The sequence below is a fragment of the Wolbachia endosymbiont of Kerria lacca genome, from assembly GCF_051602725.1.
GTDB lineage: Bacteria > Pseudomonadota > Alphaproteobacteria > Rickettsiales > Anaplasmataceae > Wolbachia.
Map to the genome: position 1 here is coordinate 1,153,424 of NZ_CP192272.1, position 57,671 is coordinate 1,211,094.

Annotated in this window: 50 protein-coding genes and 1 rRNA gene (2 of these 51 running past the window's edge); 36 read left to right on the forward strand and 15 right to left on the reverse strand. The window is 33.4% G+C overall.

Features of this window, described 5'->3' with window-relative positions:
• The 4 genes from hflC to purE form a co-directional block, all read right to left on the reverse strand.
• Positions 1-410 carry the beginning of a protease modulator HflC gene (hflC, locus tag ACQ4M0_RS05390; RefSeq protein WP_007302430.1) on the reverse strand. The gene continues 463 nt to the left of window position 1, outside the view, so only the first 410 of its 873 coding nucleotides appear in the window; it begins with the start codon at positions 408-410; its stop codon lies off the left edge, out of view.
• 2 nt (positions 411-412) lie between these two features.
• Positions 413-1,438: an FtsH protease activity modulator HflK gene (gene hflK, locus ACQ4M0_RS05395; protein WP_019236880.1), complete on the reverse strand. Its 1,026-nt coding sequence runs from the start codon at positions 1,436-1,438 to the stop codon at positions 413-415.
• A 414-nt stretch (positions 1,439-1,852) separates the two neighbouring features.
• Positions 1,853-3,682: a DNA mismatch repair endonuclease MutL gene (gene mutL, locus ACQ4M0_RS05400; RefSeq protein ID WP_438456346.1), complete on the reverse strand. Its 1,830-nt coding sequence runs from the start codon at positions 3,680-3,682 to the stop codon at positions 1,853-1,855.
• Positions 3,682-4,182, reverse strand: a complete 501-nt coding sequence (gene purE, locus ACQ4M0_RS05405; RefSeq protein WP_213863892.1) for a 5-(carboxyamino)imidazole ribonucleotide mutase — start codon at positions 4,180-4,182, stop codon at positions 3,682-3,684. Before purE ends, mutL begins: the two co-directional genes overlap by 1 nt.
• Positions 4,183-5,034: 852 nt before the next feature.
• Between purE and ACQ4M0_RS05410 the strand changes: the two genes are divergently transcribed.
• From ACQ4M0_RS05410 to ACQ4M0_RS05450, 9 genes are all read left to right on the forward strand, one after another.
• Positions 5,035-5,331 (forward strand): helix-turn-helix domain-containing protein, encoded by a 297-nt coding sequence (locus tag ACQ4M0_RS05410; RefSeq protein WP_438456347.1) that lies wholly within the window; start codon positions 5,035-5,037, stop codon positions 5,329-5,331.
• A gap of 60 nt (positions 5,332-5,391) precedes the next feature.
• A complete protein-coding gene (gene rpoZ / locus ACQ4M0_RS05415; protein ID WP_064085420.1) occupies positions 5,392-5,784 on the forward strand; it encodes a DNA-directed RNA polymerase subunit omega in 393 nt (130 codons plus the stop codon).
• A 29-nt stretch (positions 5,785-5,813) separates the two neighbouring features.
• A complete protein-coding gene (locus tag ACQ4M0_RS05420) occupies positions 5,814-6,059 on the forward strand; it encodes a monovalent cation/H+ antiporter complex subunit F (protein WP_010404268.1) in 246 nt (81 codons plus the stop codon).
• Between the two features lie 6 nt (positions 6,060-6,065).
• The gene (gene mnhG / locus ACQ4M0_RS05425) at positions 6,066-6,338 is read left to right on the forward strand and encodes a monovalent cation/H(+) antiporter subunit G (RefSeq protein WP_064085418.1); all 273 of its coding nucleotides are present in this window, start codon (positions 6,066-6,068) and stop codon (positions 6,336-6,338) included.
• Between the two features lie 11 nt (positions 6,339-6,349).
• Positions 6,350-6,874, forward strand: a complete 525-nt coding sequence (locus ACQ4M0_RS05430; RefSeq protein ID WP_438456348.1) for a DUF4040 domain-containing protein — start codon at positions 6,350-6,352, stop codon at positions 6,872-6,874.
• A complete protein-coding gene (locus ACQ4M0_RS05435) occupies positions 6,867-7,286 on the forward strand; it encodes a Na(+)/H(+) antiporter subunit B (protein ID WP_064085417.1) in 420 nt (139 codons plus the stop codon). The genes ACQ4M0_RS05430 and ACQ4M0_RS05435 overlap by 8 nt, the downstream gene beginning before the upstream one ends.
• The gene (locus ACQ4M0_RS05440; protein ID WP_010404276.1) at positions 7,283-7,585 is read left to right on the forward strand and encodes a cation:proton antiporter subunit C; all 303 of its coding nucleotides are present in this window, start codon (positions 7,283-7,285) and stop codon (positions 7,583-7,585) included. The genes ACQ4M0_RS05435 and ACQ4M0_RS05440 overlap by 4 nt, the downstream gene beginning before the upstream one ends.
• Before the next feature lie 139 nt (positions 7,586-7,724).
• Complete coding sequence (gene rpoD, locus ACQ4M0_RS05445; RefSeq protein ID WP_264376177.1) at positions 7,725-9,623, forward strand: RNA polymerase sigma factor RpoD; 1,899 nt, start codon at positions 7,725-7,727, stop codon at positions 9,621-9,623.
• Positions 9,624-10,399: 776 nt separating this feature from the next.
• Positions 10,400-10,543 carry a hypothetical protein gene (locus ACQ4M0_RS05450; protein ID WP_029237693.1) on the forward strand — a complete coding sequence of 48 codons (144 nt, stop codon included), beginning with the start codon at positions 10,400-10,402 and terminating at the stop codon, positions 10,541-10,543.
• A 709-nt stretch (positions 10,544-11,252) separates the two neighbouring features.
• On the opposite strand, the gene ACQ4M0_RS05455 is transcribed toward ACQ4M0_RS05450, so the two are convergent.
• Positions 11,253-11,870, reverse strand: a complete 618-nt coding sequence (locus ACQ4M0_RS05455) for a hypothetical protein (RefSeq protein WP_438456349.1) — start codon at positions 11,868-11,870, stop codon at positions 11,253-11,255.
• Between the two features lie 153 nt (positions 11,871-12,023).
• Between ACQ4M0_RS05455 and ACQ4M0_RS05460 the strand changes: the two genes are divergently transcribed.
• From ACQ4M0_RS05460 to ACQ4M0_RS05545, 18 genes are all read left to right on the forward strand, one after another.
• Positions 12,024-13,527, forward strand: a 16S ribosomal RNA gene (locus tag ACQ4M0_RS05460).
• A gap of 102 nt (positions 13,528-13,629) precedes the next feature.
• Positions 13,630-14,001: a succinate dehydrogenase, cytochrome b556 subunit gene (sdhC, locus tag ACQ4M0_RS05465; RefSeq protein ID WP_012481985.1), complete on the forward strand. Its 372-nt coding sequence runs from the start codon at positions 13,630-13,632 to the stop codon at positions 13,999-14,001.
• Positions 13,998-14,363, forward strand: a complete 366-nt coding sequence (sdhD, locus tag ACQ4M0_RS05470; RefSeq protein WP_012481986.1) for a succinate dehydrogenase, hydrophobic membrane anchor protein — start codon at positions 13,998-14,000, stop codon at positions 14,361-14,363. Before sdhC ends, sdhD begins: the two co-directional genes overlap by 4 nt.
• Positions 14,364-14,439: 76 nt before the next feature.
• Positions 14,440-15,672, forward strand: coding sequence for a hypothetical protein (locus ACQ4M0_RS05475; RefSeq protein WP_438456350.1), 1,233 nt, complete (start codon positions 14,440-14,442; stop codon positions 15,670-15,672).
• A 118-nt stretch (positions 15,673-15,790) separates the two neighbouring features.
• Positions 15,791-17,092, forward strand: coding sequence for a sugar phosphate nucleotidyltransferase (locus ACQ4M0_RS05480; protein ID WP_438456351.1), 1,302 nt, complete (start codon positions 15,791-15,793; stop codon positions 17,090-17,092).
• A 116-nt stretch (positions 17,093-17,208) separates the two neighbouring features.
• On the forward strand, positions 17,209-18,438 hold the full coding sequence (locus tag ACQ4M0_RS05485; RefSeq protein WP_007302450.1) for a lipoprotein-releasing ABC transporter permease subunit: 1,230 nt from the start codon (positions 17,209-17,211) through the stop codon (positions 18,436-18,438).
• The gene (locus ACQ4M0_RS05490; protein WP_007302451.1) at positions 18,431-19,162 is read left to right on the forward strand and encodes a hypothetical protein; all 732 of its coding nucleotides are present in this window, start codon (positions 18,431-18,433) and stop codon (positions 19,160-19,162) included. The genes ACQ4M0_RS05485 and ACQ4M0_RS05490 overlap by 8 nt, the downstream gene beginning before the upstream one ends.
• A complete protein-coding gene (locus ACQ4M0_RS05495; RefSeq protein WP_019236883.1) occupies positions 19,159-20,379 on the forward strand; it encodes a tetratricopeptide repeat protein in 1,221 nt (406 codons plus the stop codon). Before ACQ4M0_RS05490 ends, ACQ4M0_RS05495 begins: the two co-directional genes overlap by 4 nt.
• Positions 20,380-20,545: 166 nt before the next feature.
• Positions 20,546-21,418 (forward strand): ATP synthase F1 subunit gamma, encoded by an 873-nt coding sequence (atpG, locus tag ACQ4M0_RS05500; RefSeq protein ID WP_007302454.1) that lies wholly within the window; start codon positions 20,546-20,548, stop codon positions 21,416-21,418.
• Between the two features lie 18 nt (positions 21,419-21,436).
• The gene (locus ACQ4M0_RS05505; RefSeq protein ID WP_438456352.1) at positions 21,437-22,771 is read left to right on the forward strand and encodes a TldD/PmbA family protein; all 1,335 of its coding nucleotides are present in this window, start codon (positions 21,437-21,439) and stop codon (positions 22,769-22,771) included.
• 174 nt (positions 22,772-22,945) lie between these two features.
• Positions 22,946-23,197, forward strand: coding sequence for a cold-shock protein (locus ACQ4M0_RS05510; RefSeq protein ID WP_007302456.1), 252 nt, complete (start codon positions 22,946-22,948; stop codon positions 23,195-23,197).
• A gap of 34 nt (positions 23,198-23,231) precedes the next feature.
• Positions 23,232-24,458: a DEAD/DEAH box helicase gene (locus tag ACQ4M0_RS05515; RefSeq protein ID WP_438456353.1), complete on the forward strand. Its 1,227-nt coding sequence runs from the start codon at positions 23,232-23,234 to the stop codon at positions 24,456-24,458.
• A 297-nt stretch (positions 24,459-24,755) separates the two neighbouring features.
• Complete coding sequence (locus ACQ4M0_RS05520; protein ID WP_438456354.1) at positions 24,756-27,035, forward strand: AAA family ATPase; 2,280 nt, start codon at positions 24,756-24,758, stop codon at positions 27,033-27,035.
• 56 nt (positions 27,036-27,091) lie between these two features.
• Positions 27,092-27,961 carry a molecular chaperone DnaJ gene (locus tag ACQ4M0_RS05525; RefSeq protein WP_438456355.1) on the forward strand — a complete coding sequence of 290 codons (870 nt, stop codon included), beginning with the start codon at positions 27,092-27,094 and terminating at the stop codon, positions 27,959-27,961.
• A gap of 16 nt (positions 27,962-27,977) precedes the next feature.
• Positions 27,978-28,934: an IS5 family transposase gene (locus ACQ4M0_RS05530; RefSeq protein WP_213863789.1), complete on the forward strand. Its 957-nt coding sequence runs from the start codon at positions 27,978-27,980 to the stop codon at positions 28,932-28,934.
• Positions 28,935-29,498: 564 nt separating this feature from the next.
• Positions 29,499-31,232, forward strand: coding sequence for a hypothetical protein (locus ACQ4M0_RS05535; protein WP_438456356.1), 1,734 nt, complete (start codon positions 29,499-29,501; stop codon positions 31,230-31,232).
• A gap of 40 nt (positions 31,233-31,272) precedes the next feature.
• Complete coding sequence (locus tag ACQ4M0_RS05540) at positions 31,273-31,869, forward strand: riboflavin synthase (RefSeq protein ID WP_007302503.1); 597 nt, start codon at positions 31,273-31,275, stop codon at positions 31,867-31,869.
• Between the two features lie 57 nt (positions 31,870-31,926).
• Complete coding sequence (locus tag ACQ4M0_RS05545; protein WP_007302502.1) at positions 31,927-32,514, forward strand: CvpA family protein; 588 nt, start codon at positions 31,927-31,929, stop codon at positions 32,512-32,514.
• Between the two features lie 130 nt (positions 32,515-32,644).
• Here the strand turns inward: ACQ4M0_RS05545 and ACQ4M0_RS05550 are convergent, their stop codons facing one another.
• Positions 32,645-33,970 (reverse strand): phosphomannomutase/phosphoglucomutase, encoded by a 1,326-nt coding sequence (locus ACQ4M0_RS05550; RefSeq protein WP_213863916.1) that lies wholly within the window; start codon positions 33,968-33,970, stop codon positions 32,645-32,647.
• A 129-nt stretch (positions 33,971-34,099) separates the two neighbouring features.
• Here ACQ4M0_RS05550 and ACQ4M0_RS05555 point away from each other — a divergent pair, with 129 nt between their 5' ends.
• The 4 genes from ACQ4M0_RS05555 to ACQ4M0_RS05570 all read left to right on the forward strand — a co-directional run bounded on the left by ACQ4M0_RS05555 (position 34,100) and on the right by ACQ4M0_RS05570 (position 39,765).
• The gene (locus ACQ4M0_RS05555; RefSeq protein WP_438456357.1) at positions 34,100-36,352 is read left to right on the forward strand and encodes a hypothetical protein; all 2,253 of its coding nucleotides are present in this window, start codon (positions 34,100-34,102) and stop codon (positions 36,350-36,352) included.
• Between the two features lie 192 nt (positions 36,353-36,544).
• Positions 36,545-38,050: an actin-bundling T4SS effector WalE1 family protein gene (locus ACQ4M0_RS05560; RefSeq protein WP_438456358.1), complete on the forward strand. Its 1,506-nt coding sequence runs from the start codon at positions 36,545-36,547 to the stop codon at positions 38,048-38,050.
• Between the two features lie 225 nt (positions 38,051-38,275).
• Entirely contained in the window at positions 38,276-38,983 is a 708-nt protein-coding gene (locus ACQ4M0_RS05565) for a uroporphyrinogen-III synthase (RefSeq protein WP_438456359.1), read from the forward strand.
• Complete coding sequence (locus ACQ4M0_RS05570; RefSeq protein ID WP_438456360.1) at positions 38,983-39,765, forward strand: exodeoxyribonuclease III; 783 nt, start codon at positions 38,983-38,985, stop codon at positions 39,763-39,765. Before ACQ4M0_RS05565 ends, ACQ4M0_RS05570 begins: the two co-directional genes overlap by 1 nt.
• Before the next feature lie 37 nt (positions 39,766-39,802).
• Here ACQ4M0_RS05570 and ACQ4M0_RS05575 read toward each other — a convergent pair whose 3' ends face one another.
• The 7 genes from ACQ4M0_RS05575 to ACQ4M0_RS05605 form a co-directional block, all read right to left on the reverse strand.
• Positions 39,803-40,753, reverse strand: a complete 951-nt coding sequence (locus ACQ4M0_RS05575) for a hypothetical protein (RefSeq protein ID WP_007302496.1) — start codon at positions 40,751-40,753, stop codon at positions 39,803-39,805.
• An 851-nt stretch (positions 40,754-41,604) separates the two neighbouring features.
• Positions 41,605-44,133, reverse strand: a complete 2,529-nt coding sequence (gene polA / locus ACQ4M0_RS05580) for a DNA polymerase I (RefSeq protein ID WP_438456361.1) — start codon at positions 44,131-44,133, stop codon at positions 41,605-41,607.
• Between the two features lie 111 nt (positions 44,134-44,244).
• Positions 44,245-45,711: an Asp-tRNA(Asn)/Glu-tRNA(Gln) amidotransferase subunit GatA gene (gene gatA / locus ACQ4M0_RS05585; protein WP_438456362.1), complete on the reverse strand. Its 1,467-nt coding sequence runs from the start codon at positions 45,709-45,711 to the stop codon at positions 44,245-44,247.
• A 185-nt stretch (positions 45,712-45,896) separates the two neighbouring features.
• On the reverse strand, positions 45,897-48,269 hold the full coding sequence (gene gyrB, locus ACQ4M0_RS05590) for a DNA topoisomerase (ATP-hydrolyzing) subunit B (protein WP_438456363.1): 2,373 nt from the start codon (positions 48,267-48,269) through the stop codon (positions 45,897-45,899).
• Between the two features lie 221 nt (positions 48,270-48,490).
• Positions 48,491-49,282 (reverse strand): hypothetical protein, encoded by a 792-nt coding sequence (locus tag ACQ4M0_RS05595; protein ID WP_438456364.1) that lies wholly within the window; start codon positions 49,280-49,282, stop codon positions 48,491-48,493.
• A gap of 14 nt (positions 49,283-49,296) precedes the next feature.
• Entirely contained in the window at positions 49,297-49,722 is a 426-nt protein-coding gene (locus ACQ4M0_RS05600) for a hypothetical protein (RefSeq protein ID WP_438456365.1), read from the reverse strand.
• A 70-nt stretch (positions 49,723-49,792) separates the two neighbouring features.
• Positions 49,793-50,659 carry an ankyrin repeat domain-containing protein gene (locus ACQ4M0_RS05605; RefSeq protein ID WP_438456366.1) on the reverse strand — a complete coding sequence of 289 codons (867 nt, stop codon included), beginning with the start codon at positions 50,657-50,659 and terminating at the stop codon, positions 49,793-49,795.
• Positions 50,660-50,891: 232 nt separating this feature from the next.
• Here ACQ4M0_RS05605 and ACQ4M0_RS05610 point away from each other — a divergent pair, with 232 nt between their 5' ends.
• From ACQ4M0_RS05610 to plsY, 5 genes are read left to right on the forward strand one after another with little or no spacing between them, the layout of a single operon-like run.
• Positions 50,892-51,575, forward strand: coding sequence for a phosphatidylserine decarboxylase (locus ACQ4M0_RS05610; protein WP_438456368.1), 684 nt, complete (start codon positions 50,892-50,894; stop codon positions 51,573-51,575).
• The gene (locus ACQ4M0_RS05615) at positions 51,572-52,357 is read left to right on the forward strand and encodes a CDP-alcohol phosphatidyltransferase family protein (RefSeq protein ID WP_254229922.1); all 786 of its coding nucleotides are present in this window, start codon (positions 51,572-51,574) and stop codon (positions 52,355-52,357) included. The genes ACQ4M0_RS05610 and ACQ4M0_RS05615 overlap by 4 nt, the downstream gene beginning before the upstream one ends.
• 8 nt (positions 52,358-52,365) lie before the next feature.
• The gene (locus ACQ4M0_RS05620; protein WP_438456369.1) at positions 52,366-53,700 is read left to right on the forward strand and encodes an alanine/glycine:cation symporter family protein; all 1,335 of its coding nucleotides are present in this window, start codon (positions 52,366-52,368) and stop codon (positions 53,698-53,700) included.
• A 2-nt stretch (positions 53,701-53,702) separates the two neighbouring features.
• Positions 53,703-55,169 carry an alanine/glycine:cation symporter family protein gene (locus ACQ4M0_RS05625; protein ID WP_052264702.1) on the forward strand — a complete coding sequence of 489 codons (1,467 nt, stop codon included), beginning with the start codon at positions 53,703-53,705 and terminating at the stop codon, positions 55,167-55,169.
• A 12-nt stretch (positions 55,170-55,181) separates the two neighbouring features.
• Positions 55,182-55,757 carry a glycerol-3-phosphate 1-O-acyltransferase PlsY gene (gene plsY / locus ACQ4M0_RS05630; RefSeq protein WP_052264701.1) on the forward strand — a complete coding sequence of 192 codons (576 nt, stop codon included), beginning with the start codon at positions 55,182-55,184 and terminating at the stop codon, positions 55,755-55,757.
• Here plsY and ACQ4M0_RS05635 read toward each other — a convergent pair.
• Entirely contained in the window at positions 55,752-57,566 is a 1,815-nt protein-coding gene (locus ACQ4M0_RS05635) for a hypothetical protein (RefSeq protein WP_438456370.1), read from the reverse strand. The two genes, plsY and ACQ4M0_RS05635, sit on opposite strands and share 6 nt — an antisense overlap.
• Before the next feature lie 55 nt (positions 57,567-57,621).
• On the reverse strand, positions 57,622-57,671 hold the 3' portion of the coding sequence (locus ACQ4M0_RS05640; protein ID WP_007302486.1) for a cation diffusion facilitator family transporter. Its footprint extends 847 nt past the window's final position; only the last 50 of its 897 coding nucleotides appear in the window; its start codon lies off the right edge, out of view — the gene reads right to left on this strand; its stop codon occupies positions 57,622-57,624.

Here is a 57,671-nt window from a genome sequence, read left to right on the forward strand (position 1 = left end):
AAACTAATTAATGAAAATCTTCCTATATTCTCCCTTATGTGAGCTTCTATGACAGGATATAATCTTCTAACTAGCCCTGATTCATTTTTCACAGTCTGATAAAAAGTGATAGGATCTATTATTTTATATTTTGCATAAGCATCTACTATAATACGCTTTTGATCTGCAGTTATCACTTCCCTTGGAGTTTTATCAGGACTTAGATCTAAAATTCTCTTATCAAGAAATTCTACGTTATTTATAAATGGCAATTTAAAATATAAACCACTGTCCCTAACATCTTTTACGACTTTACCGAGTTGTATAACTATTGCTTGTTTTGTTTCTTGAACAACAAAGATTGAATTAGATAATGCAATCAATAATGCAACAAATACAAAAGCAAAAACAATTTTAATATTACTACTCATGACTATTTTCCTAGATTTGTAAGAGGTAAATAAGAGAACATACCTTTCAGATCGTCTGTTATAACAAATTTATCTACCTTGCTAAAAATATTTTCCATAGTTTCAAGATAAATACGATTCTTAACAAGAGAAGGATTTTGTCTATATTCTTCATAAAGAGATAAAAAGCGATTTGCATTACCTTTCGCTTCATTTATTATTTCGTTCTCATATGCTTCTGCATCTAATTTTATCTTTATTGCTTCACCTTTTGCACGAGGTATAATATCATTACTGTAAGCATATGCTTCGTTTATAGTACGCTCCTTATCTGCACGAGCACTTTGTACATCCCTAAATGAGCTAATCACTTTTTCTGGTGGGTCAATTTTTTTCATTTGAACAGATAAAATTTCTATACCCATTTGATATCCATCAAGAATCTGTTGCAATAAAATTCTAGTATCTCTGGAGATTTCAGCCCTACCTTGACCTTCGAGTGCAAAAGAGATCGTATTTTTACCTATTATTTCTCTCATGGCACTTTCAGCAGCATTTTTAACGCTGAAACCAGGTTTATAATCCCGCACTTTGAATAAATAATCTTTGGCATCTCTAACTCGCCACTGGACCTCAAAGTTAACGTTGACTATATTCTCATCTCCGGTAAGCATCACTCCTTCACCACGATCTGTATCTCGCCCATAAGAGCTGCTTATCCCAATTTCTTCACGATTTACTTCTTTAACATTCACTTTAAAAACCTTACCAATAGGGTAGGGAAAGTGATAACGCAAACCAGATGTTTCTGTATTGGAATATTTGCCAAAAGTAAGTTCTATACCTTCCTCACTCGGATGGACAATATAGAAACCAGTACAAAAATAAAACAACAAAACAATAAAAATGATGAAATAAGGTTTTTTCCCTCTATTTCTGGTTAAGCCATTAAAAAAGCATCTTATATCAGACACAGCTTTACTTAAAATATCTTCATTACTTGAACCTGACGGTTTCTTTCCAAGATTCCAAGGATTACGCTCATCCATAAAAATTATTAATTGTATAACTAATACGCTGATATTACTTAATCTTATCAAAAAATGCAAAACTATTTTGTTTGCAGATTAATGATCGGAGTGAAGGATGTGATCATACACTTCCTTTTTCTCTATATTATATGGTCAATTCTACAGAATTTCTGGCTTTTTTTGAATTCTTTATTGTCGTTTTTGATAAGTATCTTTAGTTGTATATTAATTATTAACATAAAAGACAATGCCTGGGATTTAGGAAACTTAATTTTAATCAAGTAGCTGCATAATAAATCATCGTCAAGTAATAGAATGACATTATCTACTATACAAATTACCTGCAAATTGCAATGTTCGAACAATTGTGTATCTGAGTTTTGAGATGACGAAACTAGGGTTGTATAATCTATACACATTTGTGACAATTTCTTACCTTCGCTCAAATAACTTTTCAATATCGCTTAATTTCATTTCTATATAGGTTGGTCTTCCGTGATTGCATTGTCCAGAATATGGTGTTTTTTCTATTTGCCTCAACAACTCATTCATCTCCTCTAATTTCATCTTTCTACCTGCTCTAATTGATCCATGACAAGCAATTGTAGCTAGTATTTTATTTATTTTATCCTCTATAGGTAGAGTATCTTCTATTTCTATTAATCTATCCACTATATCAATTAGCATTTTCTTCACATCTATTGACCCTAAGATTGCAGGTATTTCTTTTACTATGATCGCATTTTCTGATTTAATTTCGATATCAAAGCCCATTTCGAAAAGCTTATCCTTATAAACTTCTATCATTTCCATACCGGCTTGACTTTTGATTTCAACCATTTCAGGCAAAAGAAGTTTTTGTCTTTTTATACTTGATTTCTCCTTTAAGCACTCGTATACTAGTCTTTCATGGGCTGCATGCTGATCTACTATAATTAGTTTGTCTCTTACCTCGGCAATAATATAAGTATTGTAGATTTGACAGTGTGCAAACCCAAGTGGATAGTCCCTTATTAGATCGGTTTGTTTCCTTTCCAAAATTGTAGTTTCTGCTCGTGGAGGAGATTTTTGCATACCAGTATAATCAAACGATTTTGAATGTTCTGATAAGCTTTTTGTCTCTATATTTGGAGAAGTAAATTTTCTCATTAACTGGTTTTCAAAAGGATACGACCTTCTTCCATAAAATTCATTTTTAAGACTAGACCTACTAAAAGGATCTGATGATAGATGATTCGTTTTTGTTCCATTCTGAGCCAATACAGTTTCTGCAAGATCTATTCTCTTTGATAGCACTTTTATTAGCCCTCTTCTCACTATTTCATATATTAGCCTCTTGTTCTGAAACCTTACCTCTGATTTATTTGGATGCACATTTACATCAACTTGATCATACGGTATCTCTAAGTGCAGCGCTGCAAAAGGATATCTATTGCTTGGAATAAGGTCGTGATACGCATAACGAATTGCACCAATAAGTAGATTATCTTTAATTGGTCTACCATTAACAAATGTATAGATCTGAGTTGAATTGCTACGATTGACAGTAGGTTTACAGATGTATCCTGTAAGTCTAATGCCATCTTCTTCTTCACTAATTTGCAAAGAGTTTTCATGAAATTCTTCTTCTACTTCGCATAGCCTGCTAAATAATGAGTTCTGCTTAGCATACTTAAGAAGCTTCTTATTATCGGAGATAAGAGTAAACTCAATTCCATAATTGATCATTGCTAAGTTGTTTACAATATCAACAATGCTTTGTGTTTCTGCCCTTTCGGTTTTGAGAAATTTTAGTCTATTTGGTGTGGCAAAAAATAAATCTCGTACTTCAATATATGTTCCTATCGATAAAGGATAAGGAATAAGCTCTCCTATTTTTTCTCCCCCCTCATACCTTATAGACCATGCTTGATCTGCTTTGCTTGCCTTAGATGATAATTTTATTCTGCTTACTGCTGCAATTGAAGGCAAAGCTTCTCCTCTAAAGCCAAGATGCTTGATCTCTATCAATTCACTGTCACTCAATTTTGAAGTAGCATGGCGCATAAACGCAAGTTCTAAATCATCCTTTTTTACTCCGCTACCATCATCGATTACAGTAATGAGGTTACGCCCACCACTTTCTATCTTAATTTCTATCTCTGAGCTTCTGGCATCTATTGCATTTTCCACTAATTCCTTTACCACACTTGCAGGCCTTTCTATTACCTCTCCTGCTGCTATACGATTTATGGTTTTTGTATCTAAAAGAACTATTGCCATTATAATGTTGGTTTTTCTTTTACTGCTTTAGTTTGCCCCTCTCTCCATTTTTTTAATCTATCTGCAATTTCACTATTAGAAATCGACAATATAGATGCAGCGGTAATAGCGGCATTGCATGCTCCACTCTCTCCTATAGACATTGTTGCAACTGGAACACCTTTTGGCATCTGCACTATAGATAATAGACTATCTAGCCCATTTAATTGCTTGCTATGCACAGGAATACCGATAACAGGTAAATAAGTAAGCGATGCAGTCATACCAGGTAAATGAGCCGCTCCTCCCGCACCAGCTATAATAACCTTAAAGCCTTTTTCTTGAGCAGACTTAGTAAAATTAAAGAGTCTCTCTGGTGTTCTGTGTGCGGATATTATAAATACATCATGTGAAATTCCCAATTCTTTTAATAGGTTAATAGCATGCACCATAGTGCCATAATCCGACTCGCTTCCCATAATTACAGCAACATCCTTTTTCATTTTTTCTGTATTAGACATGATTTTATTTACTAACCAAATAGCATTTCAGAAGCAACAGATATTTAAATTAAATTACGAATATGATATAGCATTCTTATTAAATAGAAACTTTAAAAATTGAAATGAATCCCTATATTAAAATATAGAGGTATAAATTTCGGATATAAGGGTCTATTCATAATCTTTTTAGAAGCAAAGCGGTGGAAGCAAGAAGACGATTTGTAAGCTAGTATTGAATTTTGCTTATCACAATTGTCTACACTTTTCTATAAGAGTATTAGAGACTTACCTTTTGACAATACGGCAAAGATTTCTACAGTTACATCCTTTTATTTGTTTCTTTGCAATTACTTTTTTATATATATTTCAAAACACTTTCTTTACTTCCGCTATGTTTTTTACTTCATTTATTAAAATAATCTTGCCATTTTGAAAACATTGTTGATTCACTGAAGCCACTTTTTAGGACCTGTAACACTATGTAAAATATATCCTAAATCTTCTTGATTTTGTTTCTTTCTACAGAACTCTACTCAGTTTTTCTCCTACTCATCTTGCTCTGTTTTCATAATTTACATACTCTATCTCCGGTTTATTCCTTTCTTGAGATCATGTACAGTCTCTAAAATGAGTTTGTAAAATGATTATTTCTGTATTTTAAACTTTGCAATTTCAACTTATTCTCTTTAATAGTAAGTTTTTTACAAAATAATAGTTTGAAATTACTAGTATTTTGATAAAAATTATAGTCAATTTAAAATTTTGAGTATCAGATAGTTATTGACAAGTTATATACTATTAATATATTGGTATATTAAATATTATGATATAATATTTAATAAAGCTAGTTGGTATGTGAGAGTAAAAATTATGGAAACAATATCATTAAACAATCTGGATAGTGAAGCAATAAAAAAAAAATTGCTGAGCATAATAAGTAAAATTATAGGAAAAAATACTTGGACTCAAGCTTGTGCGGCTGAGAAACTTGGTATTGATCAACCAAAGGTGTCACAAATTAAAAGTGGTAAGACAAGTGGTTTTTCTTTAGAGAGACTGTTAGGTTTTTTGAAAAAGCTTGATCATGAAATAACAATTACAATAACAGAAAATCAATCAGTAAAAGCTAAAGAAGAAAAAGTAGAATGTAGAATTGAATCTCAATAGATCCGAAGTTGACATCTTATTTTTTGTGATATAGTATAAAGTTTATCAAGGTAGTATTTTATGATTGAGTCTATTGTAGAAAAGTGTGTAGAACAGGTACACAACCGTTTTAAATTGGTTCTGCTAGCAAGTCAAAGAACGCATGGTTTGAGTACAGGGGCAAGCGATCCCGTTGAAATGGTTAAGTTTAAAGATCATAAGGATACGATAGTTTCTTTATATGAAATAGCAGAAAAGAAGGTGAATACTCATGAGTTGTTTAACCTTTTGGTGAAAAGGTGCAAGGAGCACATGAAAGGAAACACAGATAATACTTATATTAATAGTCCAAGTAAGCTAGCAAATTTGTTAAATTTTTCTGATCATCAACTTAACACAAGTCTGGATGTAAGTCAAGAAAGCCACGATGATGAAATAGATGATCAAGATAGTGGTGAAGAAGTACCGATTTAGAAATCTGCAGAGGTTATAATAGCTTATAAATGATTAGTATTGCTATCTATGCGCTTTTGTTCTGTATGAGTGTAATGTTATGTTGTATAGTATTTAGGTCAAGTGATGTGTACAATAAGATTTTAGCATTCAATAGTTTATCAACACAAGTAGTTTTACTCATAACAGCAATATCGATTACTCTGAATGATTTTTTTTTAATTGATATAGCATTACTATATGCTAGCATCAGCTTTATATCAACTATAGCGCTAATGAGATTAATGTTGTTTTGATAATTTATGGTAGCATCCATTCTCATATTTTTAGGTGTTTGTTTAATATTCATTTCAAGCGTAGGAGTAGTAGTATTTCCTGATTTCTATACTAGACTACATGCTGCAGGTATTGCAGATTCTAGTGGCGCAATGTTGTTGTTGATTGGTTTTGCTTGGCAAAATGAATTTTCAATCAATACTATTAAAGTTATATTATTGATTTTTATAATATGGATAGCCAATTCAACTAACAGTTATATTTTAGCGCGTACTTATTATAAAAGTAAAGACTATTAAAGAAGGTTAAGATGCTAGAAATACTGAATCTAATATTACTTTTGCTGTTACTCACGGTTACAGTTTTTATAGTTCTTTCGAAACATTTGGTTGTAAGTGCTGTTCTAATGTGTGTATTTAGTTCACTTATTGCACTTATGTACTTGATTATGAATGCGCCAGATGTTGCAATTACTGAAGCTTCTGTTGGTGCAGGATTGAGCACAGTCTTTACGTTTGCAGCACTCTCTTTGGTAAAGAATTACAAAGCAAATTTATCTCATAGCCTCACAACACTTTTTTTTATGTTATTTTTGACTGCATGTTTATCATACTTTATGATTCAATTACCAGATTTTGGCAGTCATAATGCTCCAGTTCACTTGCACGTTGCTCCTTATTATGTAGAAAATACTGAAAAAGCTATTGGTATTCCTAATATAGTGACAGCTGTTTTAGCAAGCTTTCGTGGCTATGACACATTTGGAGAAACTATAGTAGTTTTTACTGCTGCACTTTGTATAATGTTAATATTAGAAGAGAAAGAAAGTGATTAAAGATCCGGTATTAAGTGCAGTAACATTTTTGATGATACCTTTTATCATTTTGTTTGGTTTATACATACAGTTTCATGGTGACTATACTCCAGGTGGAGGTTTTCAGGCGGGAATAATTATTGCTTCTGGGATAATATTATATTCTATGTTATTTGATATACCTACAACTTTAAAAGCAATACCTTACTCTATTATCAAATTTACTAACGTACTAGGTATTTTAACCTATGGAGGAGCTGGTATTATAACAGTTTTATTTGGCCAAAATTTTTTATCCTATAGTATATTGTCAGCTGATAGTAGAACAGGTCAAAAATTGGGTATTTTCTTAGTGGAGCTGGGTGTATTGCTTACCGTCTCTTCTTCCATGTTAATCATATATATAAATTTTGCTCGCAGGAAAAAACAATGACTCTATATAATTATGTAGGCATTACTATATTAATGGTGCTAGGTTTCTATATCATTGTAAATGATAAAAACTTAATCAAAAAAATGATGGGATTAAGTGTCTTACAAGCATCTGTTTTGTTGTTTTACATATCTTTAGGGTATGTAAAAAGTTCTTTACCTCCTATATTGACTTCAAATTTTCACTTATATACCAATCCTATACCTCACGTCTTAATGCTTACTGCTATAGTGGTTGGAATTGCAACATTTTCAGTTGGATTGTCCATAGTAGTAAGAATGGAGAGATTAGTTGATTAAGAAGAGTGTGAATAAATTGACAGTATCTTAAACTATATGAAGTAGCAAGTAACTATAAATTAAGAATAAAACTATAAGCTTGCTAATTGTAAGTTTATTTGATAAATAAGAAATAAAATTATAAACTGTAAAGGTAATGATGTCAACTATTAATGGTACGGAAGATAGGAAAAAGATCATCAAAGATCTTGTAACCAAAAGTATAAGAAAGGGCGGTTTTATCACTTTTGATGATATAAATGATAAGTTGTCAGATGAAAGTTTTCCACCTGATTTTATAGATGATACTATAGCTTTATTGCAAGACTCTGGAATTAACATACTCGAAAGTAGTGAAGATGAGGAAGAAGCTCCTTCTAATGATGATGGTAATAAGCTTGATGATGATGAGACATCGTTGAATACTACTACAACTTTAGTGCAAAATGATGATCCAGTAAGGATTTATTTACAAGATATGAGCTCTGTAAAGCTTTTGTCACGAGCAGATGAAATTAAGATAGCAAAAAAAATTGAATCTGAAAAGCATAACATGTTACGTGCAATAATTGAAACATCAGTGGCATTCAACATGATCAAAACATGGCGTGATGATTTAAGTGGGGGAACTTTTTTGCTGAGAGAAATGATAAATCTAGATGCAATTTATAACTCTGATTTCAATATGGTAGCCAAAGAAGAAAGTGAAGCTGAAGATGTTAAAGATTATGTTGATGATGAGGAAAAAGGCAACGATGAAAAGGGAAATGAGAGTGAAGATATAAGTTCAGCGAATTTAAACATTTCTGTTCTTGAAATGGAAAGTGATTTATTGCCAAAGGTTATCACAGCATTGGATGAGATCATTACTTTAACAAATGAAGCATTGGTATTGAAAAAAAATTCTAAAGATTTCTCTAATGAGCTAGAAAATTTATATAATCAAATATGGTCTGTAGCATTACAAATTCAGTTTAGTGATGCTGCTATTGCCAGAATTACACAAAAACTTTACGAAATAAATAGACTAATCACGTTTGAAGAAGCTAATCTTATTACTGAGGCTAGAAAGTACGATATTGATAGAGAAAGTTTCTATAATATTTATTGTGCTGTGCTTTTAGAGCACGAATTGAGCGAAATCAGTCTTTTAAAGAAGAATGAAAATCATTCCCTTTTTACAGGTGAATTAAAAAATAAATTCTTAAGGTTTATAAACGATAACTATGAATATATAGCTAGTGCCTTAAGAAATATTAAGAGTTATGTACAAGGAGATAAAGTACAAGAGTTTAAGGAGCTAATCAAGAGAATACAAAAACACGAACGAGAAGTCTCTGAAGCAAAGCAAGAGATGATAAAGGCTAATTTAAGGCTAGTGGTTTCAATTGCTAAAAAGTATTCAAAAAGAGGACTTGATCTACTTGACTTGATACAAGAAGGCAATATTGGTCTTATGAAGGCTGTAGATAAGTTTGATTACAAACGTGGATATAAATTTTCGACTTATGGTACTTGGTGGGTAAAACAATCAATAACTAGGGCAATACCTGAACAGTCTAAAGTAGTTAGAATACCAGTTCATATGGTGGAAATTATCAGTAAAATCAATAAAGCATTAAGAAAGATGACTCATGGAATGGGTAGAGAGCCAACATTAGAGGAATTAAGTATAGAATTGGCAATGCCGATAGAAAGAATACGTAAAGTTATGAAAATAGCAAGAGATCCAGTAAGTCTTGAAGCTCCAACAGGAAAGGATGATAGTAGTACCTTCGGTGATTGTATAGAAGATAAGCGAGTTTCTAAACCAGAGGATGCTGCAATACTTGCCGACTTGCGTGGCATTACGACCAATGTTCTTGCAACTTTAACACCAAAAGAAGAAAGAATTCTAAGGATGCGCTTTGGCCTTGGTAAAGATGGAAAGGAGCATACCTTAGAAGAAGTAGGAAAAATTTTTAATGTTACACGTGAAAGAATTAGGCAAATAGAGGCAAAAGCACTACGTAAGTTGAAACATCCAAGCCGTGCTAAAAAACTTAGAGGTTTCTTTTAAGGCAGAAGGGCTGCTCAAAAAATAGGTAAAATTCAGCCAAAGTTCTATAATTTTACCCTATTTTTCTTTTTTTATAGGCTTCATAGAGCAGTATGATTAGATATTGAATGTTATGGCAAATGAAAAGAATAACTCTAATTCAAAGTGTAAAAATTTTTGTGTTCTGGGTGATAGTTTATCTGATAATGGTGTAATTATTGAAATTTTAATAACTTATCCTTTGTAAGAAACGTGAAACTTAATGCCCCTTTTTATTAAGGAGGATTTTTAGCAATGGCCTTACTGTTGTTGAATATGTAGCAAGGTATTTAGGTTTAGAAGAATTTAAGTCATCATGGAGATGCTCATTTTTTGATCGATACTATGAACAGTAAGGTCATAACTATGCGATTTTATATGCAACAGCATCTGAAATTCTTAACCCTATTTTTTCTTATTTCCTCAATAAATTTCGTTTAGTTAATCAGCTAAACGCAGTAATTAAACATCATCCAGACGTAGGTAAAGGAGATTTTATTTTTCATTATAATCGAGGAAATAATATTATGGGTGCCACTGCTTATAACAATGTTAAAGCAGAAAAAGTATTGAAATAAAGCGGTTAGTGAAATATGTAATGCATTTGGTTCTAAATGAATATGGTGTAAAGCATGTGATTGTTGCAAATGTGACTGAGGTTGGTTTGATACTAGCTTTAATAAAGACGAAAAGCAAGAGAGCTGGCTGCAAAGCTTACACAGAGTTTCAATACAAAATTAGCTAATGATTTAGATTATATGAAGAAAGGTGCAGATCTTGAAATAAAAGCATTCGATCTTAATTCTAAAATGAAAAGTATGCTTGGTAAATATAAGAGCAAAGGGTTAAATGATCGAGATGCATACCTATCAAACATCGTAGACCAGTTTGGGGGAGGGTGATTTGGAAAAAGTATAAAGATACTCTTGTTGATATTTAAAGGAAGGCTTGATACTTACTATAATTCTGGATGCAGCACAGAAATACTAAAGGATTATTTCTTTTTTGATTATTTTTATCCAACTGCAGAACCTTATTGTGAAGTTGGTAATGAAATGTATGAGTTGATAAAAAATTAGATTTCTTTTAAACATCTTTACGGTTTGTAGTAACTATCTGCGTAGCTGAATGGTAAAGGGAGGGGGGTAAACAAAGTAATCTAAAATATAGAGAAAATACAACGGTGCTTGATACATAGCTATTGCGATTTTATCCTCTTTTTGTCATTTTAGTGCTAGAATGACATTCTGCGAGTGAAGTTTATTCTTTGATATATTAACTATAAATATAGAGAAGTCTTACTAAATAAAAAGGTAAAAGGAACCTCTGAGTAGTGAAATTTTGACTCTATATTACTGTAAGTGGTGCTGTAATAATGTTCTAACAAGCGCGACTTGGCTGAGTATAGAAAAAATTTAAAAAACCGCTATAATTTTACGTAATCTACCAATAAACACCTAAGTTTTTACTGGATTTTGTGATTGATCCTACAGTCAAAAACAAATTTTGAGTCATAAATACTTTTAGTGCCATAATAAAATAGGGAGGTTTGTCAAGTAAAGTTCTTTATTTCATCAGATGCGCTGCCAAATTGTTATGCAAGCAAGTTTTTTAGTTTTCGTATATCCGAAGTAATTCTTGTGCATTGGCCTTGATTAGAGTCGGACATTCTCTATCATTTAATAATGAATGCAATATTTCAATTGCACCTTTAATGTCGTTACTGTGTATCTTTACTATAGCGATAGCTTCTTGGCTTGAATAAGGGTACACTGCATTTGATTCTAAATTACTAATTTTATCTCTATTTGTTTTTTCACCGCTGGAGTGAAGTAAGCTCATTACTTCTAAGTATTGTGCTAACTCACGCAAAACATCAGGAGCATCTTTATCGTCTGCCAAATCATTATAAATAATAGATGCTGTGTCTGTTGGCATTGAATCTGAGATATGATTGAATGCGCGTTCAAAATTTGCTAAATACTCCCAATTTGAATCTGTTTCTTCTAGCAGTGACTTATTATCTTTTTTTAAGAATAATACTTCGTAAAACCTGTCACCTGCAGTTATAGATTGTTTTGTGTTATCAATGTTGCGCAATAAGTATAATGTGATGCCAACTAACATTGGCGCGAGTGCAAGCAGAAAGATGTATTTTTTCATGGTAATATTCCAAATAGTTATATATTTATACATTAATGCTTTTGATTTGCAAAAACATATTGACATAGTGATTATATCACATAATAATATTCTTAGAGTTGTTTGAATAGTTGGAGATTAAAATATTTCTAAAGTAGAAATAAAGACAGCAGTATTAAGCTAAATTATTTTTTGTCGGATTTATCCGATGTACCCTCAACCTTTTATAGGTTGAAGTCTAAATTTGAGAGTTTGATCCTGGCTCAGAATGAACGCTGGCGGCAGGCCTAACACATGCAAGTCGAACGGAGTTATATTGTAGCTTGCTATGGTATAACTTAGTGGCAGACGGGTGAGTAATGTATAGGAATCTACCTAGTAGTACGGAATAATTGTTGGAAACGGCAACTAATACCGTATACGCCCTACGGGGGAAAAATTTATTGCTATTAGATGAGCCTATATTAGATTAGCTAGTTGGTGGAGTAATAGCCTACCAAGGCAATGATCTATAGCTGATCTGAGAGGATGATCAGCCACACTGGAACTGAGATACGGTCCAGACTCCTACGGGAGGCAGCAGTGGGGAATATTGGACAATGGGCGAAAGCCTGATCCAGCCATGCCGCATGAGTGAAGAAGGCCTTTGGGTTGTAAAGCTCTTTTAGTGAGGAAGATAATGACGGTACTCACAGAAGAAGTCCTGGCTAACTCCGTGCCAGCAGCCGCGGTAATACGGAGAGGGCTAGCGTTATTCGGAATTATTGGGCGTAAAGGGCGCGTAGGCTGGTTAATAAGTTAAAAGTGAAATCCCGAGGCTTAACCTTGGAATTGCTTTTAAAACTATTAATCTAGAGATTGAAAGAGGATAGAGGAATTCCTGATGTAGAGGTAAAATTCGTAAATATTAGGAGGAACACCAGTGGCGAAGGCGTCTATCTGGTTCAAATCTGACGCTGAAGCGCGAAGGCGTGGGGAGCAAACAGGATTAGATACCCTGGTAGTCCACGCTGTAAACGATGAATGTTAAATATGGGGAGTTTACTTTCTGTATTACAGCTAACGCGTTAAACATTCCGCCTGGGGACTACGGTCGCAAGATTAAAACTCAAAGGAATTGACGGGGACCCGCACAAGCGGTGGAGCATGTGGTTTAATTCGATGCAACGCGAAAAACCTTACCACTTCTTGACATGAAAATCATACCTATTCGAAGGGATAGGGTCGGTTCGGCCGGATTTTACACAAGTGTTGCATGGCTGTCGTCAGCTCGTGTCGTGAGATGTTGGGTTAAGTCCCGCAACGAGCGCAACCCTCATCCTTAGTTGCCATCAGGTAATGCTGAGTACTTTAAGGAAACTGCCAGTGATAAGCTGGAGGAAGGTGGGGATGATGTCAAGTCATCATGGCCTTTATGGAGTGGGCTACACACGTGCTACAATGGTGTCTACAATGGGCTGCAAGGTGCGCAAGCCTAAGCTAATCCCTAAAAGACATCTCAGTTCGGATTGTACTCTGCAACTCGAGTACATGAAGTTGGAATCGCTAGTAATCGTGGATCAGCATGCCACGGTGAATACGTTCTCGGGTCTTGTACACACTGCCCGTCACGCCATGGGAATTGGTTTCACTCGAAGCTAATGGCCTAACCGCAAGGAAGGAGTTATTTAAAGTGGGATCAGTGACTGGGGTGAAGTCGTAACAAGGTAGCAGTAGGGGAATCTGCAGCTGGATTACCTCCTTAGGCTTTGTACGTAATTCACCATTTCAAATAATAGTGTCATTATGTACTATACTGCTGTCTTTACTTCTACTTTATTTTTTAATTTCTCGATAACGAAATTTTATGAGTAACAGGCCTCTTTCCCCACATTTACAAATATATAAAGTACAAGTTACTAGTTTTTTTTCTATTATGCATAGATTGACTGGTATCTTGCTATTTCTTTTATTAATCATACTTTCTTGGTATTTTATATTATATGTTTACTCCCCTAAGTTAATTATAGTAAGGTGCTTAAATGCATTATTGTTCACTCCTGTTGCTAAATTAGCTTATATCTTATGCTTTGTAAGCTTTATGTATCATTTTCTCAATGGTATTCGTCATTTATTGTGGGATGCTGGGCTTAATTTAGAAATTGCTAGTGTTTTAAAAAGTGCTATATTACTAACAATAATGCTATTTCTTTCTACTATGGCTTTTATATTTATATGAGTCAATCTGTAAATTCAGTACATCATTGGTGGATCCAGCGTGTTTCTGCGGTGATTTTGTTATTTTTATTTCCTTGGTTTATTTACTCATTTTCTTGCACATTTTATGTTGATAGCCCTTTATCTTTTAATGAAAAATTATTTCAGGCTATTAATCATCCACTAGAGCTTTTGTTTTTTGTTATACTGGTGTTTTGCATTTTTTGGCATGCAGTTCTTGGAATGCAGGTAGTGTGTGAAGATTATATAGACAGCGTACTTCTAAGGATTTTTACAATTACATGCATAAAATACTTATCAAGCATTACTTATATAGTCCTTGCTTTTACGACTTTTTTCTTTTATAGGCATATTTTCTTGTAAAATTGTTAGTTCTGTGTTAGTATATTATTAGTTTACTAATTTTATTATTGAGCTATAGTGATTTTGGTTTGACAACATGTTTGGAGTGTTAAAAAAAGGAGTAGCAGACTTTACGCTTAAAGCAAAAGGTTTATTTGCTTCATCTGAATCTCAAATTTATGTCAAGGATCTTAGGAAGGTAATGACATATACAGATGGAAGAAAATGCAAATATCCAAAGAATTACGATCAGATTGTGAAATCTGGGAAAGTTGTAGAAAGTAAGAATAGTAATGGTGAGACTATATATAAACTTTTGTATGACAAGAAAACTTTTGAATTAGCTCTTGTCGAGAAAACGGATGATAGGTCCTATTTTACCATTGACTTTTTAGTTAATCGGGAAAAAAACAAGGATGTTAAGCATTATGGTGGCTACTATAAACCATTTGGGTTTTCAAAAATTGATCTTGAAAAACATATTCCAATTTTTGAAGCTCGGGAAAAAGATGATAAGTTTGAGCTAACTAATTCCTCTTTTCTTGCTAAAAAAGGCTGCTTCATCAATGATGACACGGGAGAAGTTGATGAGAAAGATAGAGATGAAAAAGGAAGAAATGGAAAATTACTATACGCTAGTGATTACAAGAAGCTAAGCACCCATTTTTCAGAAATTAGAGATCAGGATGGTAATCTAGAGCTAGATAAAAGTCTGATATCTGTTCCTATTGTTTTTGTTGCGGGTTTAGCTAAGATTTGTGCTAGAATGCTGACTTTTATTCCTATGAAATTAGGAGAGAATTTGATAGCTAGAAAAAATCGAGTTGCAAAATCTTTTGGTTATCTTTTTTTCACTCCTGCAGTGGTAGTAAAAAATTTAGTAAATATGGGAGCTACAATACTTAAGGTTCCAATTTTATTATTTGTAGAAAATGAGAAAAAGTATGGTAATGCTTATCTTACTATGTCGAAACACCAATTGAAAGAATGTTGGAAAGAGGCAAAAAGTGACTTTAATATTATTAAAGGTGAAGAAGGGCTAAAGCCGGAGCAGAAGGATCATAAGCCACTCAGTATAGTGGGCACATGGGATGAGCTTGACGCTAGAAGTCTAGGTATTGAAAGAGACTTGGAAAAGGCGCTGAATAAAAGTAGTGAAAGTATAGATAAATCCAGAGAACCAGGTGTTGGAGAAAGCTTAAAGGAGAAGCCGCAAAACAAAACTGATAAAAAAATAGCTGCAGCCGTTAATCAAAAAAGCAGCACTCCTCATATTGATAGAGAGATAGAAAGAAGACAAGACTCATCACGAAATGTAGGGATTCCATAATGCTCGTAGTCAACCATCACTTTAAATTACTTTTTACTTTAATCATCTCACAATAAAAACTTGCATGCATTTTGCCGTTAGTATAAGATATTAATCAAATAATTAATATCTTAATTAAATGCGCCCTGTAATACTGTGTGGTGGTAGTGGCAGCAGACTTTGGCCTCTATCTAAGCCAAAGCAATTTCAGAAAATATTTAGTCAGAATACTATGTTTCACAACACTTTGTTGAGGCTAAAAGGCGATTATATGCCACCCATCATTACCACAAATATACAATATGAGTCATTATTGATGCAGGAATTACATGCATTACAGGAATGTAAAGTAGTTTTTGAACCAGTTAAAATTGGGACAGCGGCAGCAATACTAATTGCTGTGCTTCTCTGCGATAGGAACGAGACAATCTTAGTTCTGCCTTCAGACCATTTTATAGGTGATTTGAATAGTTTTTATGTTTCTATTGAGAAAGCGTCTAAGCTAGCCTCTGAAACTGACTCTATAGTCACTTTTGGGGTAAAGCCTCATGAATTCAATTCTGAATACGGCTATATAAATGCAGTATATGGTCAGAAAGAAAAATGTCATATAGTAAAAGATTTTACAGAAAAACCCGAGCGTAAGGTAAGTAACGATCATTATTGGAACTCTGGAATATTTGTGTTTAGAGCAAAACGCTATATAGATGAGATAAAAAAAATTGCTCCGACTCTCTATAATTTATGTTGTGAAAGTATGAAGCATTTTGTATCACGAGAGAGATTTCTGTATTTAGAACAGCAAAATTGTTCAGGAATGGGTGATACATCTATTGATCACCTAGTGATAGAAAAAGCAGAAAATATTGTAATGATAGAAGCCAATTTCGATTGGATGGATGTTGGCACTTGGGGTTCAGTTTTAGAGTTAAGTAAGAGATTTAATAAGAATTTTGAGTCGTTTCAAGCTGTAATCAAAGGAAGAGAGCCAGTTTTGATGACAGAAAATGATGCAAAAAATTTACTAGGTAGAGTTTATAAACGGCCAAGTAAGAGCCTAATGTTGTTCATTAATAAAGTTAAGGAAGTAAAGCCAATAAGGAAAGAGGTTAAGCCATGGGGATTTTATAGTGTAGTTTTAATGGGCAAGGATTTTCTTATAAAATACCTTTTTATAAATCCACTGAGCTGCACTTCTAAGCAATTTCACCACTATAGAGATGAGTACCATATAATACTATCAGGGGTTGGATGCGTGAGTTTAGATGACAAAACATATGCTATAACAAAAAATCATGTAGTAGAGATTCCAAGGAAGGTGTTTCATAAAATTGAGAATAAAAGTACAAGATTTCCTCTTGAGATAGTTGAGTTTCAGGTAGGAAAGTTTTTATCTGATAATGATATAGTAAGATTGGACGATATATATGGAAGGTCTTAATATAGAACATTGAATATATTCTATAAGCTTGCTAAATTTAGACAACCTCATTTGAGGTAAAGGAAAAATTACAGTTATATGAAGCATAAAAAGTATGATATTTAAATCTTAGTATAATGTCTATTGCCTTTGAATTTACTATGGCTATTCGCTATTTGCGAGCAAAGAATTCTAGATTTTGCTCTATAATGGCCTTGTTTTCTATTATTGGTATTGCTCTTGGAGTTGCAACGCTAATAGTAGTAATGTCTGTAATGAATGGGTTCAGAGCAAAGCTGCTCGACTCTGTACTTGGCATTAATGGTCATATTAATGTTTACTTTGATAGAAGCATAAATTCAGATTACCACGCAGTGTTAAAATCTATTGAGAAAATCCCAGGTGTATTAAAAGCTACTTCTATGACCAATGATCAAGTGATCGTTGCAGCAAATAGTGGAATTGTGGGTAGCGTAGTCCGTGGTGTGTCAACTAAAGACTTACTTAATAATACTATCGTTAAGAATAATGTAATTATGGGTAACGTGGAAAAATTCGATGAAGGTATCATAATAGGGGCAAGATTAGCAGAAGCTTTGAATATTGATTATGGTGATAACATTATGCTTATATCACCTGAAGGATTTGATGCACTGTCTGGTGAAATACCAAAAATGAAAGAATATAAAGTTGTAGCAATATTTGATATGGGTATGTTTGAGTACGACAATACCTTAATGTATATGCCCATAAAGTCAGCTAAAGCTTTTTTTAATTATAAAGATAATGTGAGAAATATAGAAGTGTTTGTAGATGATATTGCTATGGCTAATAAGCTAGCAAACGCTATAGCAAAAGAAACAGGAATGAGAGCTGAAAGTTGGCAGTCTCAGCAAAGCCATTATGTTAATGCTTTAAAGACTGAAAGAAATGTGATGTTTTTAATTCTCACTTTAATTATAGTTGTAGCAGCATTTAATATTGTTTCAAATTTGATGATGATAGTGCAAGAAAAGAAATCTGCAATTGCAATTATGCGTACGTTTGGTGCAACAAGCGGAAGCATTATGCGCATATTTTGTGCTTGTGGATTGCTGATTGGTTTTACAGGAACTTGTCTTGGCTCTATTATAGGGGTTGTTTTTTCTCTCAATATTGAAAGTATTAGAGTGTTTTTAGAAAACATTACCAACATCAAACTGTTTGATCCTATGATATACTTTTTTTCAAGTTTGCCAGTGATATTAGTCTCTCAAGATGTGATTAACATTTCTGCACTTGCATTGTTCTTATCATTTTTAGCGACAATTCCTCCTGCATTACAAGCAGCTGCTCAAGATCCTGTGGAGATATTACGTTATGAATGATACTTGGAGAAAATGCATAGGTTGGTTCTTAATTATATTGTTGTTTGTTAGCTATATTACAATAAATAACATAATATTTTTTAAAATAAATCAGCAAGAGAGTGAAAATAGTATAAGTATTGTAACGGAAAAGATAGATGAACTTAAAATGTTGCTTGAAGTTAATCAAATTAAGGTAGAGAAAAAGATATTTGATTTAAAGAGAAATCTGCACACTCAATGTGAGCAAGGTGACGGTAGTTCAAGACATAAGAACCTCGCAAAGTTGCTGCTACTTGTGATTAAGATGAAGAATTCGTTATTGCAAGAAGCCAAGTTTGATAATCATATAAATTCAATAAAGCCTTTGATATCAGAGCTTGACGATCCAGAAATAGAAAATGCAGTCAATGAATTGGAAAATTTGAAAGAGGTAGATACTTTATGCGGGTTGAAATTGTCTTTTGAGAAGAACATGACTGTTATTAACTACAATAAAAGTAACTTGTTTAAAAAAATCATTTCAAATTGGATCAAGATAGATGATCGTAGTGATCCACTCAGGTTAAAGCTTGCGGAAATTGAAGAATTAATAAGCGATAATGATTGGCAGAGCATAGCCACCGCAATAAGTGACTTAACATACCCAGAATTCAAACCATGGCTTAATAAATTGAATGATTTTATTGTAGCTTTCAAGAATACTTCAATAATATATCGTCACTTATTACAATACATCTCATGATTTATTTTATAATTTTTGCTTTTTCGTTTTTATTTGGCATATGGATCAAGGTAAGTGGTGAAGTAATAAAATTGGAATTAGGCAATTACACTATAAGTATTGATCTATATTTCGTTATTCTTGCTTGCGTAGTCTTATTATTTTTATTGATTGCAGTTGCACGTTTTTGTTCTTCTATTTCATCAACATTTGCTAACATAAAAAATAGAAGAAGAAGTAGGGAAGAATTGCTTCTCTTTGAAGCTTTCTTTAGCTTAGATTTAGGTAATATAGAGAACACCAATAAGCTAATTAAAAATCTAAATGAAGAAAGTGATAAATTATCTTTAGTAAAGCTCTTTAATTCAGGTAAAACGGGAAATTACAGCTTTTTCAGCCATAATTTAACGAGTATTGCAAGTAAAAATCGCAACTTAGCTCTACTTCTGATCAATAAACTGATTATTCACCTAAAGCAAGAAAGGTTAGTCTTTCAAAAATTTATAGAATATTGCTCTAGTTCAATTAATGATAAAATTTTGTCTATTCCCTTTCAAATAGAGCATTGTATATTGCAAGAAGATTGGATAAATGCAATTTCAAAGTTAAAGGAAGCTATCAAATTCAATATTTTTCTTCCCTTTGATCGTAAAAAGATGTTAGCGGTTTTTTATTGCGCTTTAGCAAAGCAATACGAAAGTAAAGGAAGTTTTTGCAAAGCTATAGATTATTTAGCTAAAGCACAAAGTTATTATGCAACTTTTCAGCCCATCAATTATTTAAAGGCAGAATTATATATCAAGCTTGAAAAAATCAGAAAAGCTTCCACAGTATTAGAGGAAGAGTATAGAGTAAATCCTACTCCTCAATCAGCTAGAATGTATATCAAGTTAAATAATAAAGGCGCTGAAAGACTATATAACTTACGCCCTGATTATTATTTTAGTTATTGCTTGCTTGCTTTGTCTTCAATTAGCTTAGGGAAATATGATCTTGCAAGTCAGCATTTAGATATTGCTATGAAAAAAGCTAATTACATATCAATCTACCTTGTTATGGTACAGCTCAAGATTATGCTACAAGAGTATGATCAAGCAATTTACTGGCTAAATAAGATGAACTCAGAAGCTGTGCCTGATCCAGGTTGGAAATGTGTTGATTGTAATAAAGAGCTAAAGCAATGGGATTATAAGTGCTCAAGTTGCAATAGTCTTAATTGTATTTACCTTATATTATAAGACTCCATAAGGTGTGATACTTTTACATCGAGATTGCTTTAATATAATCTTTATCTCAAAACAGTAAATCTGTGAGTTTCTTAGTTAGGTTTGATTCCAATGTCAAAAAAACTTGTTTTTAGACATTACCAGTTATATATTTTAATAAATTAGAATTATATATAAAATGAAGAGCTTAAAGGAATTATCCTTAAGAATTAAAAATATTAAGTCTGTGCAGAAAATCACGAAAATAATGCAAATGGTTTCTGCAGCAAAATTATTACAAAGCCAAAAGAAATTATCAAATTCAAAATTGCATATATCTAAGCTGCATAGCATTATTTCTTCACTAGCGCTATCAGCGGATCAAGAATTACTAGCAAGAATTCTAAATATCAATAATGAAGATTCTTTCCTAGTATTTATTATTGCATCTGATCGTGGTTTATGTGGCAGCTTCAACTCCTCTGTTGTTAAATTTAGTCAGGAGCATATAAACAAATTAATTGCAAATGATAAGAAAGTAGACATTGTTTTTTTTGGTAAGAAAGCTTTTGAGACAGGCAAAAATAGATTTAATTCTAAAAATATCTTGAAGGTTGAAAATAGTAAGGGAATCACACTAAAGCGTGTGGAAGCCTTGGTTAGTGATATAGATCTAAGTAAATACAATAAAGTTAAGGTTTTTTACAGTAAATTCTATAATACCTTCATGCAAAAGCCAATATTAGAAACAATAAAACCATGGAGTAAAGACTCATTATTAATTGATAATTCTGTAGTTAGTCCTCTAACAGATTACAGCTATGAGTATGAACCACAAAATATTGAGTTTATTTTAAAATCTTTGACTCAAGATTATGTTACAGCTTCTCTTTATTCTGCTTTACTTGAAAGTGCAGCAAGTGAAAATAGTGCTAGGATGGTTGCTATGGAATCAGCAAACAGAAATACAAAAGAAATGCTAAATAAACTAGCATTACTTTATAATCGTTCTCGTCAAGCAGCAATTACAACTGATTTGATTGAAGTTATAGGTGGTGCAGAATCTTTATAGAAACTCAAGGAATGAAAAATGAATATATTAAATGTTGCAGCAGATATCACTAAACTAATAAAAAAGCAGAATCAAGACGCAGAAGTTACAATATATGAAACTAATAAGACCTCGGTTTCTCAGCGTCTATCAAAAATTGAACAAATATCACAATCTAAAAACTGTACTGTCGGAATTAGAGCTATAGCAGGTAAGAACAAAGCTGCGTATATTTCCACAAACGATTTGAATAATCTTAGTAGTGCAGTGAGCCAAGTGGTGGAAATGGCAAAGAATGCCCAGGAAGATCCTTATATTAGTTTTGCTGTAGATGGCAGTAATTATATCTCTTCTGCAGATTTAAATATCTCAGATAATAATGTTGTAACAATTGATAACTTAAAAGAAATTACTGAAGCTACAGAAAATTCAGCTCTTGCACATAAAAATATTATTAATTCCGAAGGAGCTTCATCTTCACATACTTCAGTAAATACAGTATTATCAACCGTTTCTGGTTTTGTTGGTTCATTTAGTAAGTCAACTTTTGTTAATCAGGTTTCTGTTGTTGCTGGAGAAAAGAATGAAATGAAAATAGGCTACGATTACGATGTAGCATGCAACTTCAGTGATTTAAAAACACCGGAGTCAATAGGGAAAGAAGCAGCAAAAAGAGCAATAGATCAATTGGGTTCATGTACAATCAGGACAGGCAAATTTCCGGTTGTTTTTGAAAAAAGAGCAGCAAAAGAGCTAGTAAAGAGCTTTGCTTCTGCCATAAATGGTAGCAATATTGTAAATAATAGCTCTTTTTTGAGAAATAGTTTAAATAATCAAATTTTTAATACTGAGATTAGCATTATTGATGACCCATTGTTACCAAGGGGTATAACATCAAGACCGTTTGACGGGGAAGGAATAATGAGTAGAAGAAATGAATTTGTAAAAAATGGAGTACTGCAAAACTGGATTTTAGATCTATATTCGGCTAGGAAATTAAACTTGGAAACGACCGCAAATGCAACTCGTGCAAGTAATGCTGCAATTATTCCTTCAGCTAGTAATTTCTATTTCAAAAATGGTAATAGATCGTTTAAGGAATTAATTGAGGAAGTAAAAGAAGGAATATATGTAACTGATTTATTTGGTTTTGGTGTTAATTTAATCAATGGCGATTATAGTCAAGGTGCATGCGGATTTTTTATAGAAAATGGTAAAATAACGTATCCAATACACGAGATTACTGTTGCCGACAATTTGAAAAATATGTTTAGCAATTTAGTTGTTGCAAATGACCTAACTTTCTGTGGGCAGTTTAATTCACCAACGATTAAAGTTAGCGAAATGACAGTAGCAGGTTCACTTAGTGATTAAAAATTTTAGTTGCATTAAGTACAATAATTGTGTACTATTACTATGTAATGTTAAGAATAGACTATGGAGTATAGAAGTTTAGTTGCAGTAACTAAGCTTAAAGCATTCTAAATCGTAATTTCAAAGTTTTTCATCACATTAATAATGTTAGTTAGTAGTTTAGGAGTTATCCATATGGAATTTGGTAATATAAAATGGTTTAATGTTGAAAAAGGCTATGGTTTCATCAAGCCAGAAGGTAAAGGTGAGGACGTTTTTGTACATGTTAGTACATTAGAACGTTCAGGAATAAGACCTGATGAACTTCGAGGAGAGGATAAAAAGAGAGGAATGAAAGGGGAAAGAGTAAGTTATGAGCTTAAAGAAGAGCGTGGTAGGAACGGAGAAGATAAAAAGTCTGCAATAAATTTAAGATTGGAAGATTAGTCTATCGTGAAGCTTTTTAATAGGGTAATGTATTGTGAGTAATTTTCATGAAATGGGGCTTCCAACTTTGCTTAGGCAAGCTCTAAGTAAAAATAATCTTTGTGTTCCAACCCCGATTCAGGTGCAAGCGATTCCTCTAGCTCTTCAGGGCAAAGATATTCTTGGGTCTGCTCAAACGGGAACTGGAAAAACCTTAGCGTTTGCTATTCCACTGGTTGCTAAATTGATGAATGAGCCAAGCATTGGTTCAGCTTTAGTCATCGTGCCAACCAGAGAGCTTGCTCATCAGGTAACAAGTGAGATAAGAAAACTCTTATCTCAAAGTTCTTTACTAAGAGTTGCTTTGTTGATCGGAGGCGAGCCTATTTTTAGGCAGCTAAATCAGCTTCAGAAAAAACCACAAATTATAATAGGTACTCCTGGTCGTATTATAGACCATATTGAGCGTAAAACTTTAGTTACTCGGAATGTTGGTATTCTTGTGCTTGATGAGACGGATCGTATGTTTGATATGGGCTTTGGAATTCAGATTGAAGAAATTATGAAGCATTTGCCTAAAATAAGGCAAACTCTTATGTTTTCTGCAACTCTTCCTGGAGAAATAGTAAAACTTACTGAAAAATATCTTAATCAACCAGAGCGTATTTCTGTCGATTGCCAGGCTACAACTTCTGTAAAAATTAAACAAGAAGTTGTTTATGCATCAGAATCAGAAAAATATGGCAAGCTTGTTACACAATTATGTCAGCGCAAAGGATCAATCATTATTTTTGTCAAAACAAAGCGAGGAGCGGATCAGCTAGCTGACAAATTGCACAAAGATGACTATAGCGCTTTGGCAATTCATGGTGATTTAAGGCAGCACAAGCGTGAAAGAGTCATTGATTCTTTTCGTCGTGGCCGCAATCAAATCATGGTTGCAACAGATGTTGCTTCTCGCGGTCTTGATATTCCGCACATTCAACATGTTATCAATTATGATGTACCACAATCGCAAGCTGATTATGTTCATCGTATAGGTAGAACTGCACGTGCGGGAGCTGAAGGATTTGCATTATCTTTTGTTACACCTCAAGATAAGAGAAGACTGCCTGCACTAGCAGATAAAGAAGGAGAGCCAAATTTTGATTGTAGTATGCAATCTCAAAAACGTAACAGCAAAAAGATCTTTAAAAGGCCAAGTACGTTAAAGGCTAAATACGGTAGAAAAAAGATCAATGTATTTAAGAAGAAAAGCAGAGTACTAGAAAAAGCGTATTAATGTACTTAACTATTCTTCTATTCTTTAAAAACTCCAGTAAACTTGCTGCAAAGTGAAGTGATTGGAGGATGGTAGAAAGAATATATAGCTAGCCCAAATTAGATTTACCTACAATTTGATAATCTTAATTCTGCTGCTTATAACGTTTTGAGATTATCACAACGGTATAATGTTAGGCTGTGTGGACTATAATCTGTAGCTTAATTCAATTTGGCTACAACGAGCTGCTAGATTTCAGTTTTTTTAATAATTGTGTGCTACTAATTATATATAAATTTACACTTTTAAAGAGAATAGATGATTTCTAAAAATTTAGAGGCAAGTTTAAATAGAGCGTTACAGATTGCTTCTGATTGTAAGCTTAAATATGCAAAAGTGGAACATTTGTTGCTAGCATTAATCAAAGATGTGGATGTAAATTATGTTTTATCAAGATGTAACATCAGAGCTGGTGAAATCATAAATATAGATAATATTATATTAAGGAATGATCGTGGTAATAATGCAAAAGGTTTTTTACAAGACAACTCCGAATTAACTGTCAATAAAGTTGAGCCTGATGTGCTATTTCAACGCATAATACATAAAGCCATGATACGAGCTCATCGTCTGGGAAGAAAAGAAATAAATGGAGCAAGTATTCTATTAGAGATTCTGTCTGAGCAAGATTTATACATTGAAGAGCTATTATGCAAACAGAATGCAAAGGATTCTAATTTGATTTATAACATATCCAATATAAAATATTCAGGTGATATAGAAGAATATGTAACTAATCGCAAGATAAAACTTGATAAGAATAACGATATCTCTACTGTAGCAAATAAAAGTGAATTATTAAAAGATGAAGAAGTTCTACAAAATTATTGTAGAAATTTAAATGATTATGCAAGAAGCAAAAAAATAGATTATGTCATTGGTCGTGATTATGAATTAAATCGCACTATAGAAATCTTGCTAAGACGCAGAAAAAATAACCCTTTATATGTCGGAGAACCAGGTGTTGGTAAAACAACAATAGTTGAAGGCTTGGTATTGAAAATTATTGAAGGTAGTGTTCCGAGTGCACTGAGATCCAGCATAATTTATGCTTTGGATTTAGGATCACTTCTTGCAGGAACACGCTATAGAGGTGACTTCGAAGAGAGAATAAAATCTATAATAAAAGTAATTGAGGCAAAACCTGGCGCTATTCTTTTCATTGATGAAATACACACTATTATTGGAGCAGGTTCAACAAGTGGCAGCTTTCTTGATGCTGGCAATCTGCTCAAACCTGCACTTGCAAGAGGTGCGTTGCGTTGTATAGGTGCAACTACATATAGAGAATATAGCAATAGCTTTGAAAAGGATAAAGCATTAGCAAGGAGGTTTCAAAAAATTAATGTAAAAGAGTCTTCTATTAATGATACAGTAAAGATACTAGATGGTATAAAGCATTACTATGAAAGGTATCATGGAGTATATTACACGAAACATGCCATTAAATCTGCAGCTGAACTTTCACACAAGTATATTACTGGGCGAATATTACCTGATAAAGCAGTTGATGTTATAGATGAAGCAGGGGCATATTGTAAGTTACAAAAAAGCAGGCGAAAAATTATAAACAGTAGAGACATTAAGAGTACTATCGCTAGGATTACAAACGTACCTTGCGGGTTTGATGATATGCAAAGAGTAAAATCTTTGAAAGAAAATCTCAATAGGGCCATTTTTGGTCAAGAGCAAGCGATAGAGTTTCTCGTTAATTCTATTAAAATTGCTAAATCTGGTCTGAGAAGTTACAATAAACCCTTGGCAAAGTATCTTTTTGCAGGGCCAACTGGTGTAGGTAAGACTGAGCTTGCGAAGCAGCTAGCACAAAATATGGGTATGAACCTTATTCGGTTTGATATGTCTGAGTATATGGAACCTCACACAATATCTAGAATGATTGGTTCCCCTCCTGGATATGTGGGTTACGACCAAGGTGGATTGCTTACAGAATCTGTATCTAATAATCAATATAGCGTAGTACTTCTTGATGAAATTGAGAAAGCTCATAGTGATATTTATAATATATTACTACAAATCATGGATTATGGTTGTGTTACAGACACTTACGGACGTAAGGTTAATTTTTCCAATACGATTTTAATTATGACAACCAATGCAGGGGCATTTGAACGTAACAAAAGTTCTATTGGCTTTGGGTATAAAAACTTTAACATCAGTGACAGCGAAAAAGCAATGGAACGGGTTTTTAGCCCCGAATTTCGTAATCGTCTTGATGCAGTCATTTCCTTTTCTGATTTGGATGCGGATGTCATTTTGCACATTGTGGATAAATTTATTCAGGAATTAAAAAAACAACTTGTGCAAAAGGGTATAAGCTGCTCAGTGGAAGAAGAAGTAAAGTCTTATCTTGCGCAAACAGGTTATAGCAAAGAAATGGGAGCACGCCCAATAGAGAGGCTGATTGAAAAAGAGATAAAAAGTCATTTGGCTGAAGAAATACTGAATCGTCGATTAATTAAAGGAAAGAAATTAAGGATTTATATTGGTAAACACGGAATTGCTTTTGATATAGTTTAAATTCTTGCTTGAGTATTAAATTTGTAGTATAGTCACTATTTTTTAATGAGGCTATAGTGGCAAGTTTAACCAGAAATCAATATTACAGTAATCAAGATTTACGGAATTTATTTTCAAGGCTGGGAATAAAAGCGGAAGAAGTAATAAGCCAGGAGTTTGATGATGTACTTAAGTTAGTTGAGCGGCGCTTTAGAAGAGCTTCATTAAAATGTCACCCTGATAAAGTAGTAGGAGAGAAAGAGAAAAAAATAGCTGAAGAAAAGTTTAAAAAACTTAGTGCAGATAAAGATAAGCTAGAGAAATATCTTAACGACTTAAAAGCAGCTGGCATATCTATAACATTACAGCGAGAAGTGCAGGAAAAACAAAGGAGAATCAATGAGATTCTATTGCGTAGAGAGAAAGCTGTGAATAGAGCATGTTTATTTTTTATATTAGCAAATGTGGTACTTGGTCCGTCGCCTCAAGTCAAATATTGCTTATCACAACTTGCTAACAGTGGCAAAGTGCAAAATATTGCTTATAAATTTTATGCATTCAGCATTGGAGTTTGGCCATGGTTATTTATTATATCCTTTTGTAGTATTATCTATGCAGCAAGTAAACAAAGAGGCTCACAAGAAGGAAATCTAGATAGGTTAAATAGAAGATACAATCTACTTATTGCTGCTGATAATTATGTAATATGTATATCAGCAGCGTTTGCTGTATGCAGTTTAATGTCGGAAGTTGCACAAAATGGCTGGCCTGTTCAATATGGAACGATGCTAATAGCTAATTTAGCATTAGATTTATTACTTATTGCTTTACTTAGGACTTTTGTGAAAGCTTTTGAACTATATGGTGAATACTGTATGGCTTTGTTGCACCACTCAAGGAAAGAACAGGCAGTTACTGATGGAATTTGTTATAAAATAGATATTTAGCCGACAAAGGAAAAATATGCCAATAAGAATGAAAGTCAGTAACTGCAATGAATATAACAAATTTCTTCAAGAAAGGGGAAATGTTTTTCATTATATCAACGATGCCATTGAAAATTGGTACGAAAATAGTCCAAAAGTAGCAGGTGGCAACAATGTCTACAGCGACAAAGTAGTGATTCTAATTCACATAATAACCTATCTATTCAGGATTGGTCTTAGGCAAACAGTGGGATTTATAGAGAAATATCTTGAGCAAATAGGGAAAATTTTGCAAATTATCAGCTATTCGCAGGCTTCAAGAAGGTTTAAAAAGCTTAATATCAAAATCAACGACTGCAGAGTTGATAAGAACGATATGGAAGATATTGAAATTGCTATAGATAGTACAGGTATCAGCATCTACAATAATATTCCAGGCCATAGTAAGGCAAATGGTACAGATAGAAAGTATCGCCGCTATGAGCAAACAAGAAAGCTACATGTAATGCTAGAGATAGGTAGTAAAAAAGTTATAGCTGCAAAATACAGTAGTGGAGTTTATTCCGACCACTATGGAGCCTGTGATCTTATTGAAAGAGTGGATACCAAGTATAACATAAGCACGATATATGCAGATAGGGCATATAATCGAAAGAAGTTATACAAACTGTGCGATGAGCTTGACATAAAGACAAGGATTCCTCCGCAAAATAATGCAGTAGAGCATCCAAAGTTGGATTATATGAATGAGAGAAATTCTACAATCAAGCTCATAAAGTCATATGATGAAGATGGTATGAAGAGGTGGAAAAAAGAGATAAATTATTGGAAGAGATCTTATATAGAAAGTTTTTTCTCGCGACTGAAGCAAATATTTGGATTTAGTTTTAGGAATAAATCTGAGATTAATCGTGAGAAGGAACTGCTACTCAAGTGTTATTTGCTTAACAAATTTACTGAAATAGGCATGGCTAAGTTTGATATAGCTTCATGAATTTATTATACATTACCCACTATCCGAAGAGCTGTGCAACAAAGCCCACTGGGATCCAGCCTTTACTTAACAATAAAAACTTAGCATAACTTTCGTGCTCAAAAAATTCCTGAATTCCAGCATCAAGTGCTATCTCTATAGGACTACTAACTAATCCAGAATATTAAAAAATTCACCAAGCGAAAAAAAGGCAAAAGAATCCCCCAGTAGTGAGTTTTGACCCTATAATAATGTAAATCGGCATTGTAATAATGTGCTAACGCTTATTTAAAGCGCGTTTTGGCTGAATGTAGAAAAAATAAAAAAGACATGCAGCCGCTATAATTTTATGTAATCTGCCAATATATACCTGAGTTTTTTACTGAATTTTGTTGTTAAATCTGCAGAGATTAAAAACAAGGATAAACACTCTTATTGTTATGATAAGAAGATTGATGAGATTTGTAAAGTAACTTTTTCTGCTCTTATTGAATCCAACACGCTACTATTATGTAAGAGTGCTATAATTATTAATTTATTGACTAATTATGTTTTTTATTTCACTCTACATTAAAAAATTTACTCATGCATAGTAGTAACATAGAAACTAAGAAAAAATACGAAATTGAGGGTTTACCTAAGTTTTTTAAGGATAGATCTAAAGAAATAAGTAAAGCATTTTCTAATGAAGTGCTGGAGATTAGCACCATTCGCTCAAAAAATATTACAAGTGATACGCAAGAGTTTTCATTTAAGCTCAAGCTACTGACAGAGGTAAACCCTAATACAATATTACCTCAAATAAAACATTTGATTGACTTTTTTGAAACCAGCCTTTCTCAGGAGAAAAACTTCACAGCCAATATAAAAGTAGCAAAAGAAAGTGAAGAATTATATAATAACTACCATAAAGCTAATAAAACTGTAGAAGAATTCATAAATAATGCTCCAATTCAAATCCTCATGCAGGGCATAACGATAACGCTACAAACAAACGTTAAAAACATCAACCTCAATAGCTTGCAACAAATCGAGATATTCTTGAATAAGCAGCTAAAACATGTAGAAAAAGCCAAAAGTGAGGAGCAAAGTCAAGATACATTACAAATAGAAGAAACTGAAAATAAAAACGAAAATGTGATTGAAAAAAGAAACACGCAAGATAAACAAATTGTGCAAGGTTCGTTTGGCTACAATATAGCAAGTAACAGAAAGCAAATTACACGTGCACCAGTAATTGTTGCTGCAATGCATGAAAATATTTCCTGGTTTAGGTCTCTTTTTCAGCCATTCAATTTTTTTAATACGGCACAATTCTTTTTCCCACAACTGCCCAAATTTTCTATACAGAGTAACAATATGCCACCTGGTGTTATTCCAGCACTTGACCAAGAAGAGAAAGAACCAGTGTCAGCCACTCGGATAACAGAGGGTAGTATAGGAAATTTAGTCCCTCAAGAAACAGAGCGGGATATAGGTCAAACCAGGTCGCACACAGATTATTTTAAAACTAACAGAAAAAAGAAGTCAAAAAAGCAAGCTCAAGAACTATCAGAAGAAGAAAAACAATCTATCGTAAAACAAGCTCAAAATGATGCTAGAGTAGCTATGATAGATAACCAGATTGAGCGTAGAGAAAAAAAACTCGATGAAATATTTATTGAAGTGATGAATGGATATAAAAATCAAGACCCAGAGACATTTCACAATATTTTCAACTTAATATTTAATATTGTTTACTTTCAAGATAAACAATTACATGAAGTATTAGAATCAGATGAGATATCAGAAGTGCTAGAGGTACTCAAAAGGCCACAACCTCCTAATAACTCACTTCTAGGTAAAGAATACTTACAAAAGCAAGTATATAGAAAAACAGTGCAATTGCTCAAATTAGTTTCGGGCATTCCTATACAATCTTCTCCACAGCCTCGAAATATTTCTCATGAAATTTTGCCAAGCAAAGCTGTAGAACATTTACCAAAAACAAATGAAGCTAAAACTCGATTGCCTACTAATATTGGGCTCAAATCACCATTAAAAACTGTATTTTCCTCGAAAGAGACTTATCTTTGTCTATTTTTAGTAGCAGCTTCTATATCAGCACTCTGGCTATGGCACTTGCCGCTGGGAAAAGTGTCAATTTTAAAGGAATTGGTGCCAACAGAAAAAAGGAAAAGTATCGGTCTAACATTAAACATAGGGTTACCGATATTAATTACACTGTGCGTTTTGAACCTGGCTTACTTTCTATATTCTGAATATTCTGTAGAATCTATTAAGCAGATAAGTGAAAAAGATCTTCCTTTGCACATCTAACAAATAAGATCTTTTGTGATATAATTATTTATTTTATTGCATGTTTAAAGGAATTATCCAAGATATTGGCACTATAACTGATATCACTATCCACCCTAACTCTGATCAAATCTTCCATATTGAGACACAAAATTTATCCTCTATAAACAAAGGAGATTCAATATCCTGCTCCGGAGTGTGTTTAACTGTTGTCGACATAATGAGCAATGTATTCACAGTTCAAGTATCTCAAGAAACTATGAAGGTTTCTAACTTAAATATGTGGAAAATAGGAAAAAAAATAAACCTAGAACAAGCAATGAAACTGAGTGACAGAATTGACGGCCACTTGGTTCAGGGTCATGTGGATGACACAACAGAAATTTTAACAATCAATCAAAATTTAGAATCTCATGAAATCAGACTATCATGCCCACAAGAATTAATTAAATTTATTACAAAAAAAGGCTCTGTAACGCTAGATGGAGTTTCCCTTACAGTAAATTCAGTTGTCGATCAAGAATTCACTGTGAATATAATTCCCTATACATGGAAAAACACAACTTTTCAGCATAATAAAACAGGTAATTACCTAAATTTAGAAGTTGATATGATTGCCCGGTACTTAGACCAGCTGATAAAATATCAATACAATTAATTTTACAACTTTGTTATTTACAACTATTATATCTTGAAAATCATATAGATACAAAATATGTTTTTCGATAGCCTAATTATCTTTATTATTGTCTTGTGTGTAATAATATCGATAACTAGAGGTTTTATAAAAGAGCTATGTGCATTAATGTTCTTGCTCTTATCAGTCTTTTTGACAGCTAGTTACTATGATTTTTTTATTATAAATTATAGTAAGTATTTTAACTCTAAAGTTACACAAAACATACTTTCTACAATCTCTGTATTTATTATACTTAATCTTACATTCATGACAATGAATAACTGGCTAATGTACATATTATCACCTATAAGGTTGGGATTAATGGATAGAGTTACTGGAATCTTTGTCGGAGCACTCAGAGGAATATTGCTTTCTTATGTACTATTTTTTGCTGTGCACTTATATTGCCACACAGTATATGATAAAAAAGAGGGAGAGTCTAAAATAGACGCAGAAGACATATTGCCCAATTGGATAATAAATTCACACTCTTATCAGGCTTTATTTGTGACAACAGAAGAAGTAATTAACATGTATGTACCAGAGTCATTGATACTAAAAATAAAAGAGATTGGTGAGGAAATGGTTGATCAAGAAAAACCTCAAAACAATAAAGAAAAGTGAGTGTTGATTTTCTATAGCTAAACTAGCCTAGACAGCTATTATCCACAGCAGTGCGCCATAGGTTACCAATTCCTATTACTAATCAAACAAAACTGCAAACATTGACGAAGAAGTAAATCATCAAAAAAATTTAAATGTATAATTTTAGTTCATCAATGTAATAAAACAAAACTTTTTTAGTGAGTTCAAAATCTTCTAAGGTATTTCCTTCACATCTTGCTGTTATGCAGTTTTGCGTATTTGATACTCTAAGAAGCCACCAACCTTTATCATCAGTTACCTTAATTCCATCAAGCTCTGAAAATACAATGTTTTGCTGCTTTAGTGTCTCCTTGATTGATTCAATTATTTGAAATTTTTTCTCATCCTTCACCACAATTTTCACTTCATGAGTGATATATAACTTTGGTAAATCTTCAATCGCCTCAGATAGGCTTTGGTTTTTCTTAAGTAAAATGTCAATGGCTTTAATAGCAGAATATAGTCCATCATCAAAACCCAGCTCAGAAAAGAAAAAATGCCCACTCAGTTCACCGGCAAACTTGGCCCCTTCTTCTACCATCTTTTTCTTAACTAGTGAGTGTCCAGTGGCACAGGTAATTATTTGTCCTCCTAATTTGCTAACGAAATCATGCACTTTCATACTCATTTTTACGTTGGCAATAACTTTGCTTTTTGGGTATTCCGCCAATACTTCACGTGAAAAAATCATAAACAAGTGATCATTGGAAACAACATTACCTTTATTATCAATCAAGCGTACCCTATCACCATCACCATCAAGTGCAATACCAAGATCACATTTATCTTTCTTGACAATACTGATTAACTGAGCAAGATTTTTTTCTTCTATGGGATCTGGGTCATGCAGTGGAAACGTCCCATCTATAGAGTTATTGGTTATGATGTGTATATGACTTGGTAAAACTTTTTCAATATACCTTACAATTGTTGGACTATTGCCAAAATCCCAAGCTATTTTTAGTTTTTGTGTAGCGTTATTCTTGAGCGCATTTTTTAATATGTTAACGTACTCACTATATATATTCGTGTTAATTAAGCTTCCAATTTTCGTGCTGTTTTTAATTGTATTGCCTATAATTTCCTTCATTTCTTGATCTGAGTAAACTTTTTTACTACTGAAAAATTTAAAGCCGTTATATTCTCTGGGGTTATGAGAAGCAGTGATCATAATCCCAAGATCTGCCTGCATTGTTGCAGCGTAGAGCATAGGTGAAGAACAGAGCCCAACGCGTATAACATTCGCACCGGATAAAATCAAGCCTCTGATTAATTCTTTTTCTATACTTGGTGAATCTATCCTGCTGTCATAGCCTACACAAACGTTAGCTGCAGTTTGACCGAATTTTCTACCTATTTCATACCCATCACTGATTTGCAGGTCTCTGCCTACCACACCTCTAATATCGTATTTTCTTATAATATTATTGTCCATACTGCACTTCTTGGAGTGGTTAATATATAACATTCCCGTCAAATACTCAAGTTTATTTAACTATAAAATTAGTTGATTTTTTAAAAAAATATGTTAATATTATAACATAGCTCTCTAAAAATAAAAATTATGCCAAAAGAAAATTTACTTGTAACTGAAAATCAAGGTTTAGATGTAGATGAGCAAAAGAAAAATGATATTTTAAGTTTCATTGAACTTTGCAACAATTTTCAGGATTTTATAAAAAAATTAGAGGAAGAAAACTTAATTTGGTATTTTATTGGCCCTTTACGCAAAGATAAGGACATTAAAGAACAGATAAATTTAAAGTGGGAAAATGAGTTTCAAAAGTTTGAGCAATCAATAAATGCAACACATAAAAAATTCGCAGAATCTCTACCAAGTGAAAATTTCTTAGTATATACAACACAAGATAATGAATTTAAAATTAGATTTGAAAATAAAGAAAAACCAATAGAGATTAGCACCCTTTTAAGAGCCAGTGACGAAGGCAAGGTTTATAACCTATCTTTAGGGAAAGATAGTCAAATAACTGCAACCAAAAAAGGCAGCGAAAGGCACTATGATTTTACTGGTTCAAGCTCATGTGAGATGACCATTAACTGGCAAGCTAAGGATTCTAAAGGCAATAGCGTAGATTGTAGCATGACTGTAGAAGTAAATTCTAAGGGCATAAAAAGAGTGATTGATAAATCAAAATTTGGAGAAATAACCGACCCAGAAGAGGTATTAAAATTAGTTGAGCAGAATAAAGAAGTTTTTATCAATGGCAAAACTCTATATCAAACTTTCACTGACATGGTCAAAAGTGTGAACAATCAGCAAACACCAGCAGAGGAAACATTTACAAAAAATTCACCACAGTCACCTATACCAAGTAGCAGTGGATATTCCTCTCCTGATTCGCGTAGAAGTTCTTTTTCCGCTGAGAGGGAATTTGGTGATGAAGAGTCTGAAATCACTGATGAATACATTGACGACGGTTACGATCAACAAAAAATGTACAAAGATTATTACAGAAAGTATGAGCCAGAGGGATTAAAAGGTGTAGATGAGACTATAAATGAAATTAACAAACTTGTAAAGCAGAATTATGATCTAATCTCGGAACGTGATTACCTGAGAAATGCAATTAACGAACAACAGCAAGCAATATTTGAAAGAGATCAAAAAATCAAGGAACAAGATGCTTATATTAAGTCACTTACAGAGAAACTCAAAAAATCAGAAGAACTTAATCAAAAGATACAAAAGGAAGGTAATACAGAAATAAGAACACTAAGTGAAGAAAAGCAAGATTTGGGAAAAGAAGTCACAAGACTTAAAGATGAATTGAAAAGAAAGGAAAAAGAGTTAGCTAAAAAAGATCAAGACATTAAGCAATTAGAACGAAAGGTAAGCACACTAGAACAAAGTCAAAAAGATAAAAATGCTAGAATAACAGATTTAATTAATCAATTGAAAGATAAAGAAAGCGAGATTCAGTCAACAAATAGAATAAATGAGGAACTACAGGAAAAATTTAAGCAAAGTGAAGCTAAGTTAAGTGCACTAGAAAAAAAGAATGCAAATTTGGAAAATAATCTAAAGAAAATATTGGTAGAAGGTTCACAAGATAATCATGAAAAGCAGTTGGTAGAACAATGGATGGAAGCAAAAAATGAAAACGAAGAATTGACTGATACAGTAAATCAATTAGCTAGAGAATTAAATCAACTGCAAAAAGAAAAGGGGAATTTAGAAAGGAAAATTTGGCAACTTGAATCTGGAAGATCACTTGCAGATGAGATGAGTGAGATAAATAGGAATGAAGAAATAGATAAGCTTAAACAACAGTTTAAGGCAAAGGAGGGTATGTTACAAGAAGAGCTAAAGTCTGTTAAAGAAGCTCTAGAGAAATTGCAGGACATATTACAGCAGGAAAAAGATCTGGCAGCTATCTCAACTCAAACTGAAGTTGAATATGAAAGTAGAGGAATCCAGGCAAGTAATCACGAAACTACAGTTCCTAAAACACAAGACCAAGGTACACAAGCTGCGGATAAATCTTCAAGCAAAAGAATTAGTAAATTAGAAAAGGAAAATAAAAATTTGGCTAGGGACAAACTAACTATATCTGAGCAACTAAAACAAAAAATAAAAGAGATTGGTGAGTTAAAGAAAAATTCAAAGCAATTACAAGAAGAAAATAAACAACTAAAACAAGAAGTTATACCGCAAAACATTATGGATTGGCCTGTTCCAATGCCATACGATGGACTGGGAAAAGATCCAATAAAGCCGACTAAGGTAAATACAGAATTATCAGATCCAAAATCCACCCCTGCTGAGATTCCTGAAAAATCCACCCCTTCAAAATGATAAGTTTTGCTTCAACTATAGCCAGTCCAAACGAGATATTATATTGCAACAATCACTAATTTTCTGTGCTTTCAAAAAAACACATCAAGCAAAATCATTTGAAAGCAAGTGGACATTGTTAGGTTAATTAACCCTAACTTAAGAATCATGTATATACAATATTAGTATGTTTAATTAATAGTGAGGTTAAAAATGTCACCTAGTGAAATAAAATCTAACTCACGTCCTGTTGAAGCTCAACAAGATAATTTTGGTGTTAGTACAATTATGCAAGATTCATTAAGTGCAGATATTGTTCATGATTCTAAAAAACTAAAGGAAAGAATTACTGACTTGTTAAAAGGAGATACAGAATTCTCCAAGATGAAAAAAGGAGATCAGGCTCTTGTAGTAGGTACAGCAAGTGGATTATTTGCAGCAGTGCTACCACTTTTGGCAGTTGGTGCAACGCTTGCTATACCAGGTGCTATAGTTGGTCTTACTTTATTTTTCGCTGCGAAAGTTGCTGTAAAAGCAGTTCTATCTGGATATAAAGGACTCAAATGGTCAGCAGAAAAAACAGTTGAAGGGGCGAAGCATATTGGCGGAAAAATTAAGGATGGCTATGAGTATTCAGCAGATTCGCTGAAGAGAGGTGCTAGTTTTGTAAGCGAGGGAGCAGCAAACAAATTATATAAGGCAGCTGGTAAGGAAGACTATTCAGATAAACTGAAAAGGTTTACTCCAAAACAGATTGGAAAATCTGACGAAATAAGAAAGGATTTGAAAGAAATTTTTGCTGATAAAGGGAATAATTCTGGGTTAATAAAAGATATACTTTCTGGAATATCATCAAGGATCGATTCAAAAATAAAAGAAAAAGCAGAATCAGGGCAGATTGATCAGACTTTTGAAAGGCTGCTAGAGCAAGAAAAATTCATTAGTGGTTTAAGTAAAGAAAGTTTGCATAACTTATTGACACAAAGGTCATTACCTAAAGATACTTATCTCATCGATAGTATTTTCTCTGAACATCATGATGAGATTAAGGAAGTTATTAAGGAATGCAAAGAAAATCATTTGTACTCAAGCGTAAGCAACATGTTTGATAAAGCCGAAAAAAAAGCTAACAAGCCCTCTGTCAAAGGTTTGATTAGGTCTACATCATCACCCTTACCTCTTTCACTAAGGAGAAGCAACTCTGAGCAATCTCACAACTTATCAGGAAGCAGTTCAATGAATTCTTTAAGCACTACTAGCAGCGAAGCGGAGTTGTTAAACCCTAGTGAGCACAAGGAAGTAAAAGCACCTACTTCATTCTTTGGTAGGATGTTCTCGTCAAAAGGTAGCAAAAAGCCAGAAGAAGTTACTTGCACAGGATATAAAAAGATTTCTGAGGATGAGGTGACATTCGCAGAGATAGGAAATAGCCGTTTTTATGTTGCTCCGGAGAAACCGCCAAGAAGCAATTCAATGGGTTCTTTAAGCACTGACAGTACTGCTACAACTTCTAGCTTTGCCAGTTACCGTCATAATTCTGATAGTGGGTTCAATTCACCAAGTTCTTCTACTCCACAAAGACAAAGTCCTTCTCAAGAAACAAGATTTGGTCTAGGAGTTACGGAAGAGCTCACTGAGAAGTTGGAAAAACGACGTGCGATTGTAGATCAACCAAACGTAGAATCTGTTCAACAAAAAGCTGAGCCTAGTAAAGGATAAACAAAACCGCTTATCATTCTAAAAGGATGTTACTCAATGAGTAACATCCTTTTTCCATTTGATCAAAATGTTCGCTTATTTAAGATCAGTTTTCTAGCACTGGGCCAATTGTTGAGTTTCTCTTGCCTTTTTCATAGGTTACGCAAGAAACTTAAAAAATAAAAGTTTTTATTCAATAATTTGTGTATAAGGGATATTATTTTACTGCTAGTGAAATAAACCAGAATGAAGTCTATTTTATTGACAAGGCCTTTATTAGATTCGTTGAGCACAAGAAGCACGCTAAAAAAATATGGATACAAAGTTTTTATAGAACCAGTATTCACAATAAAGTACTTAAATCCTGATATATCTACGTATGAATTTGACGTTGTGATATCTACAAGTAAAAACAGTGTGAAGGCTTTCAGTCAAATATGCAAAGAGGATGGCTTTCCAATTATTACGGTTGGTAATTCAACTATGCAGGCTGCAAAAAATTTGGGATTTTCCGATATAATCTCAGCAGACAGCAACGTTGATGGTCTGATATCATTCATAAAATCTCATTATTCAAATGCAATAAAGTTCTTATATATAAGGGGACAAGAAGTATCATGTGACCTAAAAAAGAGATTATCTGAAGAAGGTTTTAACGTAAGAGAAGTTGTACTCTATAAAACAATTACTAAAAGGAGTCTAACTAATAGGTGTAAAAATTTACTATTGGACGGTAAAATTGATAGCGTTGCTTTTTTTTCCTCACAAACTGCAAGGGTATTTTGTTCATTAGTTCTAAAAAGTGGGCTATCTCCTGTGATTAATAATACAGTTGCATATACCATGAGTAAAAACATTGCTGATAGTTTAAAGTTAATCAAGTGGAAAAAAATTATAACATCGAGGTTGCCCACAGGGGAGAGTTTAATTGATATAATTAATAAGGATTGTTGATGCTAAAGATTGCAACTTGGAATGTAAACTCCATACGTAAAAGAATTAACCAACTTTGTAGTTTTATAGTTGATAGTCAGATAGATATAGTTTTGCTGCAAGAGATAAAATGTACAGAAGAGCAATTTCCTTATGCAGAGATAGAAAAGTTAGGATATGAATATGCTGTCTATGGACAGGTTGCAAGAAATGGTGTTTGTGTTTTATCTAAATATCCAATACTGGAAAAATTAAAAATTGATATTGTGGAAAGTCATCAAGAAGCACGTTATATAGAGTGTGTGATAAAACACACCAATAATAAGGTAAGGGTAGGAAGTGTATACGTTCCAAACGGTCAAAGCCCAGACTCTCATACGTTTGAGTATAAACTCAAGTTTTTTGATAACCTATATGAAAGGATGGGCACTTTGTTGAAAAATGAAGAGTTAACTATTATAGCTGGCGATTATAATGTTGCACTGGATGAAATTGATGTTTTTGATTCAAATTTATTAAATGGCCAAGTGTGCTTTCATATAAAAGAGCGTGAGAAGTTAAGAGCAATCTTGAATCTTGGATTTAAAGAGGCGTTTAGAATATCTCACCCAAATTTGCAACAATTCACTTGGTGGAATTATCAAGGCAATTCACTCAGAAACAATCAAGGAATGCGAATAGATCATATGCTGCTATCGCCACAAGCTGCAGATAAATTGGAAATATGTTACATAGATGATAGGTTGCGTAAACTAGAAAACCCATCTGATCATACTCCCGTTGTATGTGTTATAAAACAATAAAAGACCTATTACACAATTCACCTTTGGCAAATAGGTCTTACTTGACTGCTGTCTTTTCTGTGCTTTTGGCTGGCTGATCTATAGTAATTTTTCCATCAAGCATAGTAAGCTGCTCACCCCCTTTATTTCCCACCTGAGGAGCTTGTTCCGGAGTAGGTTGTTTTTTACTCCCGTCAGCAATTGTTTCAAGAGAGCTTTCAATTGGGGTTTTTAAAATATCATCAATACCCTTGCGAATTTTTTCATTCAATTTTGCTCTCTTTTCTGTATCATCTTTATCTGGTGAGCTAGGGTCATATAAAGTACCTGGCCTATTATTTGAAAAAAGAACTTCAATTCCTCCCTTTACAGCAAATATTGTACCAATAACAGCAGCAACTATCGCAAGTGTAGTAGGACCAAAAATTAATATTGAAGCAATGGAAAAAAGAATAGGAAGAAAAACCTTACGTAAGCACTTTGTTACCATCTCTTGATCACTAAGTAGTGGTTCATCCTCTTCTTTTTTATCTCCACCTAAAAATGGTATTTTTTCTTTCACTCCATCCATAAAGGAGCCAGAAATATTTTTCGGGTCTATTTTTATTCCCAATGGGAACCCAACAAGTTTTATTAGTAAATCTTTAGCTTCTGTACCACGTACATCATCTAAGCATTCCTCTACTACTTGCTTTACTTTACTATCTTCCTCTCCAGCCAATTTTTTCTCTCTAACTTCTTTAAATATAGAAAGTAAAAACTGACAAAAATTCTCTTCACTGAGTGGTCTTATTTTTTCCGGATTGACATTAGTTAGTAGTATCTTCTTATAAGCTAATATAAAATAATCAGTTATTCCTTTGCTCTCCTTTAATTTGGCTTTAACTTCTAATACTTTTACAAAGTAATCGTAAATTTCCTTATGTTCCTTCTTGAAGAGCATCTCATTTTGCCCGGTCACCTGAGTAGATGACTCTAAAGGCTTATTTTTTGCTTTTGGAACTGTCATAACGATCTATTTGTACTAACCTATGCTATAATTATAGCATATTTTTCGCATTAATTCAAATTTCTTAGAACCTGTCTTGAAAGGGAAAAAAGAAAAGAATAAAGCAAGAAATAGAAAAGTAACAAATGATAAGGGAATGTAAAAAATTGCTTCCATATATTTTAAATCTGATTATAATTACAGTTAGAGATATTTTAAGAGCTCAAAATCTATCTTTGTCTGCAGACTTTTCAGTCAAATTTTTAATCAAAAAGCGTAGCGTATCTTCTTTAGTGCATGTAAATATGCTTAATCTCTGTTGTATGTGCGCTGCACTTTTTTCTAATCTTTTTTTTACACAGGGGGATTTTATGTCCAGAATTCCAGATATTTGACCCTTACTTTAGCTAAAAACCAATAGGCGCCTATTGTTTAACGCTAATTAAAATAAAAATTTTTCTAATATATAGAAAAATCACTGTTTACTGAAAACGGGGCAAGAAAGCTGCTAATGTCACAGAATTTTAGGTAAACGTTGTTTGCTTAACGTGCTCTCCTTACTTCAAGAACTCTTTAATATGACTACTATTATACTTGCGAAATTAACCACTCAAGGCATCCGTTCAGGGGTGTGGCAAAATAAGGTAAAAGTGAATTTACAACAATAAGGCAGTGCCCAGACACTGGAATCCAGCCTTTTGTAGTCTCATTGAAAGCGTTGCTTTTAATATCTATGATTAGGTTGCTTGTGAGCACCAGTGTCAAGCACTGGGATGACATTACTTTTGCTTCAATATTTACACATTAGCCATGCATCTGAACAGATACTACTTAAGTCCTTTCAAGACAGGTTCTTAGGGTCTACGGTATAATTAAGAAAAGCCCCAGTTGTCGCTAATTTTTATTTCTACTTCAAGTGGTATAGAAATTTCTACTGCATTTTCCATTATATCTTTCATAAGTTTTACTGTTTCTTGCACTCTGCTCTCTTCCACTTCTACAAGTAATTCATCATGAACCTGGAGGATTATTTTACCTGACTTTAACTGATCAAAAAGCCGAATCATCGCGCGTTTTATTATATCAGCGGCAGTTCCCTGCAGTGGTGCATTTATTGCTGCCCTTTCTGCAAATTGTCTTAGATAAGGAATTTTATTGTTGATGTCTCTTACAAAACATCTTCTACCAAACAAAGTCTCTACATAACCATGATTTCTCGCGATAGATACTGCTTTTTCCATATAGACCTTTATTTCTGGGTAACAAGAAAAATAGTAATTAATGTATTCAGCAGCCTCTTGAAAGGTAATGCCAAGTCGCTTTGCAAGGCCAAATGGACTAATGCCATATATAATGCCAAAATTAATGGTTTTTGCTTTGCGTCTTAATTGCTCATCTATTTCTTGCACTCCAAAAACTTGTCTTGCAGTGATATCATGAATATCTTGCCTGTTTGCAAAAGCTTCTTTAAATGCGGTAACATTTGCAACGTGTGCCAGGAGTTTTAATTCTATTTGTGAATAGTCGGCAGAAATTATCTTGCAACCTTTTGGTGCAATAAATGCTTGTCTGATGAAATTTCCTTCTTCGCTCCTGATAGGAATATTCTGCAAGTTAGGGTTGCTCGAGCTCAGCCTTCCAGTTGCAGTCACAGTTGTTGAGAAACTTGTGTGTATTCTACCATCAATAGGATCAACTTGCTTTATTAGCGCATCAGTGTAGGTACCCTTTAATTTACTTAAATGTCGCCAATTTAAAATTTTACTTGCAATTTCTACTCCTTCTTCTTCAAGAGCCTCTAGAACTTCATAATTAGTGCTATACGACCCAGATTTTGACTTTTTCTTTTTACTTAGCTCCATTTTATTAAACAAAACATCACTTAATTGTTTTGGCGATGCAATGTTGAATTTTTCTCCTGCTAAATTATGTATATCGTTTTCAAGTACAGCAATTAGCTGCTCAAACTTATCAGACAATTCCTGTAGTTTTTGAATATTGAGCAGTATTCCATTTTGCTCCATATCAAATATTACTTTCATGAGAGGTCTATCAAAGCGCTCGTAAATCGTAAAAAGTTTTTCCTGAAATAATCTTTGTGTCAGTTTCTCATGGATCGCTATTAAAATTTTTGCCGAGAAAGTTTCTACATTTTTACTTAAATTGTGTGCAATTATGTTTGGAATGCTGTGATCATGCTTACCTGTGTCAAGGTTGTATGACATGATCATCAGGTCATCAATTGAGTCTAGCACTCTCTCTATTGTAGGAAATATTTCTCTGATCTTTCTAATATCATGTACTATTTTAAGCACCCCATTTGAAAATAAAGTTGAATTTATTATAGTAAGTGCATCTTGTAGGCAGCTTTGATCTATGTAGAAAATATTATCCTCACTACAAGATAAGGAGATTTTGTTCAATCTATTGTTTTCAAAGTGGCAATGAATTGCAATTTTACCTTCATATCTGCAATGCTCCAAAAATTTTTCTAATTCTTCACTACTATATTCTGTTTTCTCTTTTGTGCTAGATCCACTATAAGAAAAGAGCTTTTCTACTTTTCCTATCAATGAATTAAATTCATATTTCTTCAAAAAGGATAACAATTTTTCCATATTTGGAGGATGAACTTCATATTTTACAATATCATGTTGAAGATCTACTTTTTTGCATAGTGACAAAAGTTCTCTTGAAATTAGTGCTTTTTCCTTATGCTCAGTAAGAATATTACGAACTCTTGTTTGCTCAATGTTATTGATGTTTTCTATAATGTTATCCAACGAATCAAATTTATCCAGCAATTTAGCTGCAGTTTTTGGGCCTATTCCTGGAACACCTGGAATGTTATCAGATGCATCTCCAGTTAGAGAAAATAAATCAAGAAGCTTATTTGAATTTACACCAAATTTTTCTATCACTTGTTTTTCATCTACGTATATATTTTTGATAGGATCAAATATTAGAATGTTGTAATTCAAAAGTTGAAATAAGTCTTTATCTGATGAGACTACTACTACTTTAAAGTCTTCGTGGTTGGCATATTTTGCAGCTAGTGTTGCAATTATGTCATCTGCTTCATAGCCTTCAATCTCTTCATAGCTGAAGTTAAAAGCTTCTACCGCTTCTCTCAGTATTGTAAATTGTGGAATTAGATCCTCAGGAGGTGTTACTCTGTTTGCTTTATACTCAGAATATAAACTGTGCCTGAAATTTTTTTTGCCAGAATCAAGTGCTATAGTTAAGTAGTCCGAATGGGAAATATACTTCAGAACCATATTAAGAAAACCGTACACAGCACCTACTGGAATACCAGCTGTGGTAGTCAAATGATGCAAAACGTAATAAGCTCTGAAAAGAAAACCATAACCATCAATGATTGTGAAAGTTTTTTCTTGCATTGTAGATATTTATGTGTGCTTTTGATGGTCTGTTATTTAGCTGTAAAAATCAAGCTCTTGTTTCCTATAGCCAAAATAATCATAATGCTATAGTTACTATAAGAAAACATATTACGTAAGGGAATTAACTATTCTGCCACAATTTTGCTCTATCACACTTGCCATATTTAATATTCCAGCTTCATCGTAATAATTTCCAATTACTTGTAAAGCAAGTGGTAAGCCTTCATTGGAAAGTCCAACAGGAACAGAAATAGCAGGTAACCCTGCTAAGCTTGCCGGCACGGTAAACACATCATTGATGCACATAATTAGCGGGTCTGGCTTTTCATTTAAGCCAAAAGCCTCTGTTGGAGCAGATGGCACAAGTATGTAATCTATTTTTTCAAACGCTTTTATAAAATCATTTCTGATTAATGCCCTAATGCACTGTGCTTTTTCATAATACTCATTGTAATGACCTGAAGAAAGAGCATAAGAACCAATTAAAATTCTCCTTTTCACTTCTTTACCAAAACCTTCTGCTCTTGTTAGCGAATACATTTCTTCAAGGGTATCAGCATCAACCCTGAATCCGTAACGTACACCATCATAGCGAGCAAGGTTAGATGAAGTTTCAGCAGAACAAATTAGATAGTAAACCGGTATCGCATATTTAGTATGAGGCAGAGTAATGTCAACAACTTCAGCACCATTTTCTTTTAAATTGGAAGAAACTTTTTCCCAATGATGAACGATTTCTTCTGAAATTCCATCCATCTTATACTCTTTTGGTATACCAATGCGCTTACCCTTAATATCACCATTTATAAAACTGGAAAATTTAGGCACTGTCCTTTTGCTCGATGTTGAATCTTTTTCATCATAGCCACAAATTATTTCAAGCATTAATGCTGAATCAGAAACGGAACGAGTAATTACTCCTGCTTGATCGAGAGAACTTGCAAACGCAATCATACCAAAACGCGAACACCTTCCATAAGTTGGCTTTATTCCAACAACTCCACAATAAGCTGCTGGTTGGCGTACAGAACCACCAGTATCACTTCCTAGTGCTCCAGCACATAAAAACCCAGCAACTGATGCTGCAGATCCACCAGATGATCCACCAGGAACAACTTTTTCTCCGTCACTTTTTCTAATCCATACATTTTTAACAGGACCAAAATAGCTGTTTGTGTTCGCAGAACCCATAGCAAACTCATCCATGTTAAGTTTACCAAGCATGGCTGCTCCATTTTTAAAAAGCAAGTTAGATACCGTAGATTCATAAGTAGGGATGAAATTTTCCAGCATTTTTGAGCATGCTGTTGTTTTTATTCCTTTTGTACAGAATAAATCTTTAACACCAACTGGTATGCCCATAAGTGGTGAAATATTATCTTTTTGTTTCAAGAAGTATTCATCTGCTATTTTAGCAGCTTTTATCGCGATTTCTGGGGTTTTTGTTACAAATGCATTTAGTTGCTCATTTTCAACTGCATTAACATGCGTCTCTACAAGCTCAACAGCAGAAAAATCCCCCCGCCTTAGTCCATCATGCATCTCTGTAATAGTGAGCCTTCTCAATTCATTCATTAATATTCAATTTAGCAAGGTGTTAATTATAACAACAATAGGGCAGAAAATCTATATATTTATGATCGAAAACGGAAATACAACCGAGATCAATTCAGATTTCTGAAATGGATTGGTTAGTAGTACGTTTTAAATAGCCGGTTTGGCACACAATGCTAAGCCATAAGGGTTTAGCGTTTCTAAAATCAAATATCAACATCATGCACGTTAAGTGCATTGTTATTTATAAAGTCACGACGTGGTTCAACTATATCACCCATTAACACCGAAAATATACTATCTGCTTCTTCACAATCTTTTATTTCAACTTTTAACAGAGTTCTAGTTTCTGGATTGAGTGTAGTTTCCCAAAGCTGATCAGCATTCATTTCACCAAGGCCTTTAAATCTCTGCAGAGTTAAACCTTTTTTACCATAATCCATCACTATTTTTGCGAGTGCACTTGGAGACTTTATTTTTATTTCAGTTTCTTGCGACTGTAAAAATGAATCACCATTAAATAAGTCAATTATGTTATCAAGAGAACTCAATATATTCCGTATTTCTTTACTTTCAAGCATACTAAGCGAGAATACATATTTGTCTGCTAACCCTTGAAACAATTTAGCAATGTGAATTTCCTCATCTTTTACTTCTACTTCCCAATTATATTCACTATACATCAATTTTAAATATTTTAATATCTCATCAGCAGACAATAGAGCATTCTTTTTGCTTAAAATTAGCAATGATTCTAAGAGATCTTTTGGTATTTCCCTATCATAATTTTTGCTAATGTTTGAAATAATGAGGCACTTATTCAAAACGAAACGCAAATCTTTGCCTACACCATTTAATGTTAATCTTTTAATCGCTGAATTTACTATATACTCTTCAAAAGTTTCATCATCTTTGATATAAGTATCTTTAGCATTTTTTGTAACTTTATAGAGCGGTGGCTGCGCTATGTATAAATACCCTTTCTCAATTACTTCACGCATATGTCTAAAAAAGAAAGTTAGAATCAAAGTTCTTATATGCGAGCCATCAACGTCTGCGTCTGTCATAATGATAATTTTATGATACCTAGTTTTTTCAATATCGAAGTGCTCACTCCCTATTCCAGCCCCAATTGCCGTGATCAGAGAGCCAATTTCTGCAGATGAAAAAATACGATCCAGCCCTGCACGTTCTACGTTTAGAATTTTCCCTCTTAAAGCAAGTACCGCCTGTGTTTTACGATTACGTCCCTGCTTTGCAGTACCACCTGCGGAATTACCCTCTACTATAAACAATTCCGATAACTCAGGAACTTTTTCCTGACAATCGGCAAGCTTTCCCGGTAGAGTTGCAATATTAATATTGTTTTTATTTTTAACTAACTCTCGTGCTTTTCTTGCGGCTTCTCTTCCTTTTGCTGACCTAATCGCTCTTTCTACTATACTTGCTGCTAACTTGGGGTCAGTTTCAAGTATTGTACTCAACTTGTCAAAAACTATGCTCTCTACAACTGCCCGCGCTTCAGAACTGACCAATTTATCTTTTGTCTGTGAAGAAAATTTAGGATCAGGCATCTTGAGAGATAAAACACAAGTTAAGCCTTCTCTAACATCTTCTCCAGTCAAATTCACTTTTGCCTTCTTCAAAAAACCTTCATTGTTTGCATAGTTATTGATACATCTGGTTAGTGCAGATCTAAACCCTGCCAAATGCGTACCACCATCCCGTTGTCTTATATTATTTGTGAAGCATAGCATATTCTCATAGTAGGAATCATTCCACTCCATTGATATTTCTACACTGGTACCTAGATCTTTTACATTATCTCTAATGCTGGCAATTTTAGTAACATGTGTCTTATTCTTGTCTAAGTACCGTACAAAATTAGCTGTACCAAAATTATCTTCAGACTCTTTACTATCGTTAAAATGAGACTCTACATGTGGTTTATTACGGAGATCACGCAAAATTATCTCAATATTTGAGTTTAAAAATGCCAATTCTCTGATGCGACTCTCAAGAGTGGAGTAACTAAAATCAATACTACTAAAAGTCCCCGTTGATGGCATAAACGTTACTCTAGTTCCTCTTTTATTTGTGTTTTCATTAATTATCTTTAAAGATTCAATAGACTCACCATCTTCAAAGCGCATAAAATGTTCTTTTTTATTGCGCCAGATGGTTAATTCCAGCCAACTTGATAATGCATTCACAACTGAAATTCCAACACCATGTAATCCTCCGGAAACCTTATAGGTATTGCTGTCAAATTTACCTCCTGCATGCAATTGGGTCATTATTACTTCTGCTGCCGATATTCCTTCCTCTGGATGAATGTCTGTTGGAATGCCACGACCGTTGTCGGTTACAGAAACTGAACCATCTTCATTTATGCTAACTTCAATCTTACTACAATAACCAGCTAAAGACTCATCTATCGCATTATCAACAACCTCATACACCATATGGTGCAAGCCTGATCCATCATCAGTGTCACCAATATACATACCTGGACGCTTTCTTACAGCATCAAGACCTCTTAGGATTTTTATTGCGTCGGCGTTGTAGTTACTTTCCATGGAATTGCTTTATTTATAAATATTAATTAATATTACATTTGTATGTGCTGATTAGCAACATCTTTAAGTTGAGAGAAGGATCCTTGACATGTAGATAAAACATAACATATCACCTACACGAAGTGGTTTTACATGTTATTTCAATACATAAACTTAAGTTCAAATAATCATACAAAACTCTGCTTCATATTTTAAAATAAATGGCGACAATCAAATACAATTTACCTTCTCCTTTCAATTGGACTTTCTAGCTCAACACAGGATAAGTTGCTCATACACTCTTCTAATATTTCATTCTTTTTATCATTGTTTAATCTATTGCTGAACTCTTGACACCTTCTCTCAAGAGCTGAATGCGTAGTCATAATATACCTTACTGTTTCAGATGATAACTCTGGTAACTCGCTACGGATCCTTTCTTGTTCTGTTCCAGAGAAATTGGTGAAATTGGCTCTGGCCATTTCAGGGAATTTTTGTGTGATCGTTTCTTTTATCATTTCTCTAGCCTCTTCTCCATCGAGTGTAATAACCACTGATGGATGTAAGCCAGATAAAGACTCAAATAATTTATTGTATGTTCCACCTGCACAACTTTGACCTTGATTACCATAAGTTGTTGCAGCGTCTACAAGACCTTTTACAAACATATCCTTTCTATTTTTTATGCCTGCATCACTCAAAGGAATTCTTTGATTCTCTGTTCCTGTATTTCTATCATTGCAGGCTTTCCAACATAAAATAGCTGCTTGCTTTAATGTTAACTTACTATGATTGTCTTTAAAATTATCTCCTGTTCTATTGATAAATCTTAAGCATTCAAGTGCATGAGATTTATCGCCTTCTGTAAATTCATTTGATTGTTTGATGTACTCTTCAATGTCGGTTGTGTTGCCTCTATTTAGCTGTACATAGAATTCATCTTTGCTTAAATTCTCTTTATACTTTTCTATGAGTCTATCAACACTCAAGTTTATACTAGCAACTGCACTTGGGTCATGAGTAGTTTGTGCCATAAAAGGAATGGCTGCTAAATCTTGAAAGAAAATAGGCCTTTCTTCCTCTGAATTTGTTGTATTAAATCGTTAAACTGCTGTATTTCTTCAATGAGTGATTTGTTTAGCAAACATAAGCACAATATAGGCAGTACCAAAAGCACACAGGAATTAATAATGTGTATAATTAAAAAAATGCTTAATGTTATTCTAATAACATTTTTTGGCCACGCTGATAATCTTTTTTCATTTTCCCTTGGTTTGAAAAAATAATTTACTAATGATAAATACAAAGAGAGCTGTACAAGAAGAAAAAATGAAGGAATCATACTTACTAATAAAACTATATTAATGAATCTTTTAATTTTATTAGTGTTGTTGTAAGCATTTTGCACTCTTTCTATTAAAGCCTGTGCTCTATTTCTATTTTGCTGTTGATTATTATTTTGACCTGCAAACATACCCTATTCTAACATTAACATATCATACTATAGAAAGAATGTAAATAAAGCAAGGAATTTAGAGCTGCTTTTATTTTTGTTTGATTGGGGATACCACTTCTATACTTTCCGCTCCATCTAAGGTACTATTTGGTTTTTCTACAGTAATCTTGGGAGTTACTTTATTCTCGATATCTGCTCCATATGAGCTAAGTACTTCAATGGCCTTTTCATTCCCACTATTGAGTGCAATATCCAAGGCATCCATTCCAGCTTTATTTTTGTGATTGATAAAATTCTTCAACCGATCTCTACCAAAGCTTTCTATATATTGTTTAATGATGAGTTCCACTACTTTTCCAGGACAATTATTAGCAGCAGGAAAAAGTATTGTGTTGTTATTATTATCTTTTTTCGTTATGTCTGCTTTGAGTTTATTTATCAAATACTCGATAACTTCTACTCTGCTATCATCCTTTGCTTCAGTGCATTGCCTAATAGCTAAAAATAAAGCTGTACGCCCATTATTATCAATATCTTCAATATTCTGTCCCTTGTCAACTAAGGCTTGTATTACACTTTTATTTCCATATAAAGTAGCAAGGTGAAAAGGTGTATGTCCTTCAGTGCTTTCTCTTTCATCAATTGACGCACCATTGCTAGCTAGCAATTCTATAAACTCTGGCGTGTTTGCAAAAATTGCAAGGTGCATTGGTGTTAAGTCATCTTTGCCATGATTTCCAGTTTTTGCGTTAACGTTTGCTCCGTTATTTATCAGCAATTTCGCTATTTCAAACTGCTTATACCCGATAGCAATATGTAGTGGTGTACGATTACGTTCATAATTATCATTGACATTTGCACCAAACTTTATTAGCAGCTCTGTAGTTTCAATATCACCCATCCGAATTGCAGAGTATAAGGAAGGAGATTCATCTTTTTCTATTTCCCCTGTCATACGAAATTAAGAACACAACAATTCATATATTATTAAGAATTATTATTAAGTTTTTATTAAAATAATATTAACAATAGCTAAGAAATTAAATTTTCATTAAAAATTAATCTCTATCAATGGTTATATAAGCAAATGTTTATATAACCATTCCAAAAGTGAAGAAGTGAAAAAAAGCTTTTCATGAGAAATTATAAATGATAAATTGTTAATAATGAATTATCGAGAATAAATTATGTGCTTTGGTTTACCTAACATAAACAGAGAAGGTTATTTATTTATAGTTGTTTCCTTTATCGTAACATGTATAGCATTCTCTATATCTTGGGGAGCTGGAATTACTTGCTTATTTCCAACGTTATTATGTACCTATTTTTTTCGTGATCCAGCAAGAGCTGTACCAAACAATAAGGACTTTATATTAAGTCCTGCTGATGGTGTAATTTCAAAGATAGAAGAAGTTAGTTACTCTTTATCAGAAGAGAATGAAGAAGAAAAGAAGTTTACGCTTGTTAGCATATTTCTAAGTGTTTTGAATGTCCACGTTAATCGTATACCAATATCTGGTACAATAAAGGAAATGAGTTATAAAAAAGGCAAGTTTGTTTCCGCAATAAGCAATAGGTCTAGTAATGAGAATGAAAAGCAGGTTATTGCGATTGAATATGAGAAGGGAAAAGAAATCATTGTAGAGCAAATAGCTGGATTTATTGCACGCCGTATTGTTTGTAATTTGAGGACATCTCAGAGTGTAAAAGCAGGTGAACGATTTGGAATTATAAGATTTGGTAGCAGAGTAAATATTTATATTCCCATTGGCATAGGAGTAAGAGTTTCAGAAGGGCAAACTGTTATTGGCGGTGAAACAATTATAGCAGATTTTAATAAACAAGAAAAGCTTACTTTTGATGTTATATGAATAACGATGAAAGTAACAGTAAATTTTTACCTATTACCAAGTTATTCCCAAACTTTATAACTTTATTAGGTTTATGTGCTGGCCTTACTTCACTTAAATTCACATTTAATGAACAATGGGAATTTTCAGCAATTTTTATTATCATTGCAGCAATAATAGATGGAATGGATGGCAGAATAGCCAGAATTTTAAAATCAACCAGCGATTTTGGAGCACAACTCGATTCTTTTGCAGATTTTCTAAATTTTGGTTCAGCACCTGCTTTTCTTTTATATTTTTGGAAGTTAAATGAAATTAAAGTTGTAGGATGGATTTTAGTAATGATATATGTAATCTGCATATCAATAAGACTTGCAAGATTCAATGTTTCGCTACATTTAGAGCAATTATACTGGAAAAAATTTTTCTTTTCTGGTGTTCCAGCCCCTGTATGCGCTTTACTTGTTCTGTTTCCAATAATTATTACCTTTCAATCTCATGAAAGTGAATATCTACTTCTTATAGAGCAATTTTTTAACGTAAAGAATACAGCTTGTTACTTTTTGACCATCTCATTTTTTTCGATAAGTCATATTCCAACTTTCTCTGCAAAATACATTTATGTCCCTAAAAGTTTATCCTATATATTTGTGTCATTTTTTGGAATATTGATCATACTGTTTATAAGCAAGCCCTGGATAACACTACCAATTTTAGGTGTAGTTTATATCTTGACTATTCCAATAAGTATCGGACTTTATATACATTACGCATATAAAACTAGTCAGCTACATAAAAAATAGTGAGCAGCATGATTATAAAAGTAACTGATCTATTAAACTCTTTTTTATATATAAAGATATTCAACATACCATTTATAATTATTTGGGTAATTGCAACTGGGGTTTTTTGTACGATTCGATTCAAATTCATTAACTTTAGGTTGTTCAAATATGGAATACAAACACTATTCAACCTAGAGAGCCATAATAATAACGGCATAATCACCCACATTCAGGCATTTGCAACGGTAATTTCAGGAACAGTTGGTCTTGGAACAATATCAGGAGTTGCAATAGCTATTACAATAGGGGGGCCAAGTGCAGTTTTTTGGATGATAATTACCGGAGTACTTGGCATGTCAATAAAATTTGCTGAAGTAGTGCTTGCATTTACTCATCGCTCTGAAAACACAACTGGTGGGGCTTTTTATTATATGGAACATGGACTTGCAAAGATTGGATTTATGAAGACTGGCAAATTCCTTGCATTTATCTACGCAGTTATGCTGCTTGTTGCAATGATTCTAGGCGGCATACCATTTCAGGCAAATCAAATTGCAGCGTTGTCAAGTAACTTATTTGAATACAACACATCTGTTATTATCTCGCTATTTGTATTAATTGTAATACTGGGAGGAATAAAGCGAATTGCTTTAGTTGCAACAGGTTTAGGGCCGATCATGATAATGTTATATATAGGCATGTGTATATATTTAATCTGTGTAAACGGAAATAATCTACTGAATGCTCTATCTATAATATTTCAAGATATCTTTAACAAATCAGCTATAGGAGGTGGAGTATTGAGTGGATTAATAGCAGGGGTAAGAAGGTCAGTGTTTGCTAATGAAGCAGGTACTGGAACAGCAGCTATAGCACATTCGATTGTAAAAGAGAAAGACCCAGTTAAAGTTGGAAGTGTTGCAATGATTGCACCATTTGTAGACACAATATTAGTCTCATTTTTGACTGGTATTGTGATAATTATCACCGATATGCATATCACTAATACCGTAGGTGATATTACGTTAGTTAGCTCAGCATTTTCAACAGCCTTGCCTTTATTGAGCAAGCTAGCTCTTCCGCTGATAATGTTTTCCTTTGCATTTTCCACAATAATAGCTTACTATTACTACTGTGAAGTTGCCCTGTTGTACTTATTTGGTAACAAAAAAGTACTGATATTGTTCCAAATTCTTATAGTGGGTTCAGTGTATATCAGTTGTATGTCAAAAAATATAGAATTTATATCTTATTTAGGCGATAGCCTGTTTATGTGCCTTATGATTCCAAATGCTGTTGCAATATATCTACTGAGAAGGGAAGTCTTAAATACAATAGATTCTTATTACAAAAGGTATTAAACATGATTTATAGATTGCTTTGCATGATGTTATTTTGCCTATCGTTTAACGATGTATACGCTGCTTCAGTTTTTCATAAAAGTTATGACACTGCATTAAATGGAGTAAGCAACTTCATGAATGAAGTGTTGTTTTTCAAGATCTTTCACGTACCATTTATAATTCTTTTATTGGCCTTTGGTTATATATTTCTAACACTACGTTTTAGATTTCTCAACATAAGGATGTTTAAGCATGCGTTCGCTATTTTATGTGGAAAATATGACACAGATCATCATGATGGTCACATTACGCATTTTCAGGCATTTGTAACCGCGCTATCAAGCACAGTAGGTCTTGGAACTGTTGCTGGTGTTGCAATTGCAATTTCAATGGGAGGGCCAGGAGCGGTACCTTGGATGATGATCACAGGCTTTTTTGGTATGTCTGCAAAATTCGCTGAAGTGACTTTAGCATTCAGGCACAGAACAGAAGGTCAAGAGCAGTTATTCAGTGGTCCCTTTCAATATATAAGAAATGGACTAGAGGAATTTGGATTTAAGAAGCTTGGTATTGTGATAGCTGCAATATATGCAGTGTTTTTTGTATTGTCAGGTCTTGGTGGAAGTGTAGCATTTCAGACTAATCAAATGGTTTCAATATTATCTGGCTATTCAAGCTGGATAGATAGTCATCCTTGGGTTCTTTCCTTCATAATTTCTACATTACTTGCTCTAGTGATTATCGGTGGAATCAGGAGAATAGCTAGAGTATCTTCTGCACTAGTGCCTATTATGTCACTCATATATATTTTGAGTTGTTTCACGATTATTGCATTCAATATTCACAATTTTAGCAATACATTAAAAATATTGTTTTCCAGTATGATAGACTTCAATGCTGTTGGTGGTGGAGTAGTAGGAGCATTTGTCGCTGGGATTCAAAGGGCAATTTTTGCCAGTGAAGCAGGTGTTGGTTCTGCTGCAATTACTCACGCTGTAGCTAAAGATGAGGAGCCGGTTAGGACTGGTCTAGTTGCTATGATAGAACCATGCTTCGATACAATGTTAATTTGTTGTTTGACAGGAATAACAATAGTAATAACAGGCGCATACCAGACTGGCATTGGCGAGGGAATATTGATCACCCAAAAAGCATTTGAAACAGTTTCTTCTTGGTTTCCTATACTTTTAACCATCGCTGCGCCTTTGTTTGCGTTTTCCTCAGTAATTTCATTTGTATATTGTTGTGAAATGGGATGGCTGTATTTGTTTGGTGTAAAAAGTGTAGTAATATATCGTATAGCGGTGGTGGTAGTTGCATTTTTGTCAGGTTTGTCTAAAGATATAATGGCTATTGCTAATATTGGTGGTGCTTTATTCTCTTGTTTAGCACTCATCAATATGACAGCACTTATACTGTTTAGCAATCAGATTAATGATGAAGTTCAATGCTATCTAAAAAGACTGAGGAATAACAAGATCAACTAGATTTTTAGTATAATGGAGAAATATATAATTCTTATATTATCTTACGTAATCGGTTCAATACCGTTTAGCTTAATTATTGCAAAAATAAATGGTATAAATTTAAGAGAAGTAGGTTCAGGAAACATTGGTGCTACAAATGTTGCAAGAACAGGAAATAAGAGACTTGCTGTCCTCGCATTATTTTTAGACTCTTTGAAAGGATTTGTCGCGGTTTATACAGCACAACAATTTTGTGATAATAACGATTTTTATATATATGTATCTGCAATTTTAGCAGTTCTAGGGCATATGTTTCCTATTTGGCTAAGGTTCAATGGAGGAAAGGGAGTTGCAACAACTTTGGGAGTTTTGATAGCACTTAACATTTCTATAGCATTAGCATTTGTATTTGTCTGGCTAATAGTATTTTTTATCTTTCGGTACTCCTCTCTTGCTTCCTTGGCTGCTACTGCAGCAGCTGTTATAGCATCTTTCTTTTTTCAAAAGGAGTTATTCCTTATACTACTCACTGTAGCGATATTAATTTTCTTGAAGCATTACAAAAATATTGCAAATCTTCTGCAAGGCAGAGAACGTAAGTTTTTATGAGCTATGTCTCATTCCTTCTACTACATTACTAGCGGATACTCCATGTGAGAGACGACTTGAGACTACTTCTTCTACTTCTTTTATTATTTCTTCCATGTTTTTTCCACTTTTTTTACATGCATCATCAAGTGCTAATTTTAGCTTACGTATATCATACTCTTCTAGCATCTTATTCATTTCTTCTTTCGTTATCTCTAATTTTTTTAGTAAGATGTTCTCCATTATTTCTCTTTTATCACCTTTATATTGTCCATTTAGTCTGTTATATGCAATGCAACACTTCCTTTCTCGTGGCAAGGCTGACAGATTTTGCAATGTAGCATCTATTTGAGCTTCTATAGGGTTAACTTTCCTAGCCTTTTCAGCAGTTTCTGACCTAAATTTCTCTACTTCTTCTTTTATTATTTCGTCAGCTATTCCCTTAGCTTCATTCAAAAATGAATCCTTAAGAGAAAAATCTATCCTAAGTAAATTTTGGTTTAAAAGCTTCAAAAAGACTTTTTCTTTGATATTTTCGAGTTGGTCATCTAAAGCATGCTCCTGCAGTCTATCTCTCATGTGCTTACCCAACACAAAGTGCTCTAATTTATTTAACTTTACAGAGCTGATATTTTTCATTAATGTCAGCACAATTTGTTCACTATACTGAGAAGTAAAACTTAGCAACCTTCTCATTAAAGGAACGCTTACTTCTGCAATAAAATCATCAACTATTTTTTGACTTTTATCATCTTCATAATTATTTTGGGCGTTATGCCAAGCCCTAAGAATTTCTTTACTGTTCTTCTTATTTTTTAGCCTGTCTAACATAAACTTACGTGCTTCATTTTCTGCTTCTGTAAGGAGCATTTGTCTAGGTGGTGTAAATTTAATCTCTGGATCGGAATGAATACCCTCTAATGTACTTAACATTCTGTAGATAACACCAGTAAAACATGTGTTAGGAATTCGTTCTTTTCTAGAGAAAGTTTGGCTATCTAGTAAATTTGCAATCAACGCGTCTTTTTTATTTTTTACAGCTTCTCTATCTCCATCATTGCAGGCTCTAAGAACTAACAGAAGAATTTGTCCACCAGTGAAGCCAGAGCTATGTTTCTCATTACCTTTGCAAAAATCTTGCAAAAACATTACTAATTTTCCCTTATTCTCATTACTAAATGGTTGGCCATCAAGCATATGTAAGTGATTTATATATTCAATAAATTCTTTAAATCCCTCATTATTAATAGTGTCTTCAGATACTTGTTCAGTATATTTATCTTTTAATTTGTCAATATTTTTAATGATATCATTATTTAATTGATGGGGTAGTAAATGTTCAAGCTTAATATCAAAGCTATTGACTAGCCCACGTGAGTTTTCTTTTATGCCTTCTAAAAAGAAACTAATAGCAGCTTTGAGTAACGTAAATGGATTAAAATCCTTTGGCCTTAATTCACTTTGTAATAGAATTAAAATCATTGCAAGTGGTATTGTTGCAAGTAACGAAACAAGCAGGAAAGTAGTTGTAAAAGTTATATATGTTATAGAGGCAAAAAATAAAAGGAAAGATGCTATCTTAATTTTATTTTTCTCAAAAAATATTTCCCAATATTCCTTTTTACTTATTTTTTCCTGCTTTGCAGCTTTTATGTCTTTATAAACGTAAAAAGTTTTTATTTCAGATCTAAAAAACAATGTGGCAAAAGATAAAAAGACATTGGCAGGATTAACTAAAATGCTTAAAGAAACAAAAGCTGCGAAGTAACTTGCTGTCTTTAATCTGTAAGAATCCTTTCCAGGAAATTGTATTTGGGAAACACCTATCATAGCCTACTCTCTATAATATTATGATATTGTAGTAATAACAAATAGCCTATAGATGTCAATGCTTAAGTATTTTACTGTCTACGCACTCATCGTATTCAATTTCAA

What these genes read in the sequence shown, in the direction of transcription:
- ACQ4M0_RS05455 (WP_438456349.1), bottom strand. Translation starts at nt 11,870, where the DNA reads ATGTCAATATGTTTTTGCAAATCAAAAGCATTAATGTATAAATATATA.
- ACQ4M0_RS05570 (WP_438456360.1), top strand. Translation starts at nt 38,983, where the DNA reads ATGCTAAAGATTGCAACTTGGAATGTAAACTCCATACGTAAAAGAATT.
- atpG (WP_007302454.1), top strand. Translation starts at nt 20,546, where the DNA reads ATGAAGAGCTTAAAGGAATTATCCTTAAGAATTAAAAATATTAAGTCT.
- ACQ4M0_RS05535 (WP_438456356.1), top strand. Translation starts at nt 29,499, where the DNA reads ATGCATAGTAGTAACATAGAAACTAAGAAAAAATACGAAATTGAGGGT.
- plsY (WP_052264701.1), top strand. Translation starts at nt 55,182, where the DNA reads ATGGAGAAATATATAATTCTTATATTATCTTACGTAATCGGTTCAATA.
- ACQ4M0_RS05505 (WP_438456352.1), top strand. Translation starts at nt 21,437, where the DNA reads ATGAATATATTAAATGTTGCAGCAGATATCACTAAACTAATAAAAAAG.
- gatA (WP_438456362.1), bottom strand. Translation starts at nt 45,711, where the DNA reads ATGAATGAATTGAGAAGGCTCACTATTACAGAGATGCATGATGGACTA.
- ACQ4M0_RS05615 (WP_254229922.1), top strand. Translation starts at nt 51,572, where the DNA reads ATGAATAACGATGAAAGTAACAGTAAATTTTTACCTATTACCAAGTTA.
- ACQ4M0_RS05495 (WP_019236883.1), top strand. Translation starts at nt 19,159, where the DNA reads ATGATTTATTTTATAATTTTTGCTTTTTCGTTTTTATTTGGCATATGG.
- ACQ4M0_RS05530 (WP_213863789.1), top strand. Translation starts at nt 27,978, where the DNA reads ATGCCAATAAGAATGAAAGTCAGTAACTGCAATGAATATAACAAATTT.
- mutL (WP_438456346.1), bottom strand. Translation starts at nt 3,682, where the DNA reads ATGGCAATAGTTCTTTTAGATACAAAAACCATAAATCGTATAGCAGCA.
- ACQ4M0_RS05485 (WP_007302450.1), top strand. Translation starts at nt 17,209, where the DNA reads ATGTCTATTGCCTTTGAATTTACTATGGCTATTCGCTATTTGCGAGCA.
- sdhC (WP_012481985.1), top strand. Translation starts at nt 13,630, where the DNA reads ATGAGTAACAGGCCTCTTTCCCCACATTTACAAATATATAAAGTACAA.
- rpoZ (WP_064085420.1), top strand. Translation starts at nt 5,392, where the DNA reads ATGATTGAGTCTATTGTAGAAAAGTGTGTAGAACAGGTACACAACCGT.
- ACQ4M0_RS05635 (WP_438456370.1), bottom strand. Translation starts at nt 57,566, where the DNA reads ATGATAGGTGTTTCCCAAATACAATTTCCTGGAAAGGATTCTTACAGA.
- ACQ4M0_RS05600 (WP_438456365.1), bottom strand. Translation starts at nt 49,722, where the DNA reads ATGTTTGCAGGTCAAAATAATAATCAACAGCAAAATAGAAATAGAGCA.
- ACQ4M0_RS05595 (WP_438456364.1), bottom strand. Translation starts at nt 49,282, where the DNA reads ATGGCACAAACTACTCATGACCCAAGTGCAGTTGCTAGTATAAACTTG.
- ACQ4M0_RS05510 (WP_007302456.1), top strand. Translation starts at nt 22,946, where the DNA reads ATGGAATTTGGTAATATAAAATGGTTTAATGTTGAAAAAGGCTATGGT.
- ACQ4M0_RS05560 (WP_438456358.1), top strand. Translation starts at nt 36,545, where the DNA reads ATGTCACCTAGTGAAATAAAATCTAACTCACGTCCTGTTGAAGCTCAA.
- ACQ4M0_RS05550 (WP_213863916.1), bottom strand. Translation starts at nt 33,970, where the DNA reads ATGGACAATAATATTATAAGAAAATACGATATTAGAGGTGTGGTAGGC.
- ACQ4M0_RS05410 (WP_438456347.1), top strand. Translation starts at nt 5,035, where the DNA reads ATGGAAACAATATCATTAAACAATCTGGATAGTGAAGCAATAAAAAAA.
- ACQ4M0_RS05520 (WP_438456354.1), top strand. Translation starts at nt 24,756, where the DNA reads ATGATTTCTAAAAATTTAGAGGCAAGTTTAAATAGAGCGTTACAGATT.
- ACQ4M0_RS05420 (WP_010404268.1), top strand. Translation starts at nt 5,814, where the DNA reads ATGATTAGTATTGCTATCTATGCGCTTTTGTTCTGTATGAGTGTAATG.
- ACQ4M0_RS05545 (WP_007302502.1), top strand. Translation starts at nt 31,927, where the DNA reads ATGTTTTTCGATAGCCTAATTATCTTTATTATTGTCTTGTGTGTAATA.
- mnhG (WP_064085418.1), top strand. Translation starts at nt 6,066, where the DNA reads ATGGTAGCATCCATTCTCATATTTTTAGGTGTTTGTTTAATATTCATT.
- ACQ4M0_RS05610 (WP_438456368.1), top strand. Translation starts at nt 50,892, where the DNA reads ATGTGCTTTGGTTTACCTAACATAAACAGAGAAGGTTATTTATTTATA.
- ACQ4M0_RS05430 (WP_438456348.1), top strand. Translation starts at nt 6,350, where the DNA reads ATGCTAGAAATACTGAATCTAATATTACTTTTGCTGTTACTCACGGTT.
- ACQ4M0_RS05475 (WP_438456350.1), top strand. Translation starts at nt 14,440, where the DNA reads ATGTTTGGAGTGTTAAAAAAAGGAGTAGCAGACTTTACGCTTAAAGCA.
- hflK (WP_019236880.1), bottom strand. Translation starts at nt 1,438, where the DNA reads ATGGATGAGCGTAATCCTTGGAATCTTGGAAAGAAACCGTCAGGTTCA.
- purE (WP_213863892.1), bottom strand. Translation starts at nt 4,182, where the DNA reads ATGTCTAATACAGAAAAAATGAAAAAGGATGTTGCTGTAATTATGGGA.
- ACQ4M0_RS05480 (WP_438456351.1), top strand. Translation starts at nt 15,791, where the DNA reads ATGCGCCCTGTAATACTGTGTGGTGGTAGTGGCAGCAGACTTTGGCCT.
- ACQ4M0_RS05450 (WP_029237693.1), top strand. Translation starts at nt 10,400, where the DNA reads ATGAAGAAAGGTGCAGATCTTGAAATAAAAGCATTCGATCTTAATTCT.
- ACQ4M0_RS05490 (WP_007302451.1), top strand. Translation starts at nt 18,431, where the DNA reads ATGAATGATACTTGGAGAAAATGCATAGGTTGGTTCTTAATTATATTG.
- ACQ4M0_RS05440 (WP_010404276.1), top strand. Translation starts at nt 7,283, where the DNA reads ATGACTCTATATAATTATGTAGGCATTACTATATTAATGGTGCTAGGT.
- gyrB (WP_438456363.1), bottom strand. Translation starts at nt 48,269, where the DNA reads ATGGAAAGTAACTACAACGCCGACGCAATAAAAATCCTAAGAGGTCTT.
- ACQ4M0_RS05575 (WP_007302496.1), bottom strand. Translation starts at nt 40,753, where the DNA reads ATGACAGTTCCAAAAGCAAAAAATAAGCCTTTAGAGTCATCTACTCAG.
- ACQ4M0_RS05625 (WP_052264702.1), top strand. Translation starts at nt 53,703, where the DNA reads ATGATTTATAGATTGCTTTGCATGATGTTATTTTGCCTATCGTTTAAC.
- ACQ4M0_RS05605 (WP_438456366.1), bottom strand. Translation starts at nt 50,659, where the DNA reads ATGACAGGGGAAATAGAAAAAGATGAATCTCCTTCCTTATACTCTGCA.
- sdhD (WP_012481986.1), top strand. Translation starts at nt 13,998, where the DNA reads ATGAGTCAATCTGTAAATTCAGTACATCATTGGTGGATCCAGCGTGTT.
- ACQ4M0_RS05620 (WP_438456369.1), top strand. Translation starts at nt 52,366, where the DNA reads ATGATTATAAAAGTAACTGATCTATTAAACTCTTTTTTATATATAAAG.
- ACQ4M0_RS05555 (WP_438456357.1), top strand. Translation starts at nt 34,100, where the DNA reads ATGCCAAAAGAAAATTTACTTGTAACTGAAAATCAAGGTTTAGATGTA.
- ACQ4M0_RS05540 (WP_007302503.1), top strand. Translation starts at nt 31,273, where the DNA reads ATGTTTAAAGGAATTATCCAAGATATTGGCACTATAACTGATATCACT.
- rpoD (WP_264376177.1), top strand. Translation starts at nt 7,725, where the DNA reads ATGTCAACTATTAATGGTACGGAAGATAGGAAAAAGATCATCAAAGAT.
- polA (WP_438456361.1), bottom strand. Translation starts at nt 44,133, where the DNA reads ATGCAAGAAAAAACTTTCACAATCATTGATGGTTATGGTTTTCTTTTC.
- ACQ4M0_RS05565 (WP_438456359.1), top strand. Translation starts at nt 38,276, where the DNA reads ATGAAGTCTATTTTATTGACAAGGCCTTTATTAGATTCGTTGAGCACA.